Consider the following 57,671-nt stretch of genomic DNA (forward strand, 5'->3'; position numbering starts at 1 on the left):
CATCGATCTGCTTGCGGTCGAGGAAGATCTGCCCCTGGGCGCCGATCGCCAGCATGATGCTGGAGGACTTCTGCGCCTTGGCCTGGCTGGCCTGTGGCCTGTGCACCTCGAGCCCGGCTTCGCGCACAAAGGAGGTGGTGACAATAAAGAAGATCAGCATGATGAACACGATATCCAGCATGGGGGTCATGTCGATCTGCACTTCGTCACGCTGGCGTTTGGATTGCCGTCTCATTGCATTACCTTCTCTTCTCGCAGGCCGTCCCGGGTCTTGGCCAGCGCACGCTTGGCCTGGCTCTCGAGCCGGCTGAGTAACAACACGCCGGAGAGCGCGACCACCATGCCAGCCATGGTGGGGATGGTGGCACGGGAGATCCCGCCCGCCATGCTCTCCGGGTTAAAGCGGTTGGCCGCGGCCAACGCATCGAATACGCCTATCATGCCGGTCACGGTACCCAGCAACCCCAGCATGGGGCAGAGCACCACCAGGGTGCGGATGAAGATCAGATGACGGTTGAGCTCAAGCTCGGCCTCGGCCAGCCATCGCCCGCGGATCGCCCGAGCGTGCCAGCTGTGGCGCTCGCTGCGGGCCTGCCAGCGGCCAAGCAGCTGGCGCTGCAGCGGGGCAAACCCCAGGTTGAGGTAGAGCAGCCGCTCGATCATCAGAATCCACATCAGCACCAGCAGGGCCAGAATGACCCAGAGCACCGGGCCGCCACGGCCCATGAAGCTCTGCAGCTGTTGCCAGATGTCGAGCATCATGCTGCTCGCTCCATCCCGTTGTTATTGCTCTCGGCGCGCTCAGCCAGAATACCGGCCACCTGCTGCTCCAGTACATTGGAGAGCTCGGTGAAGCGCGATTGCAGCAGGCTGTGGGCCAGGATCAGCGGAATGGCAGCCACCAGACCCTGTACCGTGGTGACCAGCGCCATGGAGATGCCGCCCGCCATGATCTTGGGATCGCCGGTGCCAAACTGGGTGATGGCCTGGAAGGTGCCGATCATCCCGGTCACGGTGCCGAGCAGGCCCAGCATGGGGGCGATGGCCGCGATCACCTTGACCATGCCGATGCCGCGCTCCATGCGAGGGGTCTCCTGCAGGATCGCCTCGTCGAGACGCAGTTCGAGGGTCTCCATGCTCAGCTCGGGATGCTTGTCAGCCACCGTCAGCACCCGGCCGAGGGCGTTGTCGGCATGATATTCACCGCTCTTGAGCTGGCGACGAACCCGACCCAGCTCGCGGGAGAGGCTCCACAGCCTTACCCCGGCGATCCCCAGGCCGATGGCGGCCAACAGCACGATAATGGCGCCGACCTGGCCGCCCTGCTGGACTTGCTGCCAGAAGGTAGGGGCCTGCGCCAGCATCTCCAGCAGGGTGCCGTGGGAGGGATCCAGCGGCAGCGCTTCCCCCTCCTGACCCTGATAGGCGGCCGCCGCGGAGAGCACGCTGCCGGGCAGACCCAGCACCGGGCTCAGGCCTTCGGCAGTGGGTTGCAGGAAGCCTTCACTACCCAGCAGAGCGAAGCTGCCGACCCGGGTCAGCGACTGCTCGCTGGCAGCCCCCTGGGCATCGAGCACCTTGCCGGTGAACTGGGCAACCCGGCCCGATTCACGGATCTCTTGCAGCAGGGTGGCGGGCAGCAGGGCGAGGGCGGCGCGATCCGGTACCTGCTTCTCCTGCGCCATGGCCTTGAGCGGGGCGAGGCGCTCGGGATACTGGCCCTCGACCGCGGATTCGCTCAGCAGCTTGACCGCATCGCTGGCCCCCTGACGGGTCACCGCGAAGATCTCGTTCATGTCGCCGGAGGCCTGCTCCCACTGGGCGTTGAGCTCCACCAGCTGCTTCTCGTTGCCGGCAAACTCGGCCGCCAGCTGCTTGCTGAGGCTCTGGGCCGCGGCCAGTTTGGCACGGGCACTGTTCAGCTCCTTGGAGACGGACGCTAGGTCCTGCTGGGCCTGCTGCTCACGAGCCTGCTCCTGCTGCTGCCAGGCTTCCTCGGCAACGGCGGCAGTAGTGCCCAGAGAGAGGGCAATGGCGAGGGGGAACCACTTCATGGTGATGCTCATGACTGGGCCTCCTGACCACGGCTGACGGAAAGGGGGACATTCAACAACTGGGGGACCTTCTTGTCGGCAGCCATCTCCAGCGCCTCGGCGATGGGAGAGAGCCACTGGCTGTCGAGAGCCTGCCATTGCTTGCTCTGCACAGACCAGCGCCACGCCTGGGAGCGATCGGCGGTCATCGCCAGCAGGGAGACCCGGCCCACCGCCAGCACGTCGACTCGGCGCGGTGCGCCGTCCAGCGCCAGCTCGGCAGAGTAGCTATCCAACCGGCTGCCATATTCGGCTTCGATCTGGTAGGCCTGCAGCAGCTGGCGGAACTTCTCCGCCTCACTCACGTCGGCGCGGGCCAGGGTCGCTTTCAACTGTTCAACCCGCGCCAGGCGATCTTCCTTGCGCAGCGGCATGTCGTTTTGCACCAGCTGCTCCAGATCGGCCTGCATCTGCAGCATCAGCGGGATCAGGCCCTGCCGGGTCTCCTGTACCGCCTCCAGCTGCTGACTCAGTTTGCCCAGCTCATTTTGCTGATCGGCCACCAGAGACTGCATGTAGCGGTTGTAGGCTTCCAGATCACGCAGTTGCAGCTGGGCATTTTGCAGCTCCAGCCGGGCGGCAACGGCCGCATCGGCGGCTTTTTCCACGCGCTGCTGGGAGGCTTTCCCGGCGGCGATGCTGTTTTTCAGTGCCGGTGCGACCAGCTCGTCGGCGACAGTAGCGAAGTGGACTGACAGTGGCAACAAGGCCAAACCCCAAAACTTATTCATGATATAAATCTTAACAATGATAACTATTCTCATTGTCTCAAAGAGTGGGGGCAGTGGCAATCAGATGATTTTGTTGGCCTTCGGCCGAAAAAACAGGATAATTTTTAAGCAAGCACGGGAGTCACTGGCGTTGGTTCTCACCACACCAAATTAATAAATAAAAAATATCTTTTCGATCAATGTGATAGAGATCGAAAAAGGAGAAGTTCATGTTCAACGATGCGATCTGGGAACACATCGATCGGTTCACCAAGGCCAAGAAGACCAGCGACATCCAGCAGCAGCTGGAGCGCTTCAGTCATCAGATGGGCTTTGATTACTTCCGTTTGCTGATTATTTTCCCCATCAGCATGCAGAAATCCCATGTGGCGTTGTTCAACAACTGCCCCACCAGCTGGTTTGATGCCTATTCGGAGCGGCACTACCTGACCCAGGACCCGGTCGTCTTCCTGGGGCTGAAGCAGACCCAGCCCATCTTCTGGAACAAGCTCGACTGCGACTCTCCGTGGCTGCCCAGCGCCAGCCGGGAGGTGATGAACCTGGCCGCCGACTTCGGGGTGAGAAACGGCGTCTCCTTCCCGCTGCACACGCCGCAGGGGGAACACGGCATCCTCTCCTTCATCAGCAAGGAGAAGTCCAATTCCGATCTGATGTTTGAAAACGTTCCCTTGCTGTCGTTCTGCGCCAGCTACATCTTCAACTCGGCGCTGCAGCTGATAAAGAGCAGGCCGGATCTGATGAAGTATCTGACCGAGCTGTCGGATCGGGAGAAGGAGTGCCTGTTCTGGGCCAGCGAGGGCAAGACCTCCTGGGAGATCGCCACCATCCTCGGCATCAGCGAGCGGACCGTGAACTTCCACCTCAATCAGGTCACCAACAAGACCGACTCGAAAAACCGCAACCAGGCGATCGCCAAGAGCATATCCAGCGGCATCATAGTGCCCTCGCTGGACGACGTGACCATCACCAACCTGCGGCTGTCATAACGGCCACCGAGCCAGACAAACAAAAAGAGCCGCAATGCGGCTCTTGTATGCAAGTAATAAAGTATCACACCAAATTGCGCTGTAAGCATTGATATTGATAATAAAGAAACAGGGCCATAACAACAAAGTATCATACCAACTCACGAACTCGATCCAGAATACGTGAATTATTCGAGGAATAAAGGATCATACTGGATTGCAGCTTTCCTTGAGCAGGGCGGCTTAACTACATTGCCGCTTCAAGGGGACGTTCATCCCATTGATTCATCTCAAATCTGATTGCCGTGCATATGTTTTTGAGAATCCTCCAGCTCTTGTCACTGCGGATGCTGCATTACATCAATGCACAGCTACTGACTGCATCTGTGTTTTGACGTATTGGTAAATCACCTCGGCACGGGCCTCTATGTCCTCGCTGGAGCATTCATCGGGCATTCCTTCCAGCATGCGGTCAATGATTGCCACCTTCATTTTGGCCTATGACGAGTGCTCCCAGTAGCGAGAAAGAGAAATCGGCATCAGCGACTCCACCCCGATGACAATGCCTCTGCCTGCTGAAGTACGGTTTGTACCGCTGTATCTTGAAGATCAGGCGGATAGCCATATTTTCGCAAAATACGTTTCACCATTACCCGCATCCGTGCGCGAGCGGACTCTCGATGGGCCCAGTCGACTGACACATTTTCACGCAGGCTCATTAGCAGTTCATGAGCGATAAGTTTCAGCTTATCGTCACCCATCATTTGAATGGCGCTCTCATTCTCGGCCAACGCATCATAGAAAGCGATCTCATCCTCGGACAACCCTTGCTCTTCGCCGCGTTGACGGGCTGCGCGGATGTCCTTGGCCAGTTGGATTAACTCCTGCAGCACCTCAGCGGTGGTGATGGCGTTGGCGTGGTAGCGCGCTACCGCATCCTCTAGCCGCTCCGAGAATGCCTTGGTCTGCACGACGTTGGCCTTGCTGCGTGAGCGAATGCCGTCGTTGATCAGCTTGCGCAAGGCTTCCAGCGCAAGGTTCTTCTTCTCCATCTGCTGAACTTCGGCGAGGAATTCGTCCGAGAGGATGGAGATGTCCGGGCTCTTGATACCCGCAGCGGCCAGGATGTCGACGATCTCGGTTGAGACCACCGCGCGGCTGACAATCTGCTGGATCGCCAGCTCGCGTTCTTGCTGGGTCACGCCGGAGCCAGTACTGCTCTTGACCAGCGCGGCACGGATGGCCTGAAAGAAGCCGACCTCCTCCCGGATTTCGCGTGCCTCGTCAGAAGCGGATGCCAGTGCGAACGCCTTGGACAAGGCCAGCACGGCGTCTTGGTATCGACGGTGAGCGTTCTTCTTGCCTTCTTTGGTCTTCTCTTTCGCAGCCAGCTTCTGTTGCAGGTCGAGAATCCACTCGATGGCCCCCGCCATCATCGCTAGGCGCTCCTGTGGCGTGCCGCTCATCGCGGAGACGTAGTCGTAGCCGTGGTACATGTCCCGCACGACCTCGTACTTCTCCATCATCACCGCGATGGCCTGCGCTTCGTCGACGCCGGTGTTTTCCTGATCGTTCTTCGAGTACTGCTGCAGCGCCGACTTCAGGTTTTGCGCGATACCGATGTAGTCCACGATCAGCCCGGCAGGCTTGTCGCGGAACACGCGGTTCACGCGCGCAATCGCCTGCATCAGTCCGTGGCCCTGCATCGGCTTGTCAACGTACATCGTGTGCATACACGGTGCGTCAAAGCCTGTCAGCCACATGTCCCGCACGATCACCAGCTTGAGCGGGTCTTTAGGATCGCGGGCACGCTTGGCCAGCAGATCGCGCCGGGCCTTGTTGCCGATGTGCTGCTGCCACTCCTGCGGGTCGCTCGCTGCGCCCGTCATCACGATCTTGACCGCTCCCGCGTTGTCATCGGCGCTGTGCCAGTCCGGGCGCAGCTTGACGATCTCGTCGTAGAGCTTGACGCAGATGCGGCGGCTCATGCACACCACCATCGCCTTGCCATCGAGGGCTGCAACGCGATCCTCGAAGTGGGCGACCATATCCTTGGCTACCAGAGCCAGGCGCTTGTCGCTGCCAACCAGGGCTTCGACCGTTGACCACTTCTTCTTGAAGCGCTCTTGGTCGGCCTCGGATTCCTCCTCGGTCAATTCGTTGACCTCGGCGTCGATCTTCGGCTTCTCTTCCTCGTCGAGTTCAATGCGCGCCAACCGCGACTCGTAGTAGATCGGCACGGTCGCGCCGTCCTCGACAGCACGGCTGATGTCGTAGATGTCGATGTAATTGCCGAACACCGCTGGCGTGTTGACGTCGTCCGCCTCGATGGGCGTGCCGGTAAAGCCGATGAAGGATGCGTTCGGCAGGGCGTCTCGCATGTACTTGGCAAAGCCGTAGGAGATTTCGCCGGTCTTTGCGTCCACCTTCGCCTTGAAGCCATATTGGCTCCGGTGCGCTTCGTCCGCGATGACAACCACGTTGCGGCGCGTGGTGAGCGGCTCCGCAATCTCGCCGAACTTCTGCAAGGTGGTGAAAATCACGCCGCCAGATGCCCGACTCAAGACCTTCTGAAGATCTTCGCGGCTCTCGGCCTGCACCGGCGTCTGCCTGATCAGGTCGCGGCACATCGCAAAGGTCGAGAAGAGCTGGTCGTCGAGGTCGTTGCGGTCAGTCAGCACCACCAACGTCGGGTTGGCCATCGCCGGGTGTTTGACCAGTTGCCCGGCGTAGAACGCCATCAGCAGGCTCTTGCCGGAGCCTTGGGTGTGCCAGATGACGCCCACTCGCTGATTGCCCTGTGGCGAGGACGCAGTCACCGTGCTGTTGACTGCGTGTCGCACCGCGTGGAACTGGTGGTAGCCCGCGATGATCTTGGCGAGCCCGGAACCGGTTTCGCCGAAGACCGTGAAGTGACAGAGCAGATCGAGCAGGCGACGATGCTCGAACACGCCTTCGATCAGGGTCGAAAGTTCCGGCGCACCTTTCGGGGCAACGTCTGTGCCGTCGGTGGTGCGCCACGGCATGAAGCGCTCAAGGTCTGCCGAGAGTGAACCCACCCGGGCCGCAATGCCGTCCGACGTGACCAGCAGCGCGTTGGTGTTGAACAGCGCCGTGATTTGCTTCTTGTAGGTCTGCAGCTGGTTGAACGCGCCCAGCAGATGTGCCCCGGCGCTGCCCGGCGCTTTCAGCTCGATCACGCCCAGAGGCAAGCCGTTCACGAACACCACCACATCGGGCCGCCGGTTGTTCTGGCCGTTGATCACCACGAACTGGCTCACCGCTAACCAGTCGTTCTGCTCTGGGTGTTCGAAGTCGATGAGCGCGACCTTGCCTGCCGTCAGCGTGCCGTCGTCGGCGTAATACTCTACGTCCACGCCTTCCGTCATCAGCTTGTGGAGGCGGCGGTTTTCTTCGAGCAATGAGGGCAATTCGGACTGCGTCACTTTCCGAATTGCATCCTGACGCGCGTCCAGTGGCAAACCAGGGTTCAAACGCGAAACGGCGTCCTCGAAGCGCCTCTTGAGCACGACCTCATCGTGGCTCTCACGCTCCGGGCGGTGTCCATCGGGGCCGATGTCCTCCTCGCGTTCGATGCTGTATCCCAGCCCTCCCAACTGTTCCATTAATGCCTGCTCTACGGCGGCCTCCGACAGAAACGCCATTACGGTTCTCCTTGTTCTTCGATGGGCTGAATCGCCACCAGCTTCAATAGCCCGTCGTAATGCTCACGGTCGACAGCCATCATCATTTCGAGGGTGTCGCGCAACACGGGTTGGGTCTCTGCAAGTAGAGAAAGATCGTGTCCCGGATCGGCGATTGCGCCAGCATGTGAGTACGTGTTGAGCAACCGGAGGATGCGCGTCTTCTTCGCGCTGTCGAAATCCACCCGCTCGAGTCGTGGGCCGAGATCCCCGCTCATCTCGGGGAAGCGGAAAGCGAGGAAGGCCTCGATCAATCGGCGCGCGACGTTGGGCAAACCGTAGTGGTGTTCCAGTTGGACAACGTCATTGCGGTGAGCCTCCTCGTAGACGCGCTTGAACAGGTACTGGTACTCCGATTCGTACTTCTCAAGCAGAGGATCAAGATGGCCTAACTCGCTGGTGCGAGACCCATCCGCGTGACGCCGGGTACGAAGCAGAAAGAACCGAGCGGGCCGGTCTTCGACCTTCTTCTTTCGTTGCCCAGGCAGGTGATGGAACCAGTTCTTCACCAACCGGAAAAACGAGAAGCTGTGCGTCAAGATGAAAAGCTGCCCGGCCTCCTTGGTACGATCCTTCATGTAGCCGAAGGCCGAGAACAGTGCGTTGTCATCGAGGCTCGACACCGGGTCATCAATGACGACAATCCCATTCTTCAAGTCGAATGCTCTGTCCTGCAGCGCCTTGAGGAAATAGAGGAATGCAATCGCCGTGCGCTCTCCATCGCTCAAATGCGCTACGTACTGGCCGCTTCGGGTCAGCGCGTATCCGGTGCCCTTCACCTCGAAGCGCAACTCGTCTCGCCCAAGGTAGGCGCATAGCTCTGCAGTCAGCTCGTCAGCGGGGCGGCGATGTTCGAGGATCGCGCGTTCCAGCTCATTGATCTGCGTCTGGGTTTCTGTCTGCGTAGCCTTTATGCCATCCAGTTCGGCGGTCGCGGTCTTTGCAGCACCGGAGAGCTGGACGAACTCGGCGTGCGCCTCCGCGACATACGAGGCTTCAAGCTTCTTGCACGCACTGTCGACCGACGCCGTGAACTCTGCGGAGATGCGGTTGTGCTTCTCCACGATCCCATTGAATGCGGCGACTGAGTCGGTAATCGAGGAGGGTCTCGCCGCTGCTTGTGCCTGCGTGGCGGTAGGTGCGAACGGCTGATCGCGCTTGGCCTCGACACGCGCGATGAGGGCATCGAGCACGGCTTGGGTCTCTGACTGCGCCGTCAACACCATTGCGCACGCAGGGGGCACTTCGGGCACGAGCGCTTCATAAAAGCGCGAAACATCCGGCAGTGACAGTGAGGCCGCAGTCTGCTTGGCCGCCTTCAGCTTCGAGAGAAGAGCCGACAGATCTTTCTGAAATCCCGCGAAGGCGTCGTTGAAGTGAGCTTCGAGCGCGGCGCGACGCGCTGCCTGAAGCGGCTGCTGGCAGAAGCGGCAGGTGTCGGAGGCGTGCTCGCCCGAGTGCAGATGAAGCCCTTCTTGCACCCACGCGGCAAGCTTGGCATTGCTGGTCAGTTCATCGAGCGTCTGCGCGACGACGGAGCGACCGACCAGCGTATCTACTTCACTCGTCAACGTATCAAGTTCGATAGATGGCGCAACAACCTTGCCGACAATGGGCTTTGGCTGGGCGTTCTTCTGGCTGTGGAGCTGTGCTTTCTGCTCATCGGAAAGAGTCGCGGCCGCCGCCTGCTGCGCATCCATTGCTTCAACGGCACGCCTGAAATTTCGCTTGTCGTAATTGTTGTAGGTCTGGCTGTTCGCGGTGGTCAACAGCTCCTTGATGAGCTTCGCCTTGTCCCTGCAGAAATCGTCCAGCTTCGACTCCGCTCTTGTCTTGTCGGCCTGAGCAGTCCGCGACTTGATGTCGGTCGTGGTAAGTTCCTTCTTGAGCTGCTCGACCCGTGCCTGCTTCTCGATGCTGTCTTCGCCGAGAAAGTAGATCGGCGCAATGCCGCCCGTTTGTGACAGGGTGGCATTGATGAAATCCCGGTTGAAGACGCGCACTTGGGGCAGTTGCGCCGAAGCGAAAGCGGAGCCTGCGACCTTCGTTGTGCCGTCGATCTCCAGTGCCGCTTCACCTTCGAGGAGCGCGGTCTTCTTCTCAACCAGCGAAAGCAGCCATGACAGCGTCGTCTTCCCGCTGCCGTTCCATCCATAGATGACATTGAACTGCGCAAACGGGTGTAGTTCTGTTGGCCAAGCAAAGTCGCGGAACACGCGGAGCCGCAGCTTGGCGATGCGAGTCAACTTCATGTCGACTCTCCTTGTTCTTCGACCGGCTCCACAGCCGGAGCAGGTGCGCCGCGCGCAGCGTTCAGCGCTTCGACATAGGCATCCCGATCCAGTTGGTAAAGCAAACGGCTGACTTCGATGTTGATGGGCAGCTCATCGCCGCCAGGCAATAGAAAACGTAAAGTTGGTGAATCGCCGTCCTCGGCGTCCAAAGCTAGCCCCACGTGCGCATCGATCAGTGCGTTGTCTGTTGCGAATCGCTCCCACGGCTCGCGGGAGCTGCTCGGGTCGAGCTGCGCATCCAGATAGGCCTGATGCAGAAAGGCCACGATGGCATCAGCCGCCAGCACGGCACTGCGTCGGTGGTGCTCTGCCAAGCGCGCCAGATACGGATCTTTGCCATGGCTGGCAGGGCCCGCCTTGTTGCGCAGGTCGTTCAGTGCATCGGCCAGCTTGTGATGGCTGGACACTAGCTTCTTGAACTTGTCATCGCGCACGTCGCCCAGCTTGAGCGCGCGAATCGCCGAACTCAGCCAATCCGACAGCGAGGGCGTTTCCTGTACCGGTTTCAGCGGAGCTTGCGGGGTATGGAAGCTGTCAACCACCACCCGGCACACCACCTCGACGACGGTCTTGGCGCAGTCGATGCACGCATCGTTGTTCTGCTCCAGATTGCGCTCCATAGCATCGAAGGTTTGCTGCAACATGGGCGCGTCGTGCCAATAGCCGCAGGCCTCGCGGATGCCAGGGCACCAGTCAATAGTCATTTCTCGATGCCCACTATATGTATACCGAGTGCTGCAGACTCCCGTTGAATGAGCCACCTGCGACAACGATCATGCAGTGACTGATGGAAGCCTTTAATTGTTGACCCCCATATCAGCCCCCCAAGCGTGAAGATAAACAAAATACTCAGAATTGATGGGATGGCCCACTGCAATAACTGATTCTCAAATTTGAACCCTAAACTTGCAGCTACTCCAACAGCGAGCACGACGACGACGCCAATGGAAAATGACCATGCAACACGCCCAGCTGTCCGATCTGAGCGCCAGTAAATTCGCTGCTGGATAAGCAGTTTTTCGTTACGCTCCGCGACGAGTTTTTCTTGTGTTTGATTATGGGCTCTCTTTTCTGCAGAGAGCTTATCGTTCTCTTCACGCTTTATTTCACCGGTGACGCGGTCTAGTACTGCGGTAATTGTCTGTTCACTCAGCGACTCCTCCTCACCGAGCGTCAAAGACATAAGTTCTTCTTGGGCTAACTGGCTGCTCCGAAGGAGTTGTAGATCTCTGGCTGTAATGGTTTTCTGCCTTTCAAGCTTCTCAACTTCTGAGAGATATTTATCCCATATCGCCTGCGAAGGCTGGAGAGCGGCATATGAAAAGGCGAGAACCTCTCGCATCGGAATGGAGGGGGCTCCCATGGGAGCCTTTAACCATGCCATGTTGGCCAAACTGAAATCCGTAATAACTGTTGATACCTCGCGAGATTCCTGGTGCTTGTCGCCATACCGAAATGCAGCTCTCGCGAATGCTGTGTTGCATGTGACAACGACAGCCTTGCACTTTTCAACATTCTGCGGAGAGGAGTGCGCCCTTAGCACATAGATGCTGCGGACAGAATTAATGTCATAGTCCTTGGCGTAAGGATTCGAGTACTGAAGCTCACCATCAAGAGTTTTTGAGAAGGCCGTCTCATCAATTTGGAAATTCGCTACGTATCGAGGCGTTGGGATAACGTTAACCTTGGATTCGCTCAGTTTTTCATCAACTTGACCCGCCAGCATTAGCATGTCGGATTTTGTTGTTCCTCGTTGGCGAGCTTCGGCAACAATTGCACCACGCCCCCTGAAGGACTCAATGTGACTTGCTGCACCTTTGATCACACTTTCCAGCTCGTTGCGAGAGTGTTCAAATGCTCCGACACGCCCACCAAGTGAAATCAATAGTTCTATTAGATCGCTGATCGAGTCCTTCTTGGCCTCTCCTTCCAGCCCGAGAAGTCGAACGAGAAGAGGTGTATCCAAATAAAACGTTACACCGTCATATGTTTTTGGCAGGCTCTGAAGATCTGGACATAAAAGGGCATTCGCCAGCATGTGCCCCTGAACAACGATAAGGAAACTATCGAATCTCTCGGGGTCGCTCTTCTGCAGGTCCAGCACGTATTTGCTGACCAGAACAATTTGAGCATTGTGGTGCCCTTCGATATCGGGTATTGCAGTTCCACGAAGGTATGCCCGCAAACATTGGATGTCGAATTGTGAGAGAAATGCGCGTACCGCTACATCTGCTTCGTCATCGGTTGTAATTGGCTTGGCTGTCGTCTTCGAAAAAACACGCAATCCCGTTAATACTGCGTTGATGTGTCGCTCAGCACTGGCTTTTTCTGCGCCGATCCTTGGATCTGCTAGTGTCCCCGTCACCTGATAGACACCGTCTTTTTTTTCGATCGGATGGTTTCTAGACAAGCGCTTAAGCACCACTTGAATCGCTCTTGCCGGTATTTCCATCCCGAAGTCGGAGCGAATCCAGTCCTTAACCACAGCATCGGTTACCGGGTTGATTTGATGGTCAACTAGAACCTGAAGAATGAATGGTCGCAGATAGTCGAGATAGTCATGCCCTTGGTCGACATGGACCTTCAGCATGGCGAGGCTGGTCAATGTTGATGAGGTCATCAAGCGATTCCTCTCAAATACTTGTCAGCGTCGCCGACACGCAGCTCGCCAGAGATGAGTTTGGGCAGCAGGGTGTCACGGAGTTGGGCGAGGGAGCGGGATTGCTGCGCATTGCTGACCAGTTGATCGAATAGCGGAGCAATCGCGATGTCAAACTTCTTCATTCCCTCCGGAGACGCAACAGCGACCCGGGCATCTGTCAGATGCTTGCGCTGAATGTGACCCATGGTCGTCGCTTTGTCGGCGGCAATTGCACGGAAGCTCTGCAAATGATGGCGAGTAGCGAAGAAGTAGAACCACTTCGGAACCGTATTGGACGTCACCTTGAACAAGTGCTGATTCAACGCGCCCCGCCCGCCGTTCCACACCTCGACCTCAAGCGAGCCTGACCACGAGAACAGTACGTCGCCATCGACTACGACATATTCAGGCTTGATTCGGGCGCTTGCCCGGTCTGCCCCATTTGTGTTCCCGGCGCGTAGCTGCGCGATCTTGATGACCGGCAGAAACTCGTCGTCGCCTTCCGGCGGGAACTTCTGTAGTGCAAGACCGTTTAGATAGTTCGCAATCGAATCCAGAGAGCGCATTTCCCACCCCTCCGGAATCTCACCCAACTCTGATTCGACCAGCCGGTCGGGAAAGAGGTCGTAGAGGTGCGCGGGCATGCCGGGTAGCGACTGGCCGCGCTGCCAGCGGCCTTCGATCTTGGCGCGCACCGGCTCGAAGTCCACGAACCACGCTTTGAACAGGGTGCGGGCCATCGCCTCCAGCGTTTCGTTCGCTCGCCGGTTGAGTTCGATCTTGTCGTCCAGGGTGCCGAGGATGTGGGCGATAGCACGTTGTTCACAAATCGGCGGGCAATTCAGTTCAATTTTGTTGAGATTGCCTTGTGTCAGCTTCGGCATCACAGCGCCTGTAAGGTAGCCACTAATGTCCGTCCCCGCGATGGCATACATTAGGAACCGAGTGTCAGCCTTGTCGTTGCCTGTGACAATGTGCGCGTGATTGTTGACCCACGATTTCCCACGCGCCATGAAAGCAATAGGCGTTTGCCGAGTTCGCAAATTTTCACCGTCTTCAGCAATTAACAAGTAATCGCCGTCGAATAGGTAACCGTCAACATAATCAACAATTCCTGAGGCTCCGTAGTACGGATAGGGCCCGGGACGCCTGTCTGATTCTTTTACCGGCTTGCGCTTGCCATCGTGGTTAACGGTCAGATCACCAAGCAAAGCTGTGCGCCACTCACTCACCATACCCAAGCTCCTTCAGATTGGCCTCAATTGCCGCATCCAGCTTGGTCGCTGCTGCCCGCTGCTCACGCCACTGCGCGGAGAGCCGTGCCATTTTTTCTTCGAAAGGCTCGCCGTCGTCCTCTTGTTCCAATGCGCCTACGTAGCGCCCCGGTGTCAGCACGTGGCCGTGCTTGCGGATGTCGTCCATTGATGCCGACTTGCAGAAGCCCGCCACGTCAGCGTACTGGCCTGCGCCTTCCTCCCCACGCCAAGCGTGATAGGTGTCGGCGATCTTCTGGACTTCCTCGTCGGTGAGTTCGCGCCGGGTTCGATCCACCAGTACGCCCAGTTTGCGGGCGTCGATGAACAACACTTGCCCGCGTCGGTCGCGCAGACCCTTTCCAGGGTTTTTGTTGCGAGCCAGGAACCATAGGCAAGCGGGAATCTGCGTGGAGTAGAAGAGCTGACCGGGCAGAGCGACCATGCAATCCACCGCATCGGCTTCGAGCATGGCCTTGCGGATGTCGCCTTCGCCGGACTGGTTGGAGCTCATCGAGCCGTTGGCCAGCACCACGCCTGCCGTACCGTTGGGCGCGAGGTGATGGTAGATATGCTGGAGCCAAGCGTAGTTGGCATTACCCACGGGCGGCACGCCGAACTTCCACCTTACGTCCTCACGCAGTCGGTCGCCACCCCAATCGGAGATGTTGAATGGGGGATTGGCGAGGATGTAGTCGGCCTTTAGGTCGCGCAGTTCGTCCTTGTGAAAGCTGCCCTCGTTGTTCCAGCGTATGTCGGAGTCGATGCCGCGCACAGCCAAGTTCATCTTGGCCAGCCGCCACGTGGTGTAGTTCGACTCCTGCCCGTAGATCGCAATGTCGCCAATGCGGCCTCCGTGCTCCTGAACGAACTTCTCCGACTGCACAAACATTCCACCCGAGCCGCAACACGGGTCGTACACGCGGCCCGTGTACGGCTCCAGCATTTCGACCAGTACACGTACCACGGAGCGCGGCGTGTAGAATTCGCCGCCGCGCTTGCCTTCGGCACCGGCGAACTGGCCGAGGAAGTATTCGTACACGCGCCCGAGAATGTCCTTGGAGCGGTCGCCTTCCTCGTTGAGCGCAATGCCGGAAATCAGGTCGATCAGCTCGCCCAGCATCACCTTGTTGAGTGCGGGTCGGGCGTAGTCCTTGGGCAGCACGCCCTTGAGCGACTCGTTGTCCTTCTCGATGGCGCGCATCGCGTCGTCGATCAAGGTGCCGATGGTGGGCAGTTTGGCGTTGGCCTGCAGGTGCGACCAGCGAGCCTCCTTCGGCACCCAGAACACGTTGTCGGCAAGGTACTCGTCTTTGTCCTCGGCGGCCTGTGCGTCTTCGGCCAGCAGCGCCTTGTGCTTGGCCTCGAAGGCGTCGGAGATGTACTTCAGGAAGATAAGTCCGAGCGCGACGTGCTTGTAGTCGCTTGGTTCCATGTTGCCGCGCAGCTTGTCGGCGGCCTTAAAAAGGTCGGCCTCGAAGCCGAGGTTGCCCCCGTTGCCGTTTTTGGCGGTGTCGTTCTGTGCCATCGTGTTCTTATCCTTTGCGTAATGTCTTTGCTGCCGGGGCTTGATACCCCGGCGCGAGCTTTGCGTTCTCAACGCCGTACAGCGCCAGCGGATCGCTGAGCCATAGGCGGTACTGTTCTTCCTTGAGACGGTGGTCGGGCGAGCAGTCCACGCTCCAGCGCAGCAGCATGTAGCCCGCGACGGCGGCGCGAACGCGCATCCGAATCGAGCCGTCGGTCATCCCGTAGTCCATCTTGATGATCTCGGGGCGTTCAAGGCGCGGGTGCGGCACGAAGTCCAGTTCGACGATGCGCGTCCACTGGATGTCGTTGTCCGGCCGTTCGTTGGCCTGTAGCTCCTCGTCGAGCAGCGTTGGCGCTTCGATGCGGGTGACGACGAAATCCCGAAACTCTCCGCTCTTGCGATCAAAGGCCCGGACGTGCCAGCGCAGGCCGGTGTCCACCAGCGCGAAGGGAACGATGACGCGCTCGGACTCACCGCTGCTCATCGAGTGGTAGCGGATGGCTACTGGCCGCTTGGCATGGATGGCCCGGCAGATCGGAGCCAACACATCCATCCGAGGGCAGTTCAGAGCCACAGGAGACTCGCATGGCAGCATCGGCTGCGAATCGACGTTCACACCATCGCCAAACCCAAGCGCGAGCGTCGACAAAACACGTTGCGTCGCATGCTCGAAAATTGGAACAAACGCCTTGCCTATGCGGTAGATCTTGTTGCTACCATCGAATTCAATGTTCTGCGGTGCGATTTCCCGGTAAAGAGCCAGATCGCGCGTTGCCCCTGCCGGCGCCACACCGAAGCGCTCAATCAGGTCCGGGCGCCCAATATCACCGAAGAAGTAGAGCAGGAAGTCGATGTAGGCCAGCCGCTCGCGCTGGGCAAGGCTCAAATCCTCGACCCGTTTAGAGGGTGAACTAATCATGTGCCGCAGCTACGAAATGAAAGGGGAATGTAGTGATGTGATCCATATAGCGCCATCATTGTCATCAAATTGATTACAATCATGCACCATCTTTACTATAACAACAAGATATAAAGCCTCAAATGTAGACATAGTTCGTTTTGTATTAAATCTCTTCAATACGTTAGATTGAAGTCATCCAACTGTGAAATCTTGCCGCCCAGTGCTCTATCGACTCTTCATGCAACTTGCCCTTATCCACGGATTTGGTCTGCGGGTGAGGAATGCCGGAATAGCCATCCTTGCCGCAGAGCATTTTTAGCCGCTGACTTGGCCAGTGCAGTGATTTCTGGGTTAACTCTTCTGCCAACAGCGTAAGCTGCTTGGGCCAATCCAGAGACGACTTCAGCCGTAATAGCAAAGTTGATAGAGAACAAACACCATCAGATGTATCGACTTCTAGGATATAGAAGGTGCGGCCCTGCAACTCCACCTCAACAACGGCCAGGCATCTTGGATTGCCATCCAAAAGCAGATGACGTTTACAACGGTAGAGCTTGGGTAGCTTGTGCAGTTGCTGGGAGCGAATGACGCAACCATGGGTTGCCACCAACTGCTCAAGCATCGACTGAAAACAATCAAACTTGTTGGCATATAGACGCAGATCATCGGTTTCATCCGCCTCTGCGGTCCACTCGGCACTGGGCAGAATCCCCCCAAAAACTGACTCTTCAGTACTTACGTCCTCTGATGCCTTGGAGCCAATCTCATCGTCAGTCTTACCCTTAGCTCCCTCCTGTTTTTTATCAGCAATTTTGCGTGTATTGAACGCTTTGGAAAACTCAAATACGACGGAGGGAGCCTGCAACAAAACAGGTTTAGTATTCACACTCGCATCCGCCCCATCATGGACCGAGTGGATGGGCGGGCGTTCAGCCACCAAACGCACAGCACCGTCCCCCTCTCCATGCACATACTCTCGCAACTTGGGATGGAAAAACTCTACTTCGTCTGGAATCGCAGCTTGGACGTTTCTTAGACTGGCTACCTCGTAAACCAGCATGCTTTGGGTTTGTTTATCAAATCGCCCCCGAACCTCAAAAGAAGCGGAGCGTAAAGGTGGAGGGGTAAACTCGAAATCCCAGTGCCGATATCCACTTTGTTCATAGCCATTCAACTTTTGACTACGACCAATGCTTTCGTAAGAGGCTCGAGCATCTGGGTCGATCAAGATCCAGCTCAATAAACGCCGCGATTCATAATCATCCAGAGACTTAAGTGGATAGCTAGAGGAGGGTAATACATTCACCCGGGCTACGTTGGGACCAGGATATTCAATCGAAAACTCACTTCTCAGATAATCAGGCTCGAGTGCTGAGCGAGAAAGATAGCCATCGTGTAAGAACAGTACTCTTGCCAGCTCTAGTTGGGGAAGATAGATCTGTATGTTGTTTGCCAAAAAACAGAAGCAGTGTTGACGTTTATCCATGGCGCGAATGGCCAAGGGAACAGGGAAATCACCTAAACATCTCCGTTGCCAAGTAGCCGAGCTATCGATGGTAAAAGAGAGCCGAAAACCCGCAGACTTATGCTTTTGTGTCGGATTCAACACCCGCTTACGAGCCAAAACAGGAAGATTCGAAACCCGCAGCGACCCGATTTCAGCTTGAGGAGCCAGATCCAGATTGATGCCCCACTGTGTGTTATTAACTCGCCGGAACAGAGAGCCGATTGCCAAAATGGTTGTATCGTCAGATACCTTTTCAAAACGGATATCCTGCATCAAGCCCCCAATACATCTCTCAATAGGCCATCAGCCAGCGAGGTTAATCGCTCATCACTCAATCCTGCCAAGCGAAGAAGTCGCCACCGGCGCAATGAATGCCCAGTCTGCACCAGCAATCTGGCAGCAAGAGCCAAACGACGAATCTGATAACCTGTAATATCTTCACAATATCGCTGAAAAAACAAGCGAGTAAGAGGCATAGAGCGCAAGTTTTTCTCAATCATGGCTCCCGAGGGGAGTTTCGATAGGTACCAATTCCTCGACAGTCGAGGGGAATCAAGCATCAACTCATGGCGATCAAGAATATGGAGTAATTGACGACAAGCCATGCGGTCCCGCTTTGGCCAATCGACCCGGCGATTCTCTCTGGCATGACCCTGATGGTGCTGCCGGTTAAATTCCAGAAACCAGCCTCGATCATGCCGATACAGCCAGGCATATAAGGCCTGATGAGATAAACGGGCCTGCTTCACCCCATGGCTTTCCAGCAACTGCTGCCATCTGGCTCGATACTCTGCCGATAGGCCGCTCCTTTGATCTGGAGGACAGGGATGGAAAGCATAAATGCCCGTTGGAATGCTTTGCACCTCGCCCAGCACTGTGTCCATGTCCCAAGACTCGGGTAACAGGCTATCCAGGACAACGATATGTTCCAGATAGCTGAAAGATTTTCGGTGCTTGCGAAAAATAGCCTGCAACCAATTACCCGAATCGATATGAAGCGCCAATCCATGCTGCTCTAACCAATCAGCCGACCAGCGAGCCATGACAAGCTCATGGATCGTTTGATGATTTACATGCCTCGCCTTGGCACAACCCACCAGATTGGCGAGCTGATGGTAAAAAGCACTCCATTGAGAAAACGAGGGCGATGTATCAGGTTGCCGTTGCAACAGAGTAGTCACTTGGCGAGTGATCCGGATGGCACGCGCATCCGCTACAGGCTGGGGCAATAAGGGACAAACCAACGGGGAGGCAGCAACAAACTGGTGGCGGTGGTAAGCATGGCGTTCAATGTTAGCCTCCAGTAAACCACCATGCTCCAAACAACAATCAGCCCCCATCACCTGCCATTGCCGTTGCCAGTAGTATTCACCATGATCTCTGCACTGATTTTGCAAACATTGCGGACAGTAGCGCAGGGCGTGAGACTGTTTAATTCGGGATGCCGCTACCCCCAGAATCAGATGAATGGCGCCTTGAGAATCTCCAGCCATCTGCTCAAGACAGTGACGCCTGCGCTCTTCAGTGGTAAATGGGGCATACAGAGGAAATAGCGTGTGCAGATAAGCCAAACGCGCAACATCAAGCCCCATACTCTCCGGTAATAATTGGACCAGAGGGGCCAGATGATTGGGCAGATCAACCGTTGCAATGACATGCCGGTTTGCAAAAACCTCATCTAGCAACTGCTTGGGGCTGGTTAATCCCAGGTGTATTCCGGCTCTGGCTACCAAGCTGTAAATCAGCTCATCTTGATAGGGAACCGGAAAGTTCAGCATGGCTAACCCATCCTTCTCAACCAATCATCCACATCAAATGTGATCCCAGCTTTCTTGAATGCAGGGTAGAGGAGGTTGCCCTTGCCACATTGGGAAAATTTGAAACGCAGGTCATCGGAGTGCAGCGTGTGCCACTCCTTCTGCCCAATGCCAGCAAGCTTGGGCTTAGTCTTTTTCTCTGGTTTTTCATCCAGGTTGTACCAATCAAGAACAATAGGCATCAATTCTCTGACGGACAGATTTGGATAGGAGCAAAAAGCGCGTTCAATTAACGGCACAATCAGTTCAGAATGACAGTCCATCCCCACAAGCAGGTTATGCAAGCGGATGGCCTGCTCATTGCCGCCATAACGGTTCTGATGTGATTCCTGAGAGGCTTTTGCCTCTTCAATCTTGGCACTCAGCACGAGGATCTTTTTGTCTATGTCCGGGATGCTCAGATCCGAATATCTGGCGATTAACTCAGGATCTCTGGAACGCAACGCAGCCAACATGGAGTGAACCGGCTTAAGCTCATCCTCATAAACCTGTCGCAACAACTGAGGAGAGATCCGTTCAACACGGGTGGCAATGGCTCGTAACTGAGCAAGAACAAAGAGTTTTACCACTATGTCCAACACCCCCTGAGACAGCTCGAACCAGCAATCCCGTACCTCATCAGACAAGATTTCCTCTCGTCGTTGCAGCCATTGGAACTGCCAAAGCTTATCGGTGAAGGCCATCCACTCTGTGAGTTTGAGCTGGTTGGTTTCCGGATCCACACTGGGCTTGGTTGCCTGCATCGGCTCCCAGAGCAATGACCCAAAACCGGCTCCACGCCTTGCCGATCTCAAATCCATTTCAAAGATAGGTCTCGCCTTGGGTGTGCCAACCATGACAACAGGCAAGCCGATCACATTCACCAGCGTCACGAAGAAGTTGAGCATCTTCTCCACACCACCGGAACGGCTCATGCTCAGATGCTGAATCTCATCGATGACCAGCACCCCAATTGCATGCACATTGGCAATTTGGCTCATCAAGGCCATCAGTGTCTCAACACTATGGCGCTTGAGTGCATACTTGCGTTCATAGTCGGTATGCAGCACCGCATCGATAGCCCTGAAGAAGTGATGACACAGGCTTTTCAGTGAACCATCATGGGGGCAATCCAGCTTCAGGTAGACGATCTGGGTAAAGTTGTATTGCTCGTGGTAGATCACCTGAGGGTAGGTTGCCAATATCCGGTTGATAGTGCTGCTTTTTCCGGATCCAGAGCACCCGATCAGAGACAGGCTGCGAGCGGTCGATTTAACCTGCTCGAACCGAAAAACATCCAGCTCGCCAGACATGACCCGCTCATAACCATTTTGCAGATGTGCATTCAAAGAACCATCTCTAAGATTACGTCCTACATATCCCTGCCGGATCATAATGGATAACTTTGACTCCAGTTGTAAGTGGCGGCTTATCGGTTGAAAAAAATCATCCAGTAACTGGGATATCACATGAACACGCCAAGGGCCGTCAACATAGATATCCTTTGGATCAAACTTGATGGAGCCGCTTAACCCCTGCTTTATCTGCTGCGTGGTCATGATAGGTGGCAACGCCTCTATCAGGGGGTTGCCACGGTATTGTTCTATGCCTGGGTCGTTGTAGACGGCCTTGGCCATATTGGCTGGTAATACCATCTAGTCGTCCTTGAAGAGCTCGTCGATATAATCCGGATACTTATAGTCATCCGCACCTGGAGAAAGAGGTATCACGGTTGCAGGCACAGCTGATGGCTCGGATGTTGTAACCGGCTCAGCGCGTTTTCTCTCTTCGTTCTTTGCCTTGGCTCGATTACCCCTGATAGCAGCAATGCGCTGACGATCGGACGCTTCCGGTGAGCCCTCAACTTTAACCTGGGCTTTCGCTTGCTTAATTTTTGAGTCAATCAGCTCATCAACTCTTCGCTTCTCGCGATCAGCAACCAGCTTACCCTCTGCCACAACAACCTTCTGTTGTTTGGTTATCAACCATACATCCCAGAAAGAACAACCACGGAACTCTCGGGAACGCTCGGTCAATCCACAGACCCAATATTCCGCACTGTTTTTTCGAGGAAGCAGATAGACCACATCAGCAACAGACGGATCATAAGCAACCTCTACTGATTCAGGCCTGGAGACATCCTTGCCCCTATGCAACCACCCCATTTTCAGAATTTCTTGGCAGGTGTAATACACACCAAAGACGCGAAGCCCCAGATGAGAAATAGTCGCCTGAGTTCTCGGCAGCAAACTGACCCGGAGAGCGTCCTCTGGAACCATACGTAACCGCCCTGACCTATGCTGCAATCCCCAGTTCCATAGCGATAATGGCGTCATAGGCAAATCGGCAGGCATATCGATATCTCGATCATAGGTTTCCAACACATGGTATCGGTTGTGAAACAAGATGGCCGACAGAATGATGGATGTGAACTCATGGATATTCAGCATCGCATCCAACCGGTAATCCTTTCCTCCCCGTTTCTTTATCGTGGTTCCAGTCACCACTCCAGGAGCAAAAGGTTTGAATACCGCCTGTATGGTTCTGAAAAAACGCTCAACTATGCCTTTGCAATCACCCCGAAAGGGAGGCGTATTCTCAATCCGGGTAGAGAAGCTTTTCTCCAAAGACTCGATCTGACAACCCAACAATTCGCCACGATCAGCCAATATGGCATCAGGGATACCTGTAACCGGCCAGTCAGATTCATCAATCTCTATACCAAACTGTTGGCAAAGCTTGATCTTGTCTGTCATGGCCATAGACAGGGTCTGCATTGCTGCCACATAGGAGGGATTCTCAAAACCGATGTAAAAACCAGCTACCATCCGGCTAAACACATCAATGACCATATAGACAATCGGGCGACCTACGATGTTGTGTCGATCACTATCAGAAACCAGATAGATATCAGCTATCGTTGCATCAATCTCATATCGGGACCCAGGACCGAGAGCTTGCGTGTTCGCTGTTGCCAGTAACGGCCTGATATCCTTGTTGTAATCTATCTTGCTGATTCTTTTCTTCAGTTTTTCAACCTGAGAGTATTCCCTCTTGAAGAAGTGTTTCATCTGCCAAATGGTGGGAAATTCAGATTCAGGTACACCGGGGTTATAGTTTTCATACATCCCCTTGAATTTGTTATGAGTTTCAGCAAATGATTTACCATTGTTGACCAGATAGTGTTTTTCTATCGCGGTGCGAAAAAGTCGCTCTATATGCTCATCAACGACAACACCGGCACCCGCGACCTTCTGTCTGGGACGACCAAGTTTTCCACCCTTTGAAATCCTCTTTTTGCCCTGAGCTCCGGAGTTTTTATAGTCAGGTAAGAGAGCATTCGGCGTCTGCCCCCGCTGCCAATAACGGCGGATGAGCCGGTAAAGCGTCTGCTTGGTTGATTGCCGAGCAGAGACAATCTCATTTACCACCCTTGTTCTTGCTCTGGAAAACAGACATTCCGGATTCGTTATCAGCGGTTGGATCAATTGGTAATTTGCATCACGCAGTTCTCTAGCCTTAGTCCCCTCATCAGGCTGTGCGTAGTAAAGCTTGGCATAGGGGTCTTCGATCCGCTGCAACACCTCATTATCGATAGCATCCTGTAATACCTGTCGCGATATCACAGAAGGAAATGCAGCCTCGTCATCCAGCGAAATCCAAACTATTTCATCCAGCTGTTCAGCCAGAATGCGGTAGGCAATCCCTTCAACGCTGATAACCTCATTGATTCGAAACACGTAACGCCCCCGACATCGCCTCAATATTCTCTAACTGCAAATCCCCGGCTTTCAACTTGGTCACAGGCGTCAAGATATCGAACAGGAAACAGCGCTGAGCCAGTAGCTGTCTAATCTCCAACAATGATTGCCCCATGGGTTGCTGGTAGGCCGTATCCAGCTGTTTGGCCACCTCAATTACGCTTCTCTCTGGATCATTCTGAAAGTGATGCTGATAAAACGCCGCTCGCTCCATCAGGACATCAATTTCTATCTCATCCCTTTGTGCCGGATAGAGCCAACTGATGTTTTGTGTAACCACGCTGGGAATGTCCTTCTCCGTGATCAGCCACCAGGGAACACCTTTTTGTAACCAATAGCGGCGTTCCAGCTCCAATTTCTCAATGGTTCTGGCATCACTCAGTGCTTCAGCATACTTGGCTTGCAATGCGAATTTGGGCTGGCTGGCGTCTGTGGTGTTGACGAGAAAATCTGAACTCATCACTTGCAGAACGCCGCGAACGGATGGGTGATCTATCCCAGACTCCAAAGCCAGAGCCTTGGTATCTTCCAACCGAAGAGGAAATTGCTCACGAATATCTACTGTTGAACGACTCCATTCCAAAAGCAGGAATACGGCCAACTCCAGATCTGACAACAAGTGGTGGGTTCGTTGCGATTTATGGCCAAAGACACGATGTGAACGACCTTGAGAGGATAGGTCTCTAACGGTTAACCATGGTTTGTAATCAGAACCATGCCCACTACCTCGCCCTTCACGTAGCCACTTTTGATTCAGCAACTCAGTATTGACGACCTTTTTCCCAGCCATGAAAAAACCGCCCAGCCATTGGCTCATAAATTGAGCTTAGCTAGAGCGGTTTTGATATGCAACTTTATTACTTAGTATGATACTTTATTACTTGGTATGAATCTTTATTACTCGAATACAGCTCTTTTTCATTTCCGGCGACGGCTTATTCCACCGTCACGGATTTTGCCAGGTTGCGCGGCTGATCCACGTCGGTGCCCTTGATGAGGGCAACATGGTAGGAGAGCAGCTGCAACGGCACGGTATAGACGATCGGCGCGATCATCTCTTCCACGTGATTCAGGCTCATCACCCGCATGGTCTCGTCGCTCTTGAAGCCGGCGTCGGCATCGGCGAACACATAGAGGATACCGCCACGGGCGCGCACCTCTTCCACGTTGGACTTGAGCTTCTCCAGCAGATCGTTGTTCGGCGCTACCACTATGATGGGCATCTCGGCATCGATCAGCGCCAGCGGGCCGTGCTTGAGCTCACCGGCGGCATAGGCCTCGGCGTGAATGTAGGAGATCTCTTTGAGCTTCAGTGCCCCTTCCATGGCGATGGGGTACTGGCTGCCACGGCCGAGGAACAGGCTGTGGTGCTTGTCGGCAAACTCTTCGGCCAGGGCTTCGATATCCTTGGCCAGCGCCAGGCTCTCCTTGATGCGCAGCGGCAAGGCTTGCAGCGCCTTGACCAGTTCGGCCTCGGCGGCGGCGCTCAGGTTGCCGCGGCAGTGACCGACCGAGGCCACCAGCATCAGCAGACCGGCCAGCTGGGTGGTGAACGCCTTGGTGGAGGCCACCCCGATCTCGGCACCGGCCCGGGTCATGAAGGCCAGATCCGATTCACGCACTAGGGAGGAACCCGGCACGTTGCAGATGGCCAGCGAGCTCATGTAGCCGGACTCCTTGGCCAGTCGCAGGGCGGCCAGGGTGTCGGCGGTCTCGCCGCTCTGGGAGAGGGTCACCAGCAGGCTGTTGGGGCGCACCACCGACTTGCGGTAGCGGAACTCGGAGGCGATCTCCACGTCGCAGGAGACGCCAGCGATCTCTTCAAACCAGTAGCGAGCCACCATGCCGGAGTTGTAGGAGGTGCCGCAGGCGACGATCTGGACGTGCTCGACCTTGTCGAAGATGGCGCGGGCGCCGTTGCCGAACGACTCGACTACCACGTGATCCGAACCCAGACGACCTTCCAGGGTATTGGTGATGGCCTTGGGCTGCTCGTAGATCTCCTTGAGCATGTAGTGACGGTATTCTCCCTTGTCACCGGCATCGTGGGAGAGCTCGGACTCCAGCTCCTCGCGCACCACGGCCTCGCCGTGGGTATCGAAAATGTGCACGTCGCGGCGGGTCACCTCGGCCACGTCACCCTCTTCCAGGAAGATGAAGCGACGGGTCACCGGCAGCAACGCCATCTGGTCGGAGGCGATGAAGTTCTCGCCGATACCGCGACCGATCACCAGCGGGGAGCCGGAGCGGGCCACCACCACGCGGCTGTCGTCACGGCTGTCCATCACCACGGTACCGTAGGCGCCGCGCAGCTGCTTCACCGCGACCTGCATGGCCGCCAGCAAGCTGGGGGCGGATTTCAGCTCGTGGTGCACCAGGTGGGCGATCACCTCGGTGTCGGTGTCGGAGCTGAACACATAGCCCAGCGCCTTCAGCTCCTCACGCAGCTCTTCGTGGTTCTCTATGATGCCGTTGTGCACCACCACGATATGCTCGGAGACGTGGGGGTGAGCGTTGCGCTCGGACGGCTCGCCATGGGTAGCCCAACGGGTGTGGGCAATGCCGGTACCACCGTGGACGGACTGCTCTTCCAGCGCCTTGGCCAGCTCGGCCACCTTGCCCAGCCGACGCACCCGCTGCAGCGGCTGGTTGGCGCTGAACACGGCGACACCGGCCGAATCGTAGCCACGGTATTCCAGACGGCGCAGGCCCTCTACCAGGATTTCAGCCACATCACGTTGGGCGACGGCCCCGACGATGCCACACATACACTTCTCCTTGAGACGTAAGACGTTAATTCGGTTGGATATTGGTTTGTTCAGGTCAAACGGCCACGGGGGCGCAAATCAGCTGGATCCCCCTGGCCTGAATCTGTTCTCTGGCCGCACTGGCCAGCCCCTCGTCGGTCACCAGGGTATGGATACCGGACCAGGGCAGTTCAAGATTGGGGATCTTGCGGCCGATCTTCTCGGACTCCACCATGACGATGACCTCCCGCGACACTTCGGCCATGACCCGGGAGAGGCCCACCAGCTCGTTGAAGGTGGTGGTACCGCGTTCCGGATCGATGCCATCGGCACCGATGAACAGCTGGTCGAAGTCATAGGAGCGCAGCACCTGCTCCGCCACCTGCCCCTGGAAGGACTCGGAGTGGGGATCCCAGGTGCCGCCGGTCATCAGCAGGGTGGGTTCGTTCTCCAGCTCGCGCAGGGCACCGGCCACGTTGAGGGAGTTGGTCATCACGATGAGGCCGCGCTTGTTGCCCAGCATGGGGATCATGGCGCTGGTGGTGCTGCCGCTGTCGATGATGACGCGATTGTGATCGCGGATCCGTTCGGCAGCGGCACGGGCGATCGCCAGCTTTCGTTTCGAAACTTGCTCGGGATTGCTCTCCACCACCATCTCGGAGGGCAGGGGGACGGCACCGCCGTAACGGCGCAACAGCAGGCCACCGGTCTCCAGCACCGCCAGATCTTTGCGGATGGTCACTTCGGAGGTGGCGAAGTGTTTGGCCAGGGCATCGACGCTCACTTCACCCTGCTCCTGCACCAGGCTCACTATGGTGTGACGGCGCTGCTGAGTATTACGTTTGGTCATCTTTAAGTTTCGATTCGAAAGAATGACGAAATATTAATACCTTTTTTGAAAAAATCAAACGGCAAATAGGATCCGATTTGGTTCGATGCCAGAATGGGGCAGCTGATTTGCGACGAGGATGCCATGCAAAAACGAACCATCTGGCTGGTGGAAGATGAAGCCAGCATCGCCGACACCTTGATTTACGCGCTGCAGACCGACGGTTTCGAGGTGGAGTGGTTTTCCCTCGGCCAGCCGCTGCTGACACGACTGGAACAGACGCGCCCCGACTTTCTGATCCTGGATGTGGGGCTGCCGGACATCAGTGGTTTCGAGTTGTGCAAACAGGTTCGGGCGCTGTGCGATACCCCGCTGATGTTTCTCACCGCCCGCAGCGAGGAGATAGACCGCCTGATCGGACTGGAAATAGGGGCCGACGACTATGTGGCCAAGCCCTTCTCGCCACGGGAGGTGTGCGCCCGGGTGCGGGTCATCCTGCGCCGCAGCCAGCCGGCCACGCCCCCGCCGAGCCAGTTGCTGGCGCTGGACGAGGAGCGGGCCCGCATCAGCTTTCACGGCCAGCCGCTGGCGCTCACCCGTTACGAATACCTGCTGCTCAAGACCCTGATGCAGGCGCCGGGCCGGGTCTACTCCCGCCAGCAGCTGATGGATCTGGTATGGAGCGGGGCGGAGGAGAGCCTGGATCGCACCGTGGATACCCACATCAAGACCATCCGCGCCAAGCTGCGGGAGCGGGATCCCCACGCCAACCTGATCCTGACCCATCGTGGGCTCGGCTACAGTCTGGAGTTGGCATGAACAGAGGGTGGTTTGGCTCCGGCCGGAGGACGCCATGAGGATCGGGCTGCAACTGCTGTGCGGGTTGGTGCTGATCTTCGCGCTGGCCGCCTGGTTCGTGCTGGAGATCTTCGTCGAGGAGATCAAACCCGGGGTGCGCAGCGCCACTGAAGATACCCTGGTGGACATGGCCCAGATGCTGGCACCGCTGGCGCTGGATGACCTGCAGGAAGGCAAGATGGCGGATGGCCGGTTGGCCAGCGCCTTCGCCCGCCTCAACCAGAGCCCCATCAATGCTCTGATCGACGGTCACCTCAAACAGCAGGCGGAGTACCGCATCTATGTGGTCGATCGCTGGGGCAAGGTGGTCTACGACTCGGACGGGGTGGATCTGGGCAAGGACTATTCACGCTGGAACGATGTCTATCGCACCCTGCGCGGGGAATACGGCGCCCGCAGCACCCGCAGCGACCCCGACGATCCCGCCAGTTCGGTGATGCACGTGGCCGCGCCGCTGCGGGAGGGGGACGACATCCTTGGCTCCCTCACCGTCGCCAAGCCCAACCGCACCCTGCTGCCTATGATAGAGCGCAGCGAACACCAGTTGCTGCAGGGGGCGGCCCTGCTGCTGTTCATCTCGCTGCTGATCGGCGCCCTGCTGGTGTGGTGGCTCAACCGCGCCATCGGCAAGCTGGTGCACTACGCCGATGCAGTCAGCCAGGGTCAGCCCGCCAGCCTGCCACGCCTCTACAGCCCGGAACTGGATAGGCTCGGTCGCTCCCTGGAAACCATGCGTCGCCAGCTGGACGGCAAGGCCTACATCGAAGCCTATGTACACAGCCTGACCCACGAGCTCAAGAGCCCGCTGGCCGCCATTCGCGGGGCAGGGGAGATCCTGACCGAGGCCCCGCCGCTGGACGTAGCAAAGCGCTTTATCGGCAACATCAATCTGGAGACGGCCCGCATGCAGCAGCTGATCGAGCGCATGCTGCAGCTGGCCAAACTGGAGTCGGGGCAGGGGCTGGACAGGCAGGCCGTCGAGCCAGCCAGGCTGGGCAGACGGGTGCTCGATGCCCGCCAGATCCTGGCCCAGCGCCGTCAGGTGACGCTGGTGGCCGAACTCGGGGAGGCCCAGAAACAGAAGTGGGACTCGCTGCTGGTGGAGCAGGCGCTCGGCAACCTGCTGGACAACGCCCTCGACTTCTCTCCCATCGGCGGTACCCTGGCGCTGAGCGGGGCCATGGAGGAGGGAGGCTACTGCTTCCGGGTACGGGATCAGGGGCCCGGCATTCCGGACTACGCCCTGCCGCGCATCTTCGAGCGCTTCTATTCGCTGCCCAGACCCGACAAGGGCAAGAGCAGCGGCCTCGGGCTCAGCTTCGCCACCGAGGTGGCCCGCCAGCACGGTGGCCGGCTGACCCTCGCCAACCAGCCGGACGGCGGGGTGCTGGCCGAGCTCTGGTTGCCGGCGGGCTGACACTTCACACTGGCCACATAAAGCGGCGCTATGCTGATGTTTTCCCAGCGAACTCAATGTGCTCAAGGAGACCCCATGTCCCGCCTTCTGTTATCCGGCCTGCTCGGCGCAGGCCTGCTGTTCTCGCTGCCGGCCAGCGCCGCCACCGGCTGTTTTCTCTATGCCGACGGCAACGGCCAGACCCTCTCCAGCGAAGGGGATTGTTCAAGCCAGCTGCCACCCGCGTCCACCTTCAAGATCCCGCTGGCGCTGATGGGCTACGACAGTGGCTTTCTGGTGGACGAAGAGCACCCGGCACTGCCTTTCAAGCCGGGTTACGACGACTGGCTGCCCGCCTGGCGGGAAACCACCACCCCGCGCCGCTGGGAAACCTACTCGGTGGTCTGGTTCTCCCAGCAGATCACCGAATGGCTGGGGATGGAGCGCTTCCAGCAGTACGTCGACCGTTTTGACTACGGCAACCGGGATCTCTCCGGCAATCCTGGCAAGCACGACGGTCTGACCCAGGCCTGGCTCAGTGCCAGCCTCGCCATCAGCCCACAAGAGCAGGCCCGCTTCCTCGGCAAGATGGTGAGCGGCAAGCTGCCGGTGTCGGCGCAGACCCTGCAGTACACCGCCAACATCCTCAAGGTGAGCGAGATCGACGGCTGGCAGATCCACGGCAAGACCGGCATGGGCTACCCGAAGAAACTGGATGGCAGCCTCAACCGGGAGCAGCAGATCGGCTGGTTCGTCGGCTGGGCCAGCAAGCCGGGCAAGCAGCTCATCTTCGTCCATACCGTGGTGCAGAAACCCGGCAAACAGTTCGCCTCGCTCAAGGCCAAGGAAGAGGTGCTGGCCGCCCTGCCGGCCAAACTGAAAACCCTGTGATACCCAGACCGGCGCCAGGCGCCGGTTTTTTTATCCCCCTTCACCCCCGCTTCACACAGCCCCATCTCCCCTTCACCCATGACCGTCACACTCGACTCCATCAACAAGGAGATGTGTCATGGTCAAACAGATATTCAGCCACAAGATCTTTCTGCTGCTGTTGCTCAGCCTGCTGCTGATGGTGCCGGTGCAATCCATCATGGAGCTGAACCGGGAGCGCCAGGCCTATCGCAGCCAGGCCATCCACAGCATCATGGCCAGCAGCAGCGGCCCGCAGCGACTGCTGGGGCCGGTCGTGGTGCAGCCTTATACCCGCACCGTCACGGTGGAGCAGGATGGCAAGCGCTTCGAGCGCAAGCTGCAGCTCTATCGCTACCTGCTGCCGGAACAGCTGGATGTGCAGGCCAGCATGGAAGTCACCCCGCGCAAGCTCGGCATCTACCAGGCCCAGGTCTATCACACCCGGCTCTCCCTCTCCGGGCGACTGCCTGCCGAGCTGAACGGTAAAACCCTGATCAGCGACGAACCGGATCTGACCGTCGATGGGGCCGATCCCGCCCTGGTGGCAGGCAAACCCTATCTGAGCCTGGTGCTGTCCGATGCCCGCGGCATCAACCGGGTGCCTGAGCTGCAACTGGGGGAACAGCGCATCCCGTTCGCTCCCGGCGCCCTGCTGGGTGACGGGCTGGCCGGCATCCATGCACCGCTTGCCGCCCTGCCGGGAGCAGGCGGCGCCTTTCACATCGAGCTGGATCTGCAGGGGATGAACCAGCTGGAAGTGGTGCCGCTCGGTCAGGACAGCAGGCTCAACCTCGCCAGCAACTGGCCCCACCCCAACTTCATCGGTGACTTTCTGCCGGGCAGCCGCACCCTTACTGCCAGCGGCTTCGAGGCCAGCTGGCAGAGCAGCTGGTTCGCCACCGACATGGAGAGCCGTTTCAACCGGATGATGAAGGGTGCCAGCGGCGATCTGCCGGCCTTCAGCGTCAGCCTGGTGCAGCCGGTGGATCACTACCAGCAGAACGAGCGGGCCGCCAAGTATGCGCTGCTGTTCATCGGCCTCACCTTCCTCAGCTTCTTCATGTTCGAGCTGCTCAAGGGGCTGCGGGTGCACCCGATCCAGTACGCGCTGGTGGGCATGGGGCTGGCCATCTTCTATCTGGTGCTGCTGGCCCTGACCGAACATCTCGGCTTTGCCTGGGCCTATCTGATTGCCGCCCTGGCCAGCGTGGCCCTCAACGGCTTCTACCTCAGTCATGTGCTGGGCGGCCCCAAACAGGGGCTCGGCTTCGCGGCCCTGCTCGGGCTGGTCTACGCCATCCTGTTCGGCTTGCTGCAGGCCGAGGAGATAGCCCTGCTGCTTGGCGCCCTGCTGCTGTTTACCATCCTTGCGCTGGTCATGGTGCTGACCCGCAAGCTGGACTGGTATCGGGTAATGGGGAATGCCCCGACGCCCCCCGCCAGCGGGCAGGAGTACTGAAAACAAAACCGGCGCCATCAGGCGCCGGTTTGCATTTCATTGATCGGGCATCACTTCTTCTTGACCGGGCGAGCCCAGTTCTGGATGTGACGCTGGGGTACCCGGGTGATCACCAGCTCGTTCTCGGCCACATCCTTGGTGATGGTGGAGCCGGCCCCCAGGGTCGCCCCCTTGCCGATGCGCACCGGTGCCACCAGCTGGGTATCGGAGCCGACGAAGACGTCGTCCTCGATGATGGTCTGGAACTTGTTCACCCCGTCGTAGTTGCAGGTGATGGTGCCGGCCCCGATGTTCACCTTGGCACCTACTTCGGCATCCCCCAGATAGGTCAGATGACCGCACTTGGAGCCAACCCCCAGCCGGGCCTTCTTCATCTCGACGAAGTTGCCGACGTGGGCGTCCTGCTCCAGCACGGCGCCCGGGCGCAGTCGGGTAAAGGGACCGACCGAGCACTGATCGGCGATCTGCGCCCCTTCGATGACGGAGTAGGGTTTCACCTCGGTGTGGTCGCCGATCACGCAATCCTTCAGCACGCTGCCGGCCCCGATGCGGACGTGGTTGCCCAGCACCACCTTGCCTTCGATGACGACGTTGACGTCGATCACCACCTCTTCCCCGATTTCCAGGGTGCCGCGCAGATCGAAGCGGGCCGGGTCGATCAGGGTGGCGCCGGCGATCATCAGCCGCTCGGCCTGCATCTTCTGGTAACTGCGCTCGAGCTGGGCCAGCTGTACCCGGTTGTTGGCCCCTTCCACTTCCATGGCGTCGTCCGGGTGGACTGCGGCGATGGGGCAATTGTCGGCATGGGCCATGGCGATCACGTCGGTCAGATAGAACTCGCCCTGGGCATTCTTGTTGTCCAGACGCGACAGCCAGCTGCGCAGCTGGCCACCGTTGGCCACCAGCACGCCGGTGTTCACTTCGCGGATGGCCAGCTGCTCGGCATTGGCATCCTTCTGCTCGACGATGCCGACCACCTGGCCGTTGCTGCGCACGATGCGGCCATAGCCGGTCGGGTTGTCCAGCACCACGGTCAGCAGCGCCATGCCATCGGCGGCCTTGGCGGCAAGCAGCCGCTGCAGGGTTTCCGGCTGGATCAGCGGGGTATCGCCGTACAGCACCAGTACGTCGTCTTCGTCCTGCCAGAACGGGATGGCCTGGGCGACGGCGTGGCCGGTACCCAGTTGCTGCGCCTGCAGCACCCAGTTCAGGTCGGATGCCTGGATCCGCTCCTTCAGCAGTTCGGCACCGTGGCCATACACCAGATGCAGCTGCTCGGCACCGACCTTGCGGGCGGTCTCGATCACATGGGAAACCATCGGCTTGTTGGCGACCGGGTGCAGCACCTTGGGCAGGGAGGAGCGCATACGGGTACCTTTACCCGCAGCCAGGATCACGACGTTGAGAGACATAATTCGACCTTTGGAACATGAAGAAATACTCGGCGGAGTCTATCCAACGAGTAAAAAAAAAGCGACCCGCAGGTCGCTTTTTACCTCACCGTTATTAACGGTAATTCTTTTTGACGATATCGATGACCCGCAGTTGAGCCATCGCCTTGGCCAGCTCGGTGGCGGCCTGGGCGTAGTCGATATCACCATGGGAGCTGTGGATCCGCTCTTCTGCCGCGCGTTTGGCTTCCTGGGCTTTCGCCTCATCCAAATCGTCGGCACGAATCGCGGTGTCCGCCAGCACGGTCACGGCTTCGGGTTGTACTTCCAGCATGCCGCCGGAGATGTACAGCACCTCTTCAGTTCCATTCTGCTTCACCAAGCGGACCAGGCCCGGCTTGATGGCAGTCAGCAACGGAGCATGACCGTGGCGGAGACCCAGCTCACCTTCGGAGCCTGATACCTGAGCGGACTGCACGCGACCGGAAAACAGTTTTCCTTCAGCGCTCACCACGTCCAGGTGAAAGGAGATCATCTCTGCCATGGGCCCTCCTATCGAGGCTTACAGTTTCTTGGCTTTCTCGACAACTTCGTCGATGCTGCCAACCATGTAAAACGCCTGCTCCGGCAGATCGTCGTACTCGCCTTTCAGGATGCCCTGGAAACCACGGATGGTCTCTTTCAGCGGCACGTATTTGCCCGGGGAACCGGTAAACACTTCTGCCACGAAGAACGGCTGGGACAGGAAACGCTCGATCTTACGGGCACGGGCTACGGTCAGTTTGTCTTCTTCTGACAGTTCATCCATACCCAGGATGGCGATGATGTCCTTCAGCTCTTTGTAGCGCTGCAGTACGGTCTGAACGCCACGAGCAGTCTCGTAGTGCTCCTTGCCAACCACCAGCGGATCCAGCTGACGGGAGGTGGAGTCCAGCGGGTCAACGGCCGGGTAGATACCCAGAGCCGCGATCTGACGGGACAGTACGACGGTCGCATCCAGGTGGGCGAAGGTGGTCGCCGGAGACGGGTCGGTCAAGTCATCCGCCGGCACGTAAACGGCCTGTACGGAGGTGATGGAACCTGTCTTGGTGGAGGTGATACGTTCCTGCAGAACGCCCATCTCCTCGGCCAGGGTCGGCTGGTAACCTACTGCGGAAGGCATACGGCCCAGCAGTGCGGATACTTCAGTACCGGCCAGGGTGTAACGGTAGATGTTGTCCACGAAGAACAACACGTCACGACCTTCGTCACGGAACTTCTCGGCCATGGTCAGACCGGTCAGCGCCACGCGCAGACGGTTTCCGGGCGGCTCGTTCATCTGACCGTAAACCAGAGATACTTTGTCCAGTACGTTGGACTCCATCATCTCGTGGTAGAAGTCGTTACCCTCACGGGTACGCTCACCTACACCGGCGAATACGGAGTAACCGCTGTGTTCGATCGCGATGTTACGGATCAGCTCCATCATGTTGACGGTCTTGCCTACACCGGCACCACCGAACAGACCAACCTTACCACCCTTGGCGAACGGGCATACCAGGTCGATAACCTTGATACCGGTCTCCAGCAGGTCGTTGCTGTTGGACTGATCTTCGTAGCTGGGGGCCGCGCGGTGGATGGACCAACGCTCTTCTTCACCGATCGGACCTTTTTCGTCGATCGGATCGCCCAGTACGTTCATGATCCGACCCAGAGTCGATACACCGACCGGCACCTGGATGGATTTACCGCTATTCACTACTTCCAACCCACGACGCAGACCGTCGGAGGAGCCCATGGTGATGCAACGAACGACGCCGCCACCGATCTGTTGCTGAACTTCCAGCACCAGACCCTGGCCTTGACCTTCGCTGACAACCTTCAGTGCATCGTACACCTGGGGCACGGCATCTTGCGGGAACTCGATGTCCACCACAGCGCCGATGATTTGGACGATGAAACCGTTACTCATGTCAAATCCTCTAAACCTTTGATAACCCTTGCCTTACACCGCAGCAGCACCGGATACGATCTCTGTCAGTTCCTGGGTAATACTGGCCTGACGGGCCTTGTTGTATACCAGTTGCAGATCGTTAATCAGGTTACCGGCGTTGTCAGTCGCGGCTTGCATGGCAACCATTCGGGCTGCCTGTTCACTTGCCAAGTTTTCCACTACCCCCTGGTAGACCTGGGATTCGACGTAGCGAATCAGCAGGGTATCCAGCAGTTGCTTGGGATCCGGCTCATAGAGGTAATCCCAGTGGTGTTTCTTGGCGAGCTTGCTGTCTTCAGTTACGGGCAAAGGCAGCAGTTGATCGACTCGTGGTTGCTGAACCATGGTGTTGACGAACTTGTTGTACACCAGGTACAGCCTGTCAATCTCACCGTTGTCGTAAGCCTTCAGCATGACCTTGACTGAACCAATCAGGTCATTGACGCTCGGGTTATCGCCCAGTCCTGCGACATGAGCTTTCACCTTGGCGCCGTGCCGTTCAAAGAAGTTGGAGGCCTTGTTGCCGATCAGAGCCAGGTCAACCTTGGCTCCTTTCGCGCTCCATTGCTTCATATCATTGAGGGCAGCCTTGAACAGGTTGATGTTCAAACCGCCACACAGGCCACGGTCGGTGGAGACGACGATGTAACCCACTCGCTTGACCTCACGTTCGATGAGGTAGGGGTGCTTGTATTCCAAGTTCCCCTGAGCGATATGGCCGATCACCTTGCGCATGGTTTCAGCGTACGGACGGCTGGCAGACATGCGATCTTGCGCACGGCGCATCTTGCTTGCTGCCACCATTTCCATAGCGCCGGTGATCTTCTGAGTGTTTTTCACACTCCCGATCTTGTTACGTATCTCTTTTGCGCCGGCCATCTCTTACTCTCCATCAGGTGGCAGCTCGCGCTGCCACACACGCTTACCAGGTCTGGGTTGCCTTGAAGTCATCCAGCAACGCAGTCAGCTTGCCAACGATCGCGTCGTTGTAGTCGGCCTTGGCATTGATTTCAGCCATCAGCTCAGCATGCTGGGTATTGGCGTAAGAGAGCAGAGCGGCTTCGAAGTCGACGATCTTGTTCAGCTCGACATCGGAGAGATAGCCTTTTTCCGCGGCGAACAGCACCAGAGACTGGTGAGCCACGCTCAGCGGAGAGTACTGTTTCTGCTTCATCAGCTCGGTCACTTTCTGACCGTGGTCCAGCTGCTTGCGGGTTGCGTCGTCCAGATCGGAGGAGAACTGGGCGAATGCCGCCAGTTCGCGATACTGGGCCAGCGCGGTACGGATACCACCGGACAGCTTCTTGACGATCTTGGTCTGAGCAGCACCGCCCACACGGGATACGGAGATACCCGGGTCAACCGCCGGACGAATACCGGAGTTGAACAGCTGTGAAGTCAGGAAGATCTGACCATCGGTGATGGAGATCACGTTGGTCGGTACGAATGCAGATACGTCACCCGCCTGGGTTTCGATGATCGGCAGCGCGGTCAGGGAACCGGTCTGGCCTTTCACGGCACCATTGGTGAACTTCTCTACGTACTCGGCGTTGACGCGAGCAGCACGCTCCAGCAGACGGGAGTGCAGATAGAAAACGTCACCCGGGTAAGCTTCACGTCCTGGCGGACGGCGCAGCAGCAGGGAGATCTGGCGATAAGCTACGGCCTGCTTGGACAGGTCATCATAGATGATCAGCGCGTCTTCACCGCGGTCACGGAAGTACTCACCCATGGAGCAGCCGGCATACGGAGCCAGGTACTGCAGAGCGGCAGCTTCGGAAGCAGAGGCAACCACCACGATGGTGTTGGCCAGGGCGCCGTGCTCTTCCAGCTTGCGTACCACGTTGGCGATGGTGGAGGCCTTCTGGCCAATCGCAACGTAGACACACTTAATGCCGGAGTCTTTCTGGTTGATGATGGTGTCGATCGCGATGGCGGTCTTACCAACCTGACGGTCACCGATGATCAGCTCACGCTGGCCACGACCGATAGGGATCATGGCATCGATGGCTTTCAGACCGGTCTGGACCGGCTGGTCAACAGACTTACGCTCGATAACGCCCGGTGCAATCACTTCGATCGGCGAGAAGCCGTCGTTGTCGATTGGACCTTTACCGTCGATCGGCTGACCCAGGGTGTTCAACACCCGGCCCAACAGACCACGACCGACCGGCACTTCCAGAATGCGGCCAGTCCCTTTTACTTTCATTCCTTCTGACAGACCGTCATAGGAACCCATGATCACCGCACCGACGGAGTCACGCTCCAGGTTCAATGCCAGAGCGTAGCGGTTGCCCGGCAGCTCGATCATCTCACCTTGCATGGCATCGGCCAGGCCGTGAATACGAATGATACCGTCGCTCACAGAGACGATGGTACCTTCGTTACGCGCTTCGCTCTTGATATCAAACTGCGCAATGCGCTGCTTGATCAGCTCGGCGATTTCAGTGGAATTCAGTTGCATGCTCTAATACCCCAATCAAGATTGCAGCGCGTCAGCCATGCGATCCAGCTTACCGCGGACTGTACCGTCGATAACCAGATCACCGGCCTTGATGAGCACCCCGGCCATCAAGGACGCATCCATGCTGCAATTCAGCTTCACTTTGCGCGCGAGACGTTGTTCCAGAGAAGCCTGAATATTGGCTTTCTGCTGGTCGGTCAGTTCGATCGCCGAAATCACGTCAGCCTGAACTTCTTTATCCAGTTCAGCCTTGAACGCGACGAATTCAGCAACGACCGCCGGCAGCACACCCAAGCGACCATTCTCAGCCATCACCCGGATCAGGTTCTGACCATGCTCGTCGAGTTGCTCACCGCAGATACCGACAAAGATACTTGCCAGTTCTTCAGCAGCCACAGAGCCGTTTACCAGGTTGTGGATGGTCTCGTTCTCCGCTACTTGTGCAGCGAAGCCGAGCATCCCCAGCCACTGGTCAACCGCCTTGTGCTCAACGGCAAACTCGAAAGCAGCCTTGGCGTAGGGGCGAGCGATTGTAGTCAGTTCAGACATAGCCCCGTTCCCGTTACAGTTCTGCTACCAGTTTGTCGACGATGTCGCTGTTGGCAGCCTGGTCGATTTGACGCGCCAGGATCTTCTCTGCACCAGCAATGGCAAGAGCAGCAACCTGCTTACGCAGTTCTTCTTTGGCACGATGACGTTCAGCTTCGATCTCGGCACGGCCCTGAGCCAGGATTTTTTCCCGCTCAGAGTGGGCACCGGCAGCAGCCTCATCAATGATCTGGGCTTTACGTTTGTTAGCCTGTTCAATGATTTCTGCAGCCTGGAGCTTGGCTTCTTTCAGCTGATCGGTGGCGTTGGCCTTGGCCAAATCCAGATCTTTCTTGGCACGCTCCGCGGAAGAGAGACCGTCAGCAATGGCTTTCTGACGGGCTTCGATGGCTGCCATCAGCGGCGGCCATACGTACTTCATGCAAAACACTACGAAGATGAAAAAAGCAATTGCTTGGCCGAGGAGGGTGGCGTTGATATTCACAGCCTATGTCCTCTTAGTTAGTTAATGGGTTATGTCCGGGAGTCGTTGAGACTTAGCCAGCAACCGCAAACATCACGTACAGACCCAGACCAACGGCGATCATCGGGATCGCATCCACCAGACCCATCACGATGAAGAACTGGGTACGCAGAACAGGGATCAGGTCAGGTTGACGAGCAGCGCCTTCCAGGAACTTGCCACCCAGGATACCGATACCGATGGACGCGCCGATAGCCGCCAGACCCATCATCATTGCAGCAGCGATGTACAGCAGGTCCATGTTCAAGTTTTCCATGAGGATCTCCATTTATTTAGATGTAATTGATTGTATAAAAAGGATTATTTGAGTTGCATCAACCATGGTCTTCTTGTGCCATCGACAGATAGACGATGGTCAGCACCATGAAGATAAACGCCTGCAAAGTGATGATCAGAATGTGGAAAATTGCCCAAGGCACGGACAGGATCCACTGTGACCACCAGGGTAGCAAACCCGCAATCAGGATAAAGATCAGTTCGCCAGCATACATGTTGCCGAACAGTCGAAGACCCAGAGAAACAGGTTTGGAAATCAGCGTAACAGTTTCCAGGATGAGGTTAACCGGGATGGCCGCCGGGTGGTTGAAAGGCTGAAGCGTCAGCTCCTTCACGAACCCGCCGATACCCTTGACCTTGATGCTGTAGTACAGGATCAAGAAGAACACGCCCAAAGCCATGGACATGGTGATGTTAACGTCAGCAGAGGGAACCACACGCAGATAGGGAACACCCATCAACTGTGCAGCGTGGGGGATAAAGTCAACGGGGATCAGATCCATCAGGTTCATCAGGAAGATCCACACGAACACTGTCAGGCCCAAAGGTGCGATGACCTTGTTACGACCGTGAAAGATGTCCTTGACGTTACCACTCACAAACTCGACCAGCATCTCCACAAAGCACTGCAGTTTGCCGGGCACACCGCTGGTAGCCTTGACGGCGACACGGCGGAACGACCAGATAAACAGAGCGCCTAGCAAGACGGAAAATATCATGGAATCGATATTCACCGTCCAGAACCCAGACCCGACTTGCAGATGGGTCAGATGGTGGGAGATATATCCCTGAGGAGTCAGGACTTCTCCGGTTGCAGACATGAGTTTTCCTAATAGTGGTTGTTAAGCGTGAATGAGACTATCCACTGTACAACGAGGGCGAGGATATAAGTGGCGAAGAACGAGACGGTATCGACCTCGATCCCGGCGCCAAACATCAGGGCGAAAAGTCCTGTTGTAGTAATGAGCTTAATCCCTGCCCCACCATAAAAGTCCCGCAGAACCAGGCCCACGCTCTCCTTCGTCACCTTGCGGCGCAGAACCCAGAGCGTGAACAGGGCTTGAGGAACCCAGTACATGCCCCCCCCGAAGAGGGAGGAGCGTCCGGCAAACGCACCGGTCTGGTAAAACCAGACGGTACTGATCGCCAGGATCAGGACGAGCTGACAAACGAGCATAGCCAAGGCCAGCGTTAAACCTTCCAAGGCTATTTTCTGCTTCACCAACCTACCCCTGAACATTACAGAACTGTAAAAAATCGGGATCCGAAGACCCCGCGTTTACAGCCCAAAAAGCCGGTCAAATTATACCCTTGAAGACAGCTATTGCAACATGGCAAAAATCCTTAATTTTTGCGGCTTTCCGCACAGAATTAAGGTTATGTTCATATCAAAAGGAATGGATGTTTTATTACTACAAAAAGCGTAAAAATCACGTTTCTGACAGGCCAAAATAGCCCAATACCCGGTCCAAATCCGCCAAGTTCTCGTAACTTATTACTAACTTACCGCTATCCTGTTTTCCCGGCTGAAGTTGTACCTGATTGCCAATTTTTTCTGAAATCTGGCGCTCTAGATAACCAAACTGGGGATCACGGACGGGCTCGACCTTGGCTTTTGCCGGTTCCAGCGCTTTTTGCACCAGCTTCTCGGTATCTCGCACTGTCAGCCCCTTCTGGGCCACCAGTTTCGCCAGTTCGGACTGGGCCTGGCCGCTCAGGGCCAGCAGGGCACGGGCATGACCCATGTCGAGGTCGCCGTGCTCGACGAAGCGCTTCACGTCGTCGTTGAGCTGATTGAGGCGCAGCAGGTTGGTGACCGTGGTGCGGGACTTGCCCACCGCCTCGGCCACCTGCTGGTGGGTCAGTTCGAATTCGGTCAGCAGCCGCTGCAGGGCGACCGCCTCTTCGATGGCATTGAGATCCTCGCGCTGGATGTTCTCAATCAGCGCGATGGCGACGGCCGCCTCGTCAGGCACGTCCTTGACCAGGCAGGGCACCACTTCGAGGCGGGCCAGCTGGGAGGCGCGCCAGCGCCGCTCGCCAGCGATGATTTCGAAGGAGTGCTCGCCGAGCGGACGCACCACGATGGGCTGGATCACCCCCTGGGCACGGATGGAGTTGGCCAGATCTTCCAGCGCATCCTGCGACATATCCTTGCGCGGCTGGTACTTGCCGGATTGCAGCCACTCCACCGGCAGCTTGCGCAGCTCGCCCTGGTTGGTCGGGGCCATGGCCTGCTCGGTGCGCTGGTCGCTCATCACCTGTTTCTGGCGCGCGGCCGTGCTGGTGCTGAGCAGAGCGTCCAGCCCCTTGCCCAGCCCACGTTTTTTCGGCGTCATATGCTCTCTCGGTCTGCGATGGTCACCTGACGTTCCTGCTCCTGACGGCGCAGGATCTCGCCAGCCAGAGCCAAATAGGCCTTGGCGCCCACCGATGATTTGTCATAGTGCATGGCCGGCGCACCGAAGCTCGGCGCCTCAGCCAGTCTTACGTTGCGGGGAATGATGGTGCGATAGACCTTGTCCCCGAAGTGCTGTTTAAGCTGATCGGACACATCATTGGCCAGCCGGTTGCGATGATCGAACATGGTGCGCAGCACCCCCTCGATCTTCAGCTCCGGGTTGACCACGGCTGCCAGCTTGCTGATGGTGTCGACCAGGGCGGTGAGCCCTTCCAGCGCATAGTATTCGCACTGCATGGGCACCAGCACAGAATCGGCGGCGGCCATGGCGTTGACGGTCAGCATGTTGAGAGAAGGCGGGCAGTCGATGAAGACGTAGTCGTATTTGTCCCGCACCGAGGCCAGCGCATTGCGCAGGCGGATCTCGCGGGCGAAGAATTCCATCAGCCGGATTTCGGCTGCGGTCACGTCGGCGTTGGCGGCGATCAGGTGATAGCCCCCGGAGGTTTCGGGGATGATCACCTCGCCGATGGGGGCGTCCTCGATCAGCAGCTCATAGGCGGTGCGCTCGACGTCGTACTTGTCGACACCGCTGCCCATGGTGGCATTGCCCTGCGGATCCAGATCGATCACCAGCACCTTGCGGCGGGTAGCGGCCATGGAGGCGGCCAAGTTCACACAGGTAGTGGTTTTACCCACTCCACCCTTCTGGTTGGCTATGGCGATGACTTTTCCCACACTGTCCCCTAAATGAAACTGCGACCCTATTCGGGCTGGATATGTTTGAATTCCAGCAGATGACGTTCGCCTTCCAGCTCCGGTACCACCAGTTGATGGGAGGCGACCAGATGGATGTTGGCGGGCAACTGGGCCAGCTCCTGCTCGGGAAATTGTCCCTTGAGCGCCAGGAAGCTGCCCTGGGCCGACGGCAGATGGTGACACCAGTTCAGCATGTCTTCCAGCGAGGCAAATGCCCGGCTCAGCACGCCGTCAAATCCGACCTCGGGCTGATACTCCTCGACCCTGGATTTGACCGGCGTCACGTTGGTCAGCCCCAGCTCCAGGATCACCTGGCGGATGAAGTTGATCCGCTTGCCCAGGCTGTCCAGCAGCACGAATTGCTTGTCCGGGTTGATGATCGCCAGCGGCAGGCCGGGCAGGCCCGGGCCGGTGCCCACATCGATGAAGCGCTCACCGTGCAGGTGCTGGCTCACCACCAGGCTGTCGAGGATATGCTTGACCAGCATGGCGTCCGGATCTCGTACCGAGGTGAGATTGTAAGCCTTGTTCCACTTGTGCAGCAACTCGACAAGCTGAACCAACTGGGTCTTTTGGGTATCGGTGATAACAATTCCGGCCTGCATGAGCAGGCCGTTCAATCTTTCCAGCATGTTTTCCAACGGTAGGATCCTCAGGCGGTTTTACGCAGCAGGCCGTGTTTTTTCAGATGAACCAGCAGGATGGAGATAGCCGCCGGGGTGATGCCGGAGATGCGGGACGCCTGACCTATGGTCTGCGGCTTGGCATCGTTGAGCTTGGCGATCACCTCGTTGGAGAGGCCGTTGACGTCGCGGTAGTTCATGTCCAGCGGCAACAGGGTGTTCTCGTTGCGCAGCTGCTTCTCCACTTCGTCGTGCTGGCGCTCGATGTAGCCGGCGTACTTGATCTGGATCTCCACCTGATCGGCGGCGGCCGTATCGGGCAGGGCCGGACCGACCCCCTCGATGGCCATCAGCGCCTCATAGGTCACCTCGGGGCGACGGAGCAGCTCTTCCAGGCTCTGCTCGCGGGTCAACGGGGTGTTGACCAGGGCATTGACCGCCTCCAGCGACGGATGCTGCGGGTGGATCCAGGTCGAGCGTATGCGCTGACGCTCCTGCTCCACCAGCTCCATCTTGGCGTTGAACTTGCCCCAGCGCTCGTCGTCCACCAGACCCAGTTCACGACCGATGCCGGTCAGACGCAGGTCGGCGTTGTCTTCGCGCAGCAGCAGGCGATATTCGGCGCGGCTGGTGAACATGCGGTAGGGCTCGCGAGTCCCCAGGGTGGAGAGATCGTCCATCATCACGCCGATGTAGGCCTGATCCCGGCGCGGATGCCAGGCATCTTTCTCCTGCGCCCGCAGACCGGCGTTCAGACCAGCCAGCAGACCCTGAGCGGCCGCCTCTTCATAGCCGGTGGTGCCGTTGATCTGGCCGGCGAAGAACAGGTTTGGAATGCACTTGCTCTCCATGTTGGCCTTGAGATCCCGCGGATCGAAGAAGTCATATTCGATGGCGTAGCCGGGACGGGTGATGTGGGCATTCTCGAAGCCGCGCACGGAACGGACGATCTGCACCTGCACGTCAAACGGCAGGCTGGTGGAGATCCCGTTCGGGTAGAGTTCGTGGGTGGTCAGGCCTTCCGGTTCGACGAAGATCTGGTGCGCCGTCTTGTCGGCAAAACGGGTGATCTTGTCCTCGATCGACGGGCAGTAACGCGGTCCAATCCCCTCGATCACCCCGGCGTACATGGGGCTGCGATCCAGGTTGTTGCGGATCACCTCGTGGGTGCGTTCGTTGGTATGGGTAACGTAGCAGGGCACCTGACGCGGGTGCTGGCTGGCGTCGCCGATGAAGGAGAAGACCGGGCGCGGATCGTCGCCGTACTGGGCCTGCATCACCGATAAATCGACGCTGCGGGCATCGATGCGCGGCGGAGTGCCGGTCTTGAGGCGATCGATGCGCAATGGCAGTTCACGCAGGCGCTGGGCGAGGGCGATCGAGGGAGGATCCCCGGCACGGCCGCCCTTGTAGTTCTCCATCCCGATGTGGATCAGGCCGTTCAGGAAGGTGCCGACGGTCAGTACTACCGTCTTGCCACTGATGCGGATCCCGCTCTGGGTCACTACGCCTGCAACTCGATCCCCGTCCATGATCAGATCGTCACAGGCCTGCTGGAAGATCTTCAGGTTGGGGTAGTTCTCCAGCATCTGGCGTACGACGGCCTTGTACAGCAGGCGATCCGCCTGGGCACGGGTGGCGCGCACTGCCGGTCCTTTGGAGGAGTTGAGGGTGCGGAACTGGATCCCGCCAAGATCGATGGCGCGTGCCATGATCCCGCCGAGGGCATCTACTTCCTTGACCAGGTGTCCCTTGCCGATCCCGCCGATCGCCGGATTACAGGACATGTGTCCCAGCGTATCGATATTGTGGGTCAGCAACAGGGTATTCAGCCCCATCCGGGCTGCCGCTGTTGCTGCTTCGGTTCCTGCATGACCGCCGCCAACGACGATCACATCAAATTGTTCATGGTATTGCATTGGGGATCACCTTGATCTGCACGCCTGAAGATCTTTATTTGCCTGGGCTGAAGGGCGGAACATTCTATCTGTTTCACGCCCTGAGGGGAACGTCTACTTAGCGTTCAGTATGGAGGGAGGATCCACTAAATAGATCTTAAGGATCTTTAGATCGATCTTTTATTGGATCTTTTATTAGGATCCGCCACTTCTGTTGATAAGCACTTTTTGATCATAAAGATCATCGTGTTAAAGACGATCCCAGGTTGTGGAAAAGCTTGGATCCTGGCCCGGTGAACTGGGGGATAACAAGGGTTTTTATACACAGAGGCTTGCCGCTCTGGATCTCATACATGGATAACTATAGGTTTTACAGAGTTTTACACCATAGTTATACACATTTTTCGGTGGCGTTGTGGGTAACGGCGTAGAACAACTTATTCGGATCCATCTGTTAATAACCTGGTGGATAGCGATCTGGGGATAAGCGGGGAGATCAAGGCCTTTTTTACCGGATCTCCCGCTCCCGTTCAGGCGATCAATGCCAACCAGTCCCGGATCCAGCCTTCAGCAGCATCTTCCGGGATCTCGTGCTGGGTCACATCGATGTCCAGACGATCTCCAATCCGGCTGGCGCCGCACTCGGCCAGCAGTCGATCCAGCGTCTTGCCGCCCTGGCAAAAGGTGTCATAACTGCTGTCACCCAGCGCGATCACGCCATATTTCAATGTTTTAAGATCCGGATGTTGCTCGGCAAGATCCTTGGCGAAGGGCTGCAGGTTGTCCGGCACATCGCCAGCGCCGTGGGTCGAGGTGACCACCAGCAGTATGGCTTCGGGCTCGGCGAGCACCTCGGCCAGGCTGGCCGGATTGTGGATCTCGGCCTGATGGCCTGCCTGTTCCAGCAGGCTGGCGACGTGGTCTGCGACATATTCGGCGGCTCCCAGCATGGAACCGACGACGAGATTGAGTTTGGCCATGGAATGGATCCTGATTTCTGACGAAGCGAGGGAAAGCCGGATTCTACCGCCAAAGGGTGTGGATAAATATGGATAAAGCTTGGGGATAATGGATCCTCGGTGCTTTTTGCCCATCAATGGGGATCCCCGACGCTCCGTTGACGCCTTCTTGCCGACTGGCAGAAAAAGATCTGCTCCTCCTCTTCGTATGCTGCTCAATCGACGCCTTGATACGTTAAGTAACAATGCAGATGTAAATGATTAGCAATTATTGAATCGATTCGATCATGGCTCCTGTAGTAGCATGTCGCTGCTTTATTCGCCTGAGGAACCGGGCTACCGGCATGACCGGGCACCAATAATAAGAAATCAGAAACAACTCATTGATATTTGAGACACTTACTATGATTGCGCAAAAAGACACCCCCATCGCAGCAATGCGAAAGAGAGGCGCACAGCAACTGTTGCCGCTCTCCTGCCTGTTGGCCAGCCTGCCCGTGCTGGCGGCCGAACAACCGAAAGAACTGCCCAAGGCCAGCGAGACCATGGTGGTCACCGGCACCGCCATGAAGGTGGAAGTGCCGATGGCCGAGACGCCTCGCGCCGTCTCCGTGGTCAACCGCGAGGACCTGGATCAGCACGCCGTACAGCAGCTTGACGAGTCCCTGCGCTACCGTTCCGGCGTGCTCAGCGGCCTCTATGGCTCCGACAACAATACCGACTGGTTCAAGGTGCGTGGCTTCGATGCTGCCTCCTATCTGGACGGCAACCGCCTGTTCGGCACCGGTTACTATGTCTGGACGCCGGAGCCGTTCGGCCTGGAGAGCGTGGAAGTGCTGAAAGGGCCGGCCTCGATCCTCTACGGGGAGGCGCCTCCCGGTGGCGTGATCAATGCCATCAGCAAACGGCCGACCGCCACCCCGCAGGGGCTGCTGGATCTGCAGCTCGGCAGCCGGGATCACCGCCAGATCGGGGTGGATGTCTCCGATGCACTGACCGACAACAGCCGCTACCGCATGGTTGCTCTTTATAAAGAGCGTGACGGCGTGCTGGATGGCACCTACAACGATCGCGTCTATCTGGCGCCGAGCGTGACCTTCGATCTCTCGGATCGTACCAGCCTGACCCTGCTGGCCAGCTTCCTGCACGACGAAGGGGTGCCGACCAACGGCTTCTTCCCGGTTTACGGCACCCTCAATACCAGCGGTGGCCAGATCGATCCCAGCACCAACCTGAGCCAGCCGGATTACGATCGCAACCGCAACACCCAGATCTCCACCGGTTACGAGCTGGCCCACCAGCTCAACCAGACCTGGGAGTTCAAGCAGAACGTCCGCTTCAACTACAACGATCTGCTGCTGCGCCAGACCTATATCTTCCCGACCTATGAAGGCACTACCGCCTTCCGTGGCCTGGTTTACCGTGATGGCACTACCAAGAGCGCCACCATGGACAACCAGATGGTGGGTTACTGGAACACCGACAGCACCGAGCAGACCCTGCTGCTGGGGGTGGATCTGCAGCGCCATGTCAATGAAGGCCAGGAAGCCGACAACTACGGCATGGGCTCCATCAATACCATGAACCCGGATTACAGCGGCTTCCCCGGTTTTGATGAATCCACCGCCACCCACCAGAAGAGCACCAAGGGCCAGAGCGGCCTCTACGCCCAGCACCAGATCCGTTGGGACGATCGCTGGTTGCTGACCGGCGGCGGTCGCTTCGACTACGTGGAGACCCACAACATCAGCGAAGCCAAGGGCAAGAACGAGAAGCAGTATGATCACGAGCTCTCCCTCTCCGGCAGCCTGATGTACCTGGCCGACAACGGTCTCTCTCCTTATATTGCCTATGCCGAGTCGTTCGAGGTGCTGCCGGGGATCGACCCCAACACCAGCCAATCCTACAAGCCGCTCAAGGGCACCCTGTACGAGACCGGCGTCAAGTACGCGCCGAGCTTCCTCGATGGCTACATCAACCTGGCCCTGTTCGATCTGGAACAGACCAACTCGCTGGTCTCCACCGGTTCCGGCCAGCAGACCCAGGCCGGTGAAGTGACCTCCCAGGGCGTCGAGCTGGAAGGGAGCGTGCAGGCCACCGAGGCGCTGCGCCTGACCGCCGCCTACACCTATACCGATGCCAAGACCAACGACACCGGCAAGGGCGATCGCCGCGCCAGCCTGATCCCGCGCCACCAGGCCTCCTTCTGGGGTAACTACAAGGTGCAGCAGGGTCCGATCTCCGGTCTGGAACTGGGTAGCGGCGTGCGCTACGTCGGCTCCAGCGTCGGCATCGGCGCCGTGAATGCGGATTACACCCCCATCTACGGCTCGGCCGAGGTGCCGGCCCATACCGTGTGGGATGCGATGATCGGGTATGACTTTGCCAAGAACTGGCGGGCTCAGCTCAACGTCAACAACCTGCTGGGTGATACCTACGTGGCCAGCTGCGACTACTACTGCTACTACGGCGAGCCGCGCAGCGTAGTGGGCAGCATCAACTACCGCTGGTAATCGAAGTGGGGTGGGAACCCGGTTCCCGCCCTTCTTTTCACCTGCAGTTGCTCTGATCTCTCTGGAATACCGGTCCGTTATGGAACTCTTGTCTCTGGTTTATCGCCAATATCGTTGGCCCTTCATCGCCATTACCCTGCTCAGCCTGCTCAGTGCCGTCAGCGGGATTGGTGTCATTGCCTTTATCAATCAGTCTCTCGTCGAATCAGTCGGCGATCCGCTGCCGGTGCTCGGTCAGCTGATCGGCCTCATCTTATTGCTGCTGGTGATCACGCTCGGCTCTCAGCTGGCGCTGACCACCCTCGGCCATCATTTCGTCTACCGGCTGCGCGGCCGCCTGCTCAAGCAGTTGCTGGATACCGATGTCGCCCGCCTGCGCCAGATTGGCCAGGGGCCGCTGCTGGCCTCCCTTTCCAGCGACATCGGCCAGATCACCATCGCCTTCGTGCGCCTGCCGGAGCTGGTGCAGGGGCTGGTGCTCACCCTGGGGTCGGCCCTCTACCTTGGTTGGCTGTCGCCGGCCCTGCTCGGCGTCACCACCCTCTGGGTCACCTTCACCATGGTGGTGGGCTGGCTGCTGGTGAACCGGGTCTATCGCCATCTCTCCCACATGCGTCAGGCCGAGGATCGGCTCTATCAGAACTATCAGGCCATCATCGCCGGCAGCAAGGAGCTGGCGCTCAACCGCGAGCGGGCCCACTTCGTCTACCACCAGCTTTATCAGCAGAATGCGCAGGACTATCGGGAGCAGATCATCCGTGCCGACACCTATCACCTGAGCGCGGTGAACTGGTCGAATATCATGATGCTGGGGGCCATCGGTCTGGTCTTCTTCCTGGCCAACGGGCTGGGCTGGGCCGACACCCAGGTGGCCGCCACCTTCGCGCTGACCCTGCTGTTCTTGCGCACCCCCTTGCTGCAGGGCATTGGCGCCTTGCCGACCCTGCTCTCTGCCCAGGTGGCGTTCGACAAGATTGCGGCCCTCAATCTGGCTGCGCCGGACGCCGACTTCCCGCTGCCGTCCGCGCCCCGCGCCTGGCAGCGCATCGAGTTGGAGCAGGTGATCTTTCACTATCAGGGGGAGGACGGTTTCTCCGTCGGCCCGATCAACCTCACCATCGAGAAGGGGGAGCAGATCTTCATCATCGGTGGCAACGGCTCCGGCAAGTCGACCCTGGCCATGCTGCTGACCGGCCTCTATCAGCCGGTATCGGGCCGGATCCTGCTGGATGGGGAGCCGGTCACCGATCGCAACGCCTATCTGGCGCTCTTCTCCGCCATTTTCACCGACTATCACCTGTTCCAGCACCTGCTGGGGCCGGAACCCAAGGATGAGCTGGTGGCCGAGTGGCTGGAGCGGCTGCAGATGGGCAGCAAGCTCACCATCGAAGATGGCTTCATCGCCGATATCGACCTCTCCCAGGGGCAGCGCAAGCGAGTCGCCCTGCTGCTGGCGCTGGCCGAGCAGCGCGAGGTGATGCTGTTTGACGAGTGGGCCGCGGATCAGGATCCCCAGTTCCGCCGCATCTTCTATCAGCTGTTGCTGCCGCGCCTGAAGCAGATGGGCAAGACGGTGATCGCCATCAGCCACGACGATCTCTACTTCTCCCAGGCCGACCGGCTGCTGGAGATGCGCCAGAGCCGGCTCAGCGAGCTGACCGGCGAGCGGCGCGAGCAGGTGAGCCGCGATGCGGTCGCCCATCTGGATTGTGACTTGAATGCAGAGGTGCCGGTTTGAACCCGGCCAACAGGAACCGCTTATGTTTGAGATGAAATCAGCCAGCTTCGCGGTCAATGACCGCACGCTGCTGCACCCCACCGATCTCTGTTTCGAGCAGGGCAAGGTCTATGGCCTCATCGGCCACAACGGTTCGGGCAAATCCACCCTGCTCAAGCTGCTGGCACGCCAGCAGCCGCTCAGTGACGGCGAGATCCGGTTCGATGACAAGCCGCTGCCGGCGTGGGGGGCGCGCGACTTCGCCCGTCAGGTGGCCTATCTGCCCCAGCATCTGCCGAGCGCCGAAAACCTGCTTGGGCGGGAGCTGGTGGAGATGGGTCGCTACCCCTGGCGCGGCCTGCTGGGCCGGATGGGGGCGGAGGATCACCGCCAGGTCGAACGGGCCATCGCGCTGACCCATACCGAACGCTTTGCCGACCGGCTGGTGGATACGCTGTCCGGCGGCGAGCGGGGGCGGGTGTGGCTGGCCATGCTGCTGGCCCAGGAGAGCCGTTTCATCCTGCTGGACGAGCCGCTGGCCGCGCTGGACGTGGCTCATCAGGTGGAGGTGCTCACCCTCGTCAAGCAGTTGAGCCGTCAGCTCAAGCTCGGGGTCATCATTGTCATTCACGACATCAACATGGCCTCCCGCTTCTGCGATCGGCTGGTGGCGCTGCACTCCGGCCGCCTGCTGACCCACGGCGAACCCGAACAGATCATGACCAGCGAGACCCTGCACGCCATCTATGGCATCCCGATGGAGGTCATTCGCCACCCGGCCCATGACCACGCCATCGCCATCGTCTGACCGGGGGCCTCTCTTGAACCGTTTATTGAAGAAGATGGGGTCCTGTCTTGTCGGCCTGCTGCTGCCGCTTGCGGCGCAGGCTGACACATCCCAGACCGCCTCCGTGCCGGTACCCCGTATTGCCACCGTCGACTGGACCATAGCCGAAACCCTGCTGGCGCTCGGGGTGACGCCGCTGGCGGTGGGGGATGTCGGTTCCTACCGCGCCTGGGTCGGCGAACCGCTGCTGCCGGCCGCCGTGGTGGATATCGGCCAGCGTGCCCAGCCCAATCGCGAGCTGCTGGCCGAGCTCAAACCCGATCGCATACTCATCTCGCCGCTGGCGGCCCCGCTGGCGCCGACGCTCTCCCGCATCGCGCCGGTACAATCCATCGCACTCTACGAGCCGGATGCCGATCTGTGGCAGCGGCTGCACGAGGCGACCCTGACCATAGCCGCGCTGGTGGACAAAACCACCGAGGCCGAGCAACTGCTGGCCGGGCTGGACCAGGATCTGGCGCAGATGCGGGCCACATTACCCGAAGATCTGCCGCCCCTGCTGGTGGTGCAGTTCATCGATGAGCGCCATGTGCGGGTATTTGGCCGCCACAGCCTGTTCGAGGCGGTGATGCAGCGGCTCGGCCTGCGCAATGCCTGGCAGGGGGAAACCAATGCCTGGGGCTTTGCCGTGGCCAGCCTGGAGCAGTTGATGGCGCTGCCGCAAGCGCGGCTGGTGGTGGTCGATCCGATCCCGGTCGGGGTGAGCGAGCGGCTGCAGGAGCCCGGTCTGTGGCAGCAGCTGCCACAGGTGAGGGCGGCGGCAGTGTTGCATCTGCCTGCGGTGTGGAGTTTTGGCGGCGTGCTGGCGGCGCGCCGCTTCGCCGTGCAGCTCAGTACGGCGCTGCAGCGGGATGGGCAAAGCGGGGAGGGGCTGCAATGAACCGGATTTTTCCATTGCCGCTGCGGCTTCCCGTCAGCCTGCTGTTGGGGCTGACGCTGGCGCTCGCCGGTTGGGAGCTGGCCGGTCAGTTGCCGGTGGCGCGTTGGCAGGCGACCCTGCTGTCACCGGATCTGACCGATGCCAGCCAGGCGGTGGTTCACTTCAGCTGGCTGCCGCGTCTTGCCATCTGCCTGCTGGCCGGCGCCGCCCTCGGGCTGGCCGGCACCCTGATGCAGCAGGTGCTGCGCAATCCGCTGGCCTCGCCCACCACCCTGGGGGTGGCCTCCGGTGCCCAGCTGGCACTGATGATGGTGACCCTGTTTGCCCCCTCCTGGCTGCTGCTGGGGCGGGAGTGGATCGCCATGGCCGGCGGCAGCCTCGCCATGGGGCTGGTGTTTGCCCTGGCCTGGCATCGCCAGCTCAATCCGGTGGTCATCGTCTTTGCCGGGCTGGTGATCAACCTCTATCTGGCGGCCATCAGCATGGGGCTCCTGCTGTTCTTTCAGGAGGAGCTGAAAGGCTTGCTGGTGTGGGGCAGTGGCTCGCTGGTGCAGAACAGCTGGAGCGGGGTGAGCTACCTGCTGCCCCGTCTGCTGCTGGCTGGCGTGCTGGCCGCGGTGCTGGTGCGCCCGCTGGCGGTGCTGGAGCTGGATGATGCCAGCGCCCGCAGTCTGGGGGTCTCCCTTCAACACCTGCGTTTCGCCGGGCTGGGGCTGGCGGTGTTTGTCACCGCCTGCGTGGTGAGCGTGGTGGGGCTGATCGGCTTCATCGGGTTGGCGGCGCCCGCCCTGGTGCGCTTGCTGGGGGTAAGAAAACTGGCCCTGCGGCTGCTGTGGGCCCCGCTACTGGGCGCTCTGCTGCTGGCGGCCACCGATCTGCTGCTGCAATCCCTGAGCCGCAGCGGCTCTGTACTCATCCCAACCGGCGCCATGACGGCCCTGCTGGGAGCGCCGCTGTTGCTGTGGCTGATCCCGCGCCTGGGTATCAAATCGGGCACGCCGAAGGCGAATGCCGCCCTGCTGGTGGCCCGCCACCCGGCACCGGTCCGTCTTGTCGGCCTGATGTTGATGGGTCTGGTATTGGCGGTGATCGCTTCCCTGCTGTTTGGACAGGGGATGGACGGCTGGCACTGGCCGAGCTGGCTGCGCTGGCAGGCCCAGCTGGAGTGGCGGCTGCCGCGCACCCTGGCGGCCGGTGCGGCGGGCGTGTTGCTGGCGCTGGCGGGCACCCTGCTGCAACGGGTCAGCAGCAACCCCATGGCGAGCCCCGAGCTGCTGGGGGTGAGTGGCGGCACCTTCATGGGAGTGATTGCCACGGCGCTGCTGCTGCCCGCCCTGCCGCTGCCTATGATGCTGGCCGGCGGCCTGCTCGGTGCCTTCGGTTGTCTGCTGCTGTTGCTGCTGGTCAATCGCAGCCACGGCTTCCAGCCGGAGCGGCTGCTGCTCTCCGGCATCGCCATCACGGCGTTGTTCGAGCCGCTGCAGGCCATCGCACTGGCCAACGGCGACCTGCGGGTGCAGCAACTGCTCTCCTGGATGTCCGGTTCTACCTATTACGTCACTCTGCCGCTTGCCGGCGGGCTGGTCGTGCTGGCGCTGACGTTGCTGGCGGCCTGCCTGCTGCTCAGCCGCTGGCTCGATCTGCTGCCGATGGGGCCGGCGGTGGCCGCCGCGCTCGGCATTCGGCTCAACCGGGCTCAGCTCGCCATCCTGCTGCTGGTGGCCGTGCTCACCGCCAGCGCGACCCTGGTGGTGGGACCGCTCTCCTTCGTCGGGCTGCTGGCACCGCACATGGCCAAACTGATGGGGCTGGTGCGGGCACGCTGGCATCTGCTCGGTGCCGCCGTCTCCGGCGCCCTGCTGATGGTGTCAGCGGACTGGATCGGCCAGCAAATCCTGTTCCCGCAGGAGGTGCCGGTGGGGCTGGTCTCCACCTTGTTAGGGGGCGCTTACTTCATGTGGTGCCTTCGCCGCCTCTAGGTTGGTGGATGAAAAACGCGCAATAAAAAGCCCGGGATGAACCCGGGCTTTTTATTGGCTCTGTCCCAGTTATGTGTTGAAAGGCTAACCTTGAAGTAGGTCATCACCCTGAGGGCCGCCATCATGGATACCCAAGCCTTTCAACAGCTACTGTCCCTCTTCCCATTACTCACTTTGCGTCAGCGTCGTCTCGCGCAACAGGAACTCACCACCCCTCACACCATCACCTCGTTGGCCACTCAACTCCCCGTATGCCAATGTTGCCCTCACTGCCAGGCCGAGGCCACACAACTGGCTCCCTGGGGCTGGTCTCGAGGGCTGCGCCGTTATCGCTGCAAGCTGTGTCTGCGCACCAGTTCCGTGCTCACCAACACGCCTCTCGCTCGACTTCGCAAGCCACAATGCTGGGAAGACTATGCACAGGCCCTCATCGACGGTCTGACCGTCCGGCAGGCGGCGCTCCGCTGTGGGGTCGGTAAAAACACTGCCTTTTTATGGCGCCACCGCTTCCTGAAGGCCATGGCAACCCATCAGGCGGTACGGGAAGACGGTATCGTCGAGGTCGATGAGACCTTCTTCTTAGAGTCGTTCAAAGGACAGCGCGGATTGCCCCGCCCGGCCCGCCATCGTGGAGGCAAAGGCCGTACCCGAGGCACAGGGCTGGATTACATCCCAGTAATGGTGGTGCAAGACCGGGCAGGCCACCTGGCTGACTTCCAGTTGGAACAGTTGAATGCCAGGGCGGTGAAGGCAGTGCTAGCCGCTTATCGCCCCGGATGCCGTCCTGTGCAGCGATGGTGCCGGGGTGTATGCGAGTTTCAGCGAGGGACTGGGGATAACACACCAAGTGGTGCACAACCGTGCGGGAGAGCGAGTGGTGGGGGCGTATCACATCCAACATGTGAACGGGTACCACAGGCGATTGAAGGAGTGGATGGAGCGGTTCCATGGGGTCGCGACCCACTATCTGAGGAATTATCTGGGTTGGCGAAGGATGTTGGAGCGCTATGGGCGGGAAGTGAATATCTCACGTTGCTTGCATGAGGCGCTGGGGCGCCCCATGCAACACGTAATTGGGACATAGCCTTTTTATTGCCTGCCGTGCGGCGTTATTTGCCGATGCAGAATGTAAATAATCTATTATCTTCAATATGTTAGTGACTTTTCGGGGGCCGCTTGGGGTAAAAGTAACTAAAACAGCATATTGAGAGGCCGCTCACGGGTTTCTGCTATCGTGCAGCGTTCCCACATAGTCAATTCTCGATCGTGCAGCCTTCCCATATGAATCAACGTGATGCCACCACACGCACTTAAAACCGCTTTTTAGGTGAGTTTTGAACATATTTTGAACCGACTATAGCACCGTCCAGAGCCTGGAAAGCCGCTTTACTCTTCGAACCGTGCAAGTTTCCCATAGGTAGTTTGGCTAACCGTGCAGTCATCCCACATACCGCCATTTTAATCCCAGCACTTTATCAGCCTGGCTGAGCGGGCTTTTAGGCCCTCTAGAATTGTGCTGCTGATGGTATCGGGGAAGCCTGCTGGCAATTGCTGTGTAACGCGCTCAATAACATCATCAACGGAGTTGGCCAGTTCTGTCAGGATCTCTTCCATAGCAGAACGCTCAAATCCCACAGCTTTCGCCGTTTGGAAGAAATGACGCGGGAATATCTGCTCAATGGCGTACTTCTTTCCCTTGCTGCTTGCTAGGCCCATAGCGAGCTTGGCGTCCCTTTGGTTGAGGCCTCGGCCGCCAAACACTGGATAGACAGATAGGATGTCGTAAAAAGGGGTCAGGCGAAAACGCCCTTCCGGCTCAATAAAGACCGAGAAGTTTTTTGCATGGCCATCGGTGGCCGCCAGCAGCCAGAACAGGACCTGAGATTTCATTAACAGGTAGCGATCCTGTTCTGGTGTCGCAGAGCCCAGCAAGGTTTTCATGATGTCAGTGATCCCCGGTCCTCCATGGTTCTCGTATTTCCGTGCTGACGGAACATTCAATACCTGACAGAAATCTTCTTGGGGAAGGCGCATGATCCAACTGCGATCGGCAGCGTAACGTCTGTCGAAGCGCTCCACAGCCAGTGCTTTGACCTGGCCAACCTGCATCATGAAGCAGTGAGGTACGGGTAGACCAAACTCCTTGGCAATCAGAGTGCAGAGATATTCGTTTTCTACGCTCTGGGAGAGGTCTATCGAGTAGGAGTGGCTTTCAATCTTGCCGATAGGGAGTTTGATAATGTGGGTTGTCGGCGTTGCGTTGAGTGGCAAGTACCAACGGTCATCGAGATAGAGCAGCGCAGTCTTTTCTTGCGCCCCGGCGATAGAGATCCGGAACTCCTCTTGCTCTCTGACCATCCCCAAAGGGATTCCTGATTTGTAGCTGGTCAGGATCTGCTCGAGCTCGTCATCGGAAAGTGCTTTGTAGTCGATTCGCCTGACATCTGGAACGTCGTGCCCTTCGGTAACCAGCTGTAATGCCCCTACGCTATCCTGGCCAATGCAACTGAGCAGATCGAAGGGCTGGGTTGATGCCGCTTGATAGCGTGCTACAACCCTGTTCCTCACCTCTGTATTATCTGGCAGCAGGTTGTCGAAGAAGTTATAGGCTTCATCGCCTCGGTAGGCCTGATGGCGCAATGGCATGGAGAGTGAGATCGGACGGCTACCCGATTGTGCTAGCCATGATTCATGGTACTGAAACTGATGGGCACCGCTGGTAGTTTTGGTGAATGTGCCTACCCGATAGCCGTTCATGTAGACAGCCAGATTGGCCATTACCACTCCTCCTTCCAGCCCGATGCCGGACTATCGGATGACTCATTGCGGGGTTTGATGTCCAGTGACAATTCGAGTGCCGCGAGGATCTTGAACAGGGTTTCCAGCTTGGTGGACTCAGGATTGAGCTCGAAGCTGGAGACTGTGTCTTGCCTAATCCCCACTTTCTCGGCCACTTTGCCTTGAGAGAGCTTTTGAGAAAGCCTGGCATCCTTGATACAGGCGCTCAGCTGCTTGGCGCTGGTTACTTTCATGATTCGACAACCTGGTAGCGTGCCTTCTTCCAATTTACACGCTATGGCAGGTATATCAATATTTACCTGTTATAGAGGGTAAGTATCATTTACACGCCGTAGGCGGTATTTAACATTTATCCCCTATAGCGGGTAAGAGAACAGCGGACGGGGAGATTACCAGACATGGGGTAAAGAACTGCCGCGCTGCGCTTGGCTGCTGGCTTGTTCGGTGAGTCGAAAAGATGACTCACCTCAAAGCCCAGCTTCTGTAGATTTCCTCCTTTGGCATCCCATTCAGCAGATCAGGAATAGTGAGCAACATCGCTTAAATACTCAAATACAACTCAAAAGCGACTTTGTGATGACGGATCACACTTAAAGTTTGTGCTGTCAGATCAAAAGGCTATCGGAAGGTTGTGTTTCGATCGTCATGTGGTGGTTCTAAAAAGGTATACCCCATAAAAACCACTCAATACCCTCTCGAAAATAATATTGAAACCATTTATATTGAACCAATTATTGGGAACCAGTTTAAACAGACTGATAGGGGGTTCAATGTTCATACGGGCGTATTTACGAGCATCGACAGTGGAACAGGATGCTGAGCGGGCAAGAGAGCTGCTGATAGGCTTTGCTGCTGAGCATGGCCATCAGATTGCCAGTTTCTATGTGGAGAATGAGTCGGGGGCGACGCTGGACAGGCCTGAGCTTATGCGGCTGATCCGTGATGCTACAGATCGTGACATTGTGCTGGTAGAACAGATTGATCGTCTGGCTCGTCTCAATCAGACGGATTGGCAAACATTGAAGCAGTTGCTAGCTCAGAAACAGCTCTCCATCGTTTCTCCGGAGCTTCCGACTTCCTGGGTGGCGTTACAGGGGGACAGCCGCTCCGAGTTCACCAGCGCCATCTTGCAGGCTGTAAATGGCATGCTGCTGGATATGCTGGCAGCTGTCGCTCGCAAAGACTACGAAGATCGCCGACGCAGGCAACAGCAGGGTATTGCCAAGGCCAAGGATGAGGGGAAATATCGCGGTCGCCAGAAAGATGAAAAGAAGCGTCAGCACATCGCACAGTTGTTGAGCACAGGACACAGCTACTCGGTGATCCAAGAGATGTTGGGCTGCTCCCGCCATCTGATTTCGTGCGTGGCCAAAGAGGTCCGTTCGGCAAAATAGTGGGTCATTTATCCGAGGCGCTCATACGACGCTTTTCGATATACAGCCATGCAGCAAAGGCGCCAAAGCCTATCAGGAATGCAAACAAGATGCTCAGGATGACGATGCTGTTCATGGTGATGACCTCGCAATCAGGTGATCGTGTAACAAAACTCCATATCACCATGGACTCTGCTCAGGAAAAAATCAACAACGCACTGAAAGTATTGAAATTTGTTCGCTCGCGACAAACATGGTTGCGTGGAATCACGCAGGATATGTAGCCATGGAATGAACACTGTCATTCCCAACCAATTCCCGTCCAGTTTCTTTCCACATAACTATCTATCTGGAAAAGTGGTGCGAATTT

The 57,671-nt window shown here is 58.0% G+C and carries 46 protein-coding genes and 1 pseudogene (1 of these 47 only partly in view); 12 read left to right on the forward strand and 35 right to left on the reverse strand.

What is annotated here, in order from left to right; genetic code table 11:
- The 4 genes in view from C2U40_RS22585 to C2U40_RS22600 are tightly spaced (each overlapping or abutting the next) and all read right to left on the reverse strand, a layout consistent with a single transcriptional unit that may run on beyond the window.
- Positions 1-235: the 5' portion of an ExbD/TolR family protein gene (locus C2U40_RS22585; protein ID WP_011707897.1), read on the reverse strand. 167 nt of this gene lie to the left of the window's left edge; only the first 235 of its 402 coding nucleotides appear in the window; the start codon lies at positions 233-235; its stop codon lies beyond the left edge, outside the window.
- Positions 232-762 (reverse strand): MotA/TolQ/ExbB proton channel family protein, encoded by a 531-nt coding sequence (locus C2U40_RS22590; protein ID WP_005307253.1) that lies wholly within the window; start codon positions 760-762, stop codon positions 232-234. The genes C2U40_RS22585 and C2U40_RS22590 overlap by 4 nt, the downstream gene beginning before the upstream one ends.
- Complete coding sequence (locus C2U40_RS22595) at positions 759-2,066, reverse strand: MotA/TolQ/ExbB proton channel family protein (RefSeq protein ID WP_103828273.1); 1,308 nt, start codon at positions 2,064-2,066, stop codon at positions 759-761. The genes C2U40_RS22590 and C2U40_RS22595 overlap by 4 nt, the downstream gene beginning before the upstream one ends.
- A complete protein-coding gene (locus C2U40_RS22600; protein ID WP_181014859.1) occupies positions 2,063-2,824 on the reverse strand; it encodes a DUF3450 domain-containing protein in 762 nt (253 codons plus the stop codon). The genes C2U40_RS22595 and C2U40_RS22600 overlap by 4 nt, the downstream gene beginning before the upstream one ends.
- A 209-nt stretch (positions 2,825-3,033) precedes the next feature.
- Between C2U40_RS22600 and C2U40_RS22605 the strand changes: the two genes are divergently transcribed.
- Positions 3,034-3,810, forward strand: coding sequence for a helix-turn-helix transcriptional regulator (locus C2U40_RS22605; protein WP_016352388.1), 777 nt, complete (start codon positions 3,034-3,036; stop codon positions 3,808-3,810).
- 518 nt (positions 3,811-4,328) lie between these two features.
- Here C2U40_RS22605 and C2U40_RS22610 read toward each other — a convergent pair.
- The 14 genes from C2U40_RS22610 to C2U40_RS22675 form a co-directional block, all read right to left on the reverse strand.
- Positions 4,329-7,454, reverse strand: a complete 3,126-nt coding sequence (locus C2U40_RS22610) for a type I restriction endonuclease subunit R (protein ID WP_103828274.1) — start codon at positions 7,452-7,454, stop codon at positions 4,329-4,331.
- The gene (locus C2U40_RS22615; RefSeq protein ID WP_010672239.1) at positions 7,454-9,745 is read right to left on the reverse strand and encodes an ATP-binding protein; all 2,292 of its coding nucleotides are present in this window, start codon (positions 9,743-9,745) and stop codon (positions 7,454-7,456) included. Before C2U40_RS22615 ends, C2U40_RS22610 begins: the two co-directional genes overlap by 1 nt.
- Positions 9,742-10,431, reverse strand: a complete 690-nt coding sequence (locus C2U40_RS22620; protein ID WP_199773227.1) for an abortive infection family protein — start codon at positions 10,429-10,431, stop codon at positions 9,742-9,744. The genes C2U40_RS22615 and C2U40_RS22620 overlap by 4 nt, the downstream gene beginning before the upstream one ends.
- Before the next feature lie 56 nt (positions 10,432-10,487).
- Positions 10,488-12,407, reverse strand: a complete 1,920-nt coding sequence (locus tag C2U40_RS22625; protein WP_010672241.1) for a hypothetical protein — start codon at positions 12,405-12,407, stop codon at positions 10,488-10,490.
- Positions 12,407-13,663, reverse strand: coding sequence for a restriction endonuclease subunit S (locus C2U40_RS22630; protein WP_103828276.1), 1,257 nt, complete (start codon positions 13,661-13,663; stop codon positions 12,407-12,409). Before C2U40_RS22630 ends, C2U40_RS22625 begins: the two co-directional genes overlap by 1 nt.
- Positions 13,653-15,209 carry a class I SAM-dependent DNA methyltransferase gene (locus C2U40_RS22635; RefSeq protein WP_103828277.1) on the reverse strand — a complete coding sequence of 519 codons (1,557 nt, stop codon included), beginning with the start codon at positions 15,207-15,209 and terminating at the stop codon, positions 13,653-13,655. Before C2U40_RS22635 ends, C2U40_RS22630 begins: the two co-directional genes overlap by 11 nt.
- Positions 15,210-15,216: 7 nt before the next feature.
- Positions 15,217-16,131, reverse strand: coding sequence for a helix-turn-helix transcriptional regulator (locus tag C2U40_RS22640; protein WP_010672244.1), 915 nt, complete (start codon positions 16,129-16,131; stop codon positions 15,217-15,219).
- Positions 16,132-16,294: 163 nt separating this feature from the next.
- Positions 16,295-17,893, reverse strand: a complete 1,599-nt coding sequence (locus C2U40_RS22645) for a Tn7-like element transposition protein TnsE (protein ID WP_029313353.1) — start codon at positions 17,891-17,893, stop codon at positions 16,295-16,297.
- Complete coding sequence (locus C2U40_RS22650; RefSeq protein ID WP_080560334.1) at positions 17,893-19,398, reverse strand: TnsD family Tn7-like transposition protein; 1,506 nt, start codon at positions 19,396-19,398, stop codon at positions 17,893-17,895. The genes C2U40_RS22645 and C2U40_RS22650 overlap by 1 nt, the downstream gene beginning before the upstream one ends.
- A gap of 2 nt (positions 19,399-19,400) precedes the next feature.
- Positions 19,401-21,071 carry an AAA family ATPase gene (locus tag C2U40_RS22655; protein WP_103828278.1) on the reverse strand — a complete coding sequence of 557 codons (1,671 nt, stop codon included), beginning with the start codon at positions 21,069-21,071 and terminating at the stop codon, positions 19,401-19,403.
- The gene (locus tag C2U40_RS22660) at positions 21,072-23,156 is read right to left on the reverse strand and encodes a Mu transposase C-terminal domain-containing protein (RefSeq protein ID WP_010672250.1); all 2,085 of its coding nucleotides are present in this window, start codon (positions 23,154-23,156) and stop codon (positions 21,072-21,074) included.
- Positions 23,140-23,994, reverse strand: coding sequence for a TnsA endonuclease N-terminal domain-containing protein (locus tag C2U40_RS22665; protein ID WP_233768798.1), 855 nt, complete (start codon positions 23,992-23,994; stop codon positions 23,140-23,142). Before C2U40_RS22665 ends, C2U40_RS22660 begins: the two co-directional genes overlap by 17 nt.
- A 118-nt stretch (positions 23,995-24,112) precedes the next feature.
- Positions 24,113-25,945 carry a glutamine--fructose-6-phosphate transaminase (isomerizing) gene (gene glmS / locus C2U40_RS22670; RefSeq protein WP_017410462.1) on the reverse strand — a complete coding sequence of 611 codons (1,833 nt, stop codon included), beginning with the start codon at positions 25,943-25,945 and terminating at the stop codon, positions 24,113-24,115.
- A 55-nt stretch (positions 25,946-26,000) separates the two neighbouring features.
- Positions 26,001-26,774 carry a DeoR/GlpR family DNA-binding transcription regulator gene (locus C2U40_RS22675; protein ID WP_017410463.1) on the reverse strand — a complete coding sequence of 258 codons (774 nt, stop codon included), beginning with the start codon at positions 26,772-26,774 and terminating at the stop codon, positions 26,001-26,003.
- 123 nt (positions 26,775-26,897) lie between these two features.
- Here C2U40_RS22675 and blrA point away from each other — a divergent pair, with 123 nt between their 5' ends.
- The 4 genes from blrA to creD all read left to right on the forward strand — a co-directional run bounded on the left by blrA (position 26,898) and on the right by creD (position 31,378).
- Complete coding sequence (blrA, locus tag C2U40_RS22680) at positions 26,898-27,572, forward strand: beta-lactam response regulator transcription factor BlrA (protein WP_103828291.1); 675 nt, start codon at positions 26,898-26,900, stop codon at positions 27,570-27,572.
- A 34-nt stretch (positions 27,573-27,606) separates the two neighbouring features.
- Positions 27,607-29,028: a beta-lactam sensor histidine kinase BlrB gene (gene blrB, locus C2U40_RS22685; RefSeq protein WP_043161814.1), complete on the forward strand. Its 1,422-nt coding sequence runs from the start codon at positions 27,607-27,609 to the stop codon at positions 29,026-29,028.
- 75 nt (positions 29,029-29,103) lie between these two features.
- Positions 29,104-29,898: an OXA-12 family class D beta-lactamase OXA-950 gene (locus C2U40_RS22690; RefSeq protein ID WP_029305121.1), complete on the forward strand. Its 795-nt coding sequence runs from the start codon at positions 29,104-29,106 to the stop codon at positions 29,896-29,898.
- A gap of 118 nt (positions 29,899-30,016) precedes the next feature.
- A complete protein-coding gene (gene creD / locus C2U40_RS22695; protein ID WP_103828279.1) occupies positions 30,017-31,378 on the forward strand; it encodes a cell envelope integrity protein CreD in 1,362 nt (453 codons plus the stop codon).
- A gap of 50 nt (positions 31,379-31,428) precedes the next feature.
- On the opposite strand, the gene glmU is transcribed toward creD, so the two are convergent.
- The 15 genes from glmU to mioC form a co-directional block, all read right to left on the reverse strand.
- Positions 31,429-32,790, reverse strand: coding sequence for a bifunctional UDP-N-acetylglucosamine diphosphorylase/glucosamine-1-phosphate N-acetyltransferase GlmU (gene glmU / locus C2U40_RS22700; RefSeq protein WP_103828280.1), 1,362 nt, complete (start codon positions 32,788-32,790; stop codon positions 31,429-31,431).
- A gap of 94 nt (positions 32,791-32,884) precedes the next feature.
- A complete protein-coding gene (locus C2U40_RS22705; RefSeq protein ID WP_005307217.1) occupies positions 32,885-33,313 on the reverse strand; it encodes a F0F1 ATP synthase subunit epsilon in 429 nt (142 codons plus the stop codon).
- Between the two features lie 18 nt (positions 33,314-33,331).
- Positions 33,332-34,720 carry a F0F1 ATP synthase subunit beta gene (gene atpD / locus C2U40_RS22710; RefSeq protein ID WP_005307215.1) on the reverse strand — a complete coding sequence of 463 codons (1,389 nt, stop codon included), beginning with the start codon at positions 34,718-34,720 and terminating at the stop codon, positions 33,332-33,334.
- 33 nt (positions 34,721-34,753) lie between these two features.
- A complete protein-coding gene (gene atpG / locus C2U40_RS22715) occupies positions 34,754-35,620 on the reverse strand; it encodes a F0F1 ATP synthase subunit gamma (RefSeq protein ID WP_011707909.1) in 867 nt (288 codons plus the stop codon).
- A gap of 43 nt (positions 35,621-35,663) precedes the next feature.
- Entirely contained in the window at positions 35,664-37,205 is a 1,542-nt protein-coding gene (gene atpA, locus C2U40_RS22720; RefSeq protein ID WP_011707910.1) for a F0F1 ATP synthase subunit alpha, read from the reverse strand.
- Positions 37,206-37,220: 15 nt separating this feature from the next.
- Positions 37,221-37,754 (reverse strand): F0F1 ATP synthase subunit delta, encoded by a 534-nt coding sequence (gene atpH / locus C2U40_RS22725; protein WP_011707911.1) that lies wholly within the window; start codon positions 37,752-37,754, stop codon positions 37,221-37,223.
- A 13-nt stretch (positions 37,755-37,767) separates the two neighbouring features.
- Entirely contained in the window at positions 37,768-38,238 is a 471-nt protein-coding gene (atpF, locus tag C2U40_RS22730) for a F0F1 ATP synthase subunit B (RefSeq protein WP_011707912.1), read from the reverse strand.
- Positions 38,239-38,290: 52 nt separating this feature from the next.
- On the reverse strand, positions 38,291-38,533 hold the full coding sequence (gene atpE / locus C2U40_RS22735; RefSeq protein WP_005307205.1) for a F0F1 ATP synthase subunit C: 243 nt from the start codon (positions 38,531-38,533) through the stop codon (positions 38,291-38,293).
- 58 nt (positions 38,534-38,591) lie between these two features.
- Positions 38,592-39,374: a F0F1 ATP synthase subunit A gene (atpB, locus tag C2U40_RS22740; protein WP_011707913.1), complete on the reverse strand. Its 783-nt coding sequence runs from the start codon at positions 39,372-39,374 to the stop codon at positions 38,592-38,594.
- A gap of 8 nt (positions 39,375-39,382) precedes the next feature.
- Positions 39,383-39,793: an ATP synthase subunit I gene (locus tag C2U40_RS22745; protein ID WP_017410469.1), complete on the reverse strand. Its 411-nt coding sequence runs from the start codon at positions 39,791-39,793 to the stop codon at positions 39,383-39,385.
- A 190-nt stretch (positions 39,794-39,983) separates the two neighbouring features.
- Positions 39,984-40,892: a ParB/RepB/Spo0J family partition protein gene (locus tag C2U40_RS22750; protein ID WP_011707915.1), complete on the reverse strand. Its 909-nt coding sequence runs from the start codon at positions 40,890-40,892 to the stop codon at positions 39,984-39,986.
- Positions 40,889-41,692 (reverse strand): ParA family protein, encoded by an 804-nt coding sequence (locus C2U40_RS22755; RefSeq protein WP_011707916.1) that lies wholly within the window; start codon positions 41,690-41,692, stop codon positions 40,889-40,891. Before C2U40_RS22755 ends, C2U40_RS22750 begins: the two co-directional genes overlap by 4 nt.
- A gap of 26 nt (positions 41,693-41,718) precedes the next feature.
- The gene (gene rsmG, locus C2U40_RS22760) at positions 41,719-42,345 is read right to left on the reverse strand and encodes a 16S rRNA (guanine(527)-N(7))-methyltransferase RsmG (protein WP_024946269.1); all 627 of its coding nucleotides are present in this window, start codon (positions 42,343-42,345) and stop codon (positions 41,719-41,721) included.
- 20 nt (positions 42,346-42,365) lie between these two features.
- Complete coding sequence (gene mnmG / locus C2U40_RS22765) at positions 42,366-44,255, reverse strand: tRNA uridine-5-carboxymethylaminomethyl(34) synthesis enzyme MnmG (protein ID WP_103828281.1); 1,890 nt, start codon at positions 44,253-44,255, stop codon at positions 42,366-42,368.
- 509 nt (positions 44,256-44,764) lie between these two features.
- Entirely contained in the window at positions 44,765-45,214 is a 450-nt protein-coding gene (gene mioC / locus C2U40_RS22770; RefSeq protein WP_029302499.1) for an FMN-binding protein MioC, read from the reverse strand.
- Positions 45,215-45,597: 383 nt separating this feature from the next.
- Here mioC and C2U40_RS22775 point away from each other — a divergent pair, with 383 nt between their 5' ends.
- The 6 genes and pseudogenes from C2U40_RS22775 (at position 45,598) to C2U40_RS22800 (ending at position 54,213) form a co-directional block, all read left to right on the forward strand.
- Entirely contained in the window at positions 45,598-47,706 is a 2,109-nt protein-coding gene (locus C2U40_RS22775; protein WP_181014860.1) for a TonB-dependent siderophore receptor, read from the forward strand.
- Between the two features lie 79 nt (positions 47,707-47,785).
- Positions 47,786-49,444 carry a multidrug ABC transporter permease/ATP-binding protein gene (locus C2U40_RS22780; RefSeq protein ID WP_103828283.1) on the forward strand — a complete coding sequence of 553 codons (1,659 nt, stop codon included), beginning with the start codon at positions 47,786-47,788 and terminating at the stop codon, positions 49,442-49,444.
- A 22-nt stretch (positions 49,445-49,466) separates the two neighbouring features.
- A complete protein-coding gene (locus tag C2U40_RS22785) occupies positions 49,467-50,231 on the forward strand; it encodes an ATP-binding cassette domain-containing protein (protein WP_024946264.1) in 765 nt (254 codons plus the stop codon).
- Between the two features lie 34 nt (positions 50,232-50,265).
- Positions 50,266-51,150, forward strand: coding sequence for an ABC transporter substrate-binding protein (locus C2U40_RS22790; protein WP_181014861.1), 885 nt, complete (start codon positions 50,266-50,268; stop codon positions 51,148-51,150).
- On the forward strand, positions 51,147-53,129 hold the full coding sequence (gene fhuB / locus C2U40_RS22795) for a Fe(3+)-hydroxamate ABC transporter permease FhuB (RefSeq protein ID WP_103828285.1): 1,983 nt from the start codon (positions 51,147-51,149) through the stop codon (positions 53,127-53,129). Before C2U40_RS22790 ends, fhuB begins: the two co-directional genes overlap by 4 nt.
- A gap of 123 nt (positions 53,130-53,252) precedes the next feature.
- Positions 53,253-54,213: pseudogene (locus C2U40_RS22800) on the forward strand (IS1595 family transposase).
- 374 nt (positions 54,214-54,587) lie between these two features.
- Here C2U40_RS22800 and C2U40_RS22805 read toward each other — a convergent pair.
- Complete coding sequence (locus C2U40_RS22805; protein WP_103828286.1) at positions 54,588-55,907, reverse strand: type II toxin-antitoxin system HipA family toxin; 1,320 nt, start codon at positions 55,905-55,907, stop codon at positions 54,588-54,590.
- Positions 55,907-56,161, reverse strand: a complete 255-nt coding sequence (locus C2U40_RS22810; RefSeq protein ID WP_042047685.1) for a helix-turn-helix domain-containing protein — start codon at positions 56,159-56,161, stop codon at positions 55,907-55,909. Before C2U40_RS22810 ends, C2U40_RS22805 begins: the two co-directional genes overlap by 1 nt.
- 570 nt (positions 56,162-56,731) lie before the next feature.
- Here C2U40_RS22810 and C2U40_RS22815 point away from each other — a divergent pair.
- Entirely contained in the window at positions 56,732-57,322 is a 591-nt protein-coding gene (locus C2U40_RS22815; RefSeq protein ID WP_442778419.1) for a recombinase family protein, read from the forward strand.
- Positions 57,323-57,671 lie beyond the last annotated feature (349 nt).

This window comes from Aeromonas sp. ASNIH4 (assembly GCF_002934425.1).
GTDB classification, from domain to species: domain Bacteria; phylum Pseudomonadota; class Gammaproteobacteria; order Enterobacterales; family Aeromonadaceae; genus Aeromonas; species Aeromonas hydrophila.

Excerpts from the sequence above, each read along its gene's own strand:
- C2U40_RS22590 (WP_005307253.1), bottom strand. The coding sequence starts at position 762 with ATGATGCTCGACATCTGGCAACAGCTGCAGAGCTTCATGGGCCGTGGC.
- C2U40_RS22595 (WP_103828273.1), bottom strand. The coding sequence starts at position 2,066 with ATGAGCATCACCATGAAGTGGTTCCCCCTCGCCATTGCCCTCTCTCTG.
- C2U40_RS22600 (WP_181014859.1), bottom strand. The coding sequence starts at position 2,824 with ATGAATAAGTTTTGGGGTTTGGCCTTGTTGCCACTGTCAGTCCACTTC.
- C2U40_RS22605 (WP_016352388.1), top strand. The coding sequence starts at position 3,034 with ATGTTCAACGATGCGATCTGGGAACACATCGATCGGTTCACCAAGGCC.
- C2U40_RS22610 (WP_103828274.1), bottom strand. The coding sequence starts at position 7,454 with ATGGCGTTTCTGTCGGAGGCCGCCGTAGAGCAGGCATTAATGGAACAG.
- C2U40_RS22615 (WP_010672239.1), bottom strand. The coding sequence starts at position 9,745 with ATGAAGTTGACTCGCATCGCCAAGCTGCGGCTCCGCGTGTTCCGCGAC.
- C2U40_RS22620 (WP_199773227.1), bottom strand. The coding sequence starts at position 10,431 with ATGTTGCAGCAAACCTTCGATGCTATGGAGCGCAATCTGGAGCAGAAC.
- C2U40_RS22625 (WP_010672241.1), bottom strand. The coding sequence starts at position 12,407 with ATGACCTCATCAACATTGACCAGCCTCGCCATGCTGAAGGTCCATGTC.
- C2U40_RS22630 (WP_103828276.1), bottom strand. The coding sequence starts at position 13,663 with ATGGTGAGTGAGTGGCGCACAGCTTTGCTTGGTGATCTGACCGTTAAC.
- C2U40_RS22635 (WP_103828277.1), bottom strand. The coding sequence starts at position 15,209 with ATGGCACAGAACGACACCGCCAAAAACGGCAACGGGGGCAACCTCGGC.
- C2U40_RS22640 (WP_010672244.1), bottom strand. The coding sequence starts at position 16,131 with ATGATTAGTTCACCCTCTAAACGGGTCGAGGATTTGAGCCTTGCCCAG.
- C2U40_RS22645 (WP_029313353.1), bottom strand. The coding sequence starts at position 17,893 with ATGCAGGATATCCGTTTTGAAAAGGTATCTGACGATACAACCATTTTG.
- C2U40_RS22650 (WP_080560334.1), bottom strand. The coding sequence starts at position 19,398 with ATGCTGAACTTTCCGGTTCCCTATCAAGATGAGCTGATTTACAGCTTG.
- C2U40_RS22655 (WP_103828278.1), bottom strand. The coding sequence starts at position 21,071 with ATGGTATTACCAGCCAATATGGCCAAGGCCGTCTACAACGACCCAGGC.
- C2U40_RS22665 (WP_233768798.1), bottom strand. The coding sequence starts at position 23,994 with ATGAGCCAATGGCTGGGCGGTTTTTTCATGGCTGGGAAAAAGGTCGTC.
- glmS (WP_017410462.1), bottom strand. The coding sequence starts at position 25,945 with ATGTGTGGCATCGTCGGGGCCGTCGCCCAACGTGATGTGGCTGAAATC.
- C2U40_RS22675 (WP_017410463.1), bottom strand. The coding sequence starts at position 26,774 with ATGACCAAACGTAATACTCAGCAGCGCCGTCACACCATAGTGAGCCTG.
- blrA (WP_103828291.1), top strand. The coding sequence starts at position 26,898 with ATGCAAAAACGAACCATCTGGCTGGTGGAAGATGAAGCCAGCATCGCC.
- blrB (WP_043161814.1), top strand. The coding sequence starts at position 27,607 with ATGAGGATCGGGCTGCAACTGCTGTGCGGGTTGGTGCTGATCTTCGCG.
- C2U40_RS22690 (WP_029305121.1), top strand. The coding sequence starts at position 29,104 with ATGTCCCGCCTTCTGTTATCCGGCCTGCTCGGCGCAGGCCTGCTGTTC.
- creD (WP_103828279.1), top strand. The coding sequence starts at position 30,017 with ATGGTCAAACAGATATTCAGCCACAAGATCTTTCTGCTGCTGTTGCTC.
- glmU (WP_103828280.1), bottom strand. The coding sequence starts at position 32,790 with ATGTCTCTCAACGTCGTGATCCTGGCTGCGGGTAAAGGTACCCGTATG.
- C2U40_RS22705 (WP_005307217.1), bottom strand. The coding sequence starts at position 33,313 with ATGGCAGAGATGATCTCCTTTCACCTGGACGTGGTGAGCGCTGAAGGA.
- atpD (WP_005307215.1), bottom strand. The coding sequence starts at position 34,720 with ATGAGTAACGGTTTCATCGTCCAAATCATCGGCGCTGTGGTGGACATC.
- atpG (WP_011707909.1), bottom strand. The coding sequence starts at position 35,620 with ATGGCCGGCGCAAAAGAGATACGTAACAAGATCGGGAGTGTGAAAAAC.
- atpA (WP_011707910.1), bottom strand. The coding sequence starts at position 37,205 with ATGCAACTGAATTCCACTGAAATCGCCGAGCTGATCAAGCAGCGCATT.
- atpH (WP_011707911.1), bottom strand. The coding sequence starts at position 37,754 with ATGTCTGAACTGACTACAATCGCTCGCCCCTACGCCAAGGCTGCTTTC.
- atpE (WP_005307205.1), bottom strand. The coding sequence starts at position 38,533 with ATGGAAAACTTGAACATGGACCTGCTGTACATCGCTGCTGCAATGATG.
- atpB (WP_011707913.1), bottom strand. The coding sequence starts at position 39,374 with ATGTCTGCAACCGGAGAAGTCCTGACTCCTCAGGGATATATCTCCCAC.
- C2U40_RS22745 (WP_017410469.1), bottom strand. The coding sequence starts at position 39,793 with ATGTTCAGGGGTAGGTTGGTGAAGCAGAAAATAGCCTTGGAAGGTTTA.
- C2U40_RS22750 (WP_011707915.1), bottom strand. The coding sequence starts at position 40,892 with ATGACGCCGAAAAAACGTGGGCTGGGCAAGGGGCTGGACGCTCTGCTC.
- rsmG (WP_024946269.1), bottom strand. The coding sequence starts at position 42,345 with ATGCTGGAAAGATTGAACGGCCTGCTCATGCAGGCCGGAATTGTTATC.
- mnmG (WP_103828281.1), bottom strand. The coding sequence starts at position 44,255 with ATGCAATACCATGAACAATTTGATGTGATCGTCGTTGGCGGCGGTCAT.
- mioC (WP_029302499.1), bottom strand. The coding sequence starts at position 45,214 with ATGGCCAAACTCAATCTCGTCGTCGGTTCCATGCTGGGAGCCGCCGAA.
- C2U40_RS22775 (WP_181014860.1), top strand. The coding sequence starts at position 45,598 with ATGATTGCGCAAAAAGACACCCCCATCGCAGCAATGCGAAAGAGAGGC.
- C2U40_RS22780 (WP_103828283.1), top strand. The coding sequence starts at position 47,786 with ATGGAACTCTTGTCTCTGGTTTATCGCCAATATCGTTGGCCCTTCATC.
- C2U40_RS22785 (WP_024946264.1), top strand. The coding sequence starts at position 49,467 with ATGTTTGAGATGAAATCAGCCAGCTTCGCGGTCAATGACCGCACGCTG.
- C2U40_RS22790 (WP_181014861.1), top strand. The coding sequence starts at position 50,266 with ATGGGGTCCTGTCTTGTCGGCCTGCTGCTGCCGCTTGCGGCGCAGGCT.
- fhuB (WP_103828285.1), top strand. The coding sequence starts at position 51,147 with ATGAACCGGATTTTTCCATTGCCGCTGCGGCTTCCCGTCAGCCTGCTG.
- C2U40_RS22805 (WP_103828286.1), bottom strand. The coding sequence starts at position 55,907 with ATGGCCAATCTGGCTGTCTACATGAACGGCTATCGGGTAGGCACATTC.
- C2U40_RS22810 (WP_042047685.1), bottom strand. The coding sequence starts at position 56,161 with ATGAAAGTAACCAGCGCCAAGCAGCTGAGCGCCTGTATCAAGGATGCC.